This is a genomic window from Microlunatus soli (assembly GCF_900105385.1).
Classification (GTDB): domain Bacteria; phylum Actinomycetota; class Actinomycetes; order Propionibacteriales; family Propionibacteriaceae; genus Microlunatus; species Microlunatus soli.
This window is the reverse complement of the sequence record NZ_LT629772.1, coordinates 3036082-3093752: the sequence shown is the minus strand read 5'-3', so window position 1 is coordinate 3093752 and position 57671 is coordinate 3036082. Positions and strand designations below refer to the sequence as shown.

Sequence of the window (57671 nt, the reverse complement as noted above, 5' to 3'; positions counted from 1 at the left end):
CGGGGGATCAGCAGTGATCGGAAGCAGTACAGCACAGATCATTACAACGATGGAAGGGCCGGCGTCGTGCTGCCCGATCGACCCCGGGCCGGATCGCCGGCCTACGGTTCTGGTCGAACCAGCAGACAGATCGATCGCTGTTGTGGTTCGCTGTCTGTCATGCCGCGCCTCTCCCGCGCCGTACTGGCTGGTGCCTTCGCGACCATGATCATCATCGCGACGGTGCCCGGTCCAACGGCGTCCGCCGAACCGCCCACCTGCTCGCCCTCCCCCTCGACTTCGCCCTCCCGCTCGACGTCGCCATCGTCCTCTCCCTCGACACCGTCGCCGTCGGCTCCTGACACGCCGACGCCGTCGCCCGAGTCGACGGACAACGCCGGGTCGACGGACAACGCCGGGCCAGCGGAGACTTCGGCGTCACCGACCGGATCGCCGTCATCGACGCACTGCCCGGACGGAGGCGGTGCCGGGCAGGACAAGAAGACGCCGTCACCGGAGTCGTCGGCGACGACCGAGGGGACGACGAAGGGGATGCATCGGCCGCACCGTCGGCCGATGATCATCAAGCCGGCGCCGAAACGTCGCCGACCGCCAGCGAGAAGTCGGCGTCTCCGTCCGCGGAATCGGCAACCCCCACAGCACAATCGGACACCAGCCCGTCGGCGTCGGAGTCACCGGCCGCCGAACCGGCGGTCACCCTGAAGGTGGCGCCGAAGGGATCACCGGTCGCCGGCCGCTACCTCGAGAACACCGGCTCGATCGCGTTCAGCGGCACCGCAACCTCCGACGACGAAGATCAAAAGGTGGAGATCTGGTCGGCCGGGGCGTCCGAGGACTGGGAGAAGTTGATCAGCACCACCGCCGACGACTCCGGCGACTGGGGCACCAGCAAGGAGACCGGAGCCGAGGGACGACGCCAGTTCGCCGCCACCCTGGGCGGCAGTCCGGACGCCGCGGACACCGTCCGCAGCGAGGTCGTCACGATCACCGTCACCGAACCCACCATCACGATGAACAAGCCGCCGTCGGCGATCGACTCGCTGACCACCCCCAAGATCACCGGCAGCGTGTCGCCGGCCCGCGCCGGGGTGCTGGTCCACTTCCAGGTCAAGTCCGGCGAGGCGTACCACGACAAGGCCACCCAGAAGACCGACAGCCGCGGACGCTTCTCCTTCACCTTCAGCACCGGCAAGGGCGAACTGCGCAGCTACTGGGTACGCGCCCGGCACTGGAACGGCAGCTCGGACAGCTGGGTGACCAGCGCGTCGGCACCGATCCGCCGCGGTCGGGTGCTGAACGCGACGATCGAACAGACGACTTCCGGAATGGTCGCCAAGACCTATCGGGCCGGCTGCCCGGTCGGCCCGTCGAAGCTGCGGACGGTACGGATGAACTATCAGGGCTTCGACGGCAAGATGCATCGCGGCGTGTTGATCGTCCGGGCCGGCATGGAACACAAGGTGACGCGCTCCTTCGGCGCCAACCTCGGCAAGCCGATCCGTCGGATGGACAACCCCGGCTTGTGGGGCGGCAACGACCCGAAGCAGATGGAGGCCGACAACACCTCCGCCTTCAACTGCCGCAAGGTGACCGGCAACCCGTACGCGCAGTCCCCGCACAGCTACGGCATCGCGATCGACGTGAACACCCGGGAGAACCCGTATCGGGACGTGAACGGGAAGTGGTGGCCGGAGAGCGGTAAGTCCTACATCAAGCGCACCCCCTGGCGGGAAGGCATGCTGACCAAGAGCAGCGTGCTGACCAAGCAACTGCGGTCCCGCGGCTACTTCTGGGGCGGGCTGTGGTATCCGGGTCGGGACTACCAGCACTTCGAGAACAACAATTGAGGTCCGTCCGCGTGCCTCGTTCGGCTCCCCGACAACAGCGTTCCGCTCCCCCGGGACAACACCGACAGCAGCGCGGTCACCGTCAGCTCGATCGGCGACCGACGCGACTGGCGGTGCTGTCCGCGCTCGCCGTCGGCGGGATGCTGCTGACCGGCTGCCAGGACACCCCGCAGCCCTCCCCCAGCAACCGACCGCCTGCCTCGGCATCGGCGACCGGCGGCCCGTCGACCTCGGCCACGTCGTCGGCCGGCGGCGGCAGTGCCAAGCCGACTCAGTCGGCAAGTCCGTCTCGCCGGGCGAGTCCGGGGTCGACAGTCGCACCGGAACCGACCACGTCCAACACGCTGCCGGCACCGCCGGAACCCACCGCCCCGGCGCCGAAGTCGGCCGGACCGTTGACCAAGAAGGACCTGCCGCGGCCGGCGGGCTGGCAGCCGGTCGCCCGTCCCGGTGGTGCCGAGGAGGGTTACCGCGGCAACGGCACCTGGGTGCAGGGCCGCGATCCGCGGTACGCCGCGCAGGACACCATCACGATCGGTTGCGCACCGGTGACCCGGGACGACTATCCGGATCCGATCTCGGCACTGCAGGCCACCTACGGCAAGAAGGGGGCGACCAGTACGCCGGGCATCGGACTGGCGATGCAGTTCGGCAGCACTGCCGACGCCAAGGCCTACTACGGCCGCTACCTGGACCAGGTCCGGGCCTGTGACAAACCGGACGGCCCGATGCTGGCGACGGTGATCGACTCCGACCTCGGCCTGATCGACCAACGCCGCTACGCCGACGGCACCGAATGGACCGAGATGGCCGGTCAACGCGGCAAGCGGGTCACCCTGGTGATCCTGACCGACCCCGGCCACACGATCGACAGATCCGCGGCTGAGTCCGTACTCCGCCAACTCAAGGGCTGAGCCGGAGTTCCCGCGCTGTTTCCGGGTTGCCGCGCGCGGTACAGGGCGTGCGGCAACCCGCAAAGTTCGCGGGAAGCTGGGTCAGTCGTGGGGCTGGGCGGCCCACCAGGTGCGGAGTTCGGCCTCGGCGCGTTCGTGGCCCAACGGACCGTTGTCGATCCGCAGTTCGAGCAGGTGTTTGTAGGCTTCGCCGACCTGGCGGCCGGGCTGGATGCCGAGGATCTGCATGATCTGGTTGCCGTCCAGGTCCGGGCGCATCGCGTCCAGCTCCTCCTGCTTGGCCAGTTCGTCGATCCGCCATTCCAGCTCGTCGTAGGCGCGGCGCAGCCGGGTCGCCTTGGCCTGGTTGCGGGTGGTGCAGTCGGCCCGGGTCAACATGTGCAGACGTTCCAGCTGATCGCCGGCGTCGCGGACGTAGCGGCGGACCGCTGAATCGGTCCAGCCGCCCTCACCGTCGCCGGCGGTGTCGGAATAGCCGTGGAACCGCAGGTGCAGCTCGATCAGCTGCGCGACCGCGTCGATCTGCTCGCTGCTGAACCGCAACGCCTTCAGCCGCTTCCTGGCCATCTTCGCGCCGACCACGTCGTGGTGGTGGAAGGTCACCTTGCCGCCGGCCTCGAACTTGCGGGTCCGTGGCTTGCCGATGTCGTGCAGCAGGGCGGCCAGCCGATTGACCAGATCGGGCTGGTGCCCCCGGATCCGTTCCAGATCGATCGCCTGCTCCAGCACGATCAGGCTGTGCACGTAGACGTCCTTGTGCCGATGATGCTCGTCGCGTTCCAGCCGGAGCGCCGGCAGCTCGGGCAGGAACTGGTCGGCCAACCCGGTGCGGACCAGCAGGTCCAGACCGATCCGCGGATGGTCGGTGAGCAACAGCTTGGCGAACTCGTCGCTGATCCGCTCGGCGGAGACGATGCTCAGCCGATCGGCCAGCTCGGTCATCGCGGCGACCAGCTCCGGGGTCGGCACCAGCCCGAGCCGGGCGGCGAACCGGGCCGCCCGCAACATCCGCAACGGGTCGTCGGTGAAGGAGACCTCCGGTGCCGTCGGGGTGCGCAGCCGCTGCTCGATCAGATCGTCGACGCCGCCGTACGGGTCGACGAACGCGTGGTCCGGCAGGCTGAGGGCCATCGCGTTGACGGTGAAATCGCGCCGGATCAGGTCGCCGCTGAGGTTGTCCCCGAATTCGACCGCCGGCTTGCGGCTGTCGGCGGCGTAGGCGTCGGCGCGGAACGTGGTGATCTCGATCTGCCAGTCACCGATCCTGCCGCCGATGGTGCCGAACTCCCGTCCGACGGTCCAGATGGTCGACGTCCTCGTCCGCAGCAGTCGCTCGATCTCGTCCGGCCGCGCCGAGGTGGTGAAGTCCAGGTCGTGTCCGAGCTCGCCGAGCAGGGCGTCCCGGACGCTGCCGCCGACCAGATAGAGACTGTGCCCGGCGTCGGTGAACAGCGTCCCGAGTTCGTCGACCACCGGAGCGGTACCGAACAGCTGCTGCACCGACCGCTGCTGCGCGTCGGTGAGCCGGCTGGACGAGGAGGGGCGATCAGGCACAACGCGTGAGTTTATCGGTCGAGCTCGGCATCGGCCCAAGCCGCCGTCGTCCGGTGTACCTCGCCCCGGAGTTCGTCGCAGGGGCGTTGCGGCGTACGGGCCGGTCAGGGTGATCGCGGCAGATACGATGGCGCAGTGCGAGATGGGCGCTGGGCAGGGTCCGGGCGTGTGATCGCCCGGCGGACCTCCGCGACCCCTGCGACGGTGCCGGCACCGAGTCGGCTCCGGGCCTGCTGTCTGCTGCTGGCCCTGCTGCTCGGTTGCCTGTTCGCCGGACCGCTGACCGGACCGGCGACGGCTCGGGCCGAGACCGGATCCCAGGTCAGCATCGAACTGACTGCCCTGACTCCGGCGATCTCCGACCCTAACGCGACCATCACGTTCGAGGGCAAGGTCACCAACACCTCGGACCGGCCGTTGGACCGTCTGCAGGCGATGATCTGGCGGAACATGACGCCGTACACGACGCAGGACGAACTGAGCCAGGCCGGCGCATCGCAGCCGACCGACCCGGTCGGCGCCCGGATGTACAGCCCGGGAACGCCGACGGCGTATCAGAATCTCTACACCGAGGACGCACCGCAGTTGGATCCCGGCGCTTCCAAGACCTTCCGGGTGAGGGCCAAGGCGAGCGACTTCTTCGAGACGACGACCCCGCAGCCCGGCGTCTACCTGGCCGGCATCCAGGTCCGGGAGAACGCCAGCACCACCGTCGGCCGGGCCCGCAGCTACGTGGTGGCGACCGCCGGCGACGGACTGCAACCCGGGCAGCAGGCGATCGGGACGTCCACCATCGTGGAGCTCGCCGCGACGCCGTCGATGAGCCGGTCCGGAATCTTCACCGACGACGGCCTGGCCGACCAGATCGGCCCGGGCGGCCGGCTGGACACGCTGTTGCGCGCCGCCGAACGTCCCGGCGCCAGTTTCGCCGTCGATCCGAATCTGCTGCTCGAACTGAAGTCGATGAAGAACGGCTACTCGGTGATCGACGCCGACGGTGCCAAGACCGCCGGGACCGGGAAGGACGCTGCCGCGGACTGGCTGACCCGGTTCACAGCGCTGCGCCAGGCCCACGACGGATTCCAACTGCTCTACGCCCGGCCCGACCTCACCTCGTTGGTGCATGCCGACCGCCTGGGCATCGTCCGGGACGGTCAACGCGAAGCCGCCAAGATCGCCGAGGTCAAGGGGCTGCCGCTGCTGATCGCACCGGCCGACGGCGCCGCCGATCGGGCCACCCTGCAGGCTGCGAAACAGCTCGGCGCGGCGGCCGTCCTGCTGGATCAGGCCGACCTCGGCGACCTCGGGCCGGTGATCAGCGCCGACGACAGCCCGACGATCCTGGGCTACGACTCCGGCGCCGCAGCCGGACCGGGCCCGGATCCCCGCGACACCGAGGTCCAACAGCGGCAGACCTCATTGGCCGACAGCTACGTCGACTCCGTCAGCGGTGAACCGGCGTCCTCGCTCGGCCGGCTCCGGCTGGTGTCCGATGCCGACCAGGCGGTCAGCGCCAACGCGACGCTGCAGGCACCCTGGCTCAAACCGCGGTCGGTCAAGGATCTGCTGACCGACCGGGCGACTCCGCTGGGCAACAACCTGCACTACCCCGACACCGTCCGGGCCGAGGAGTTCAACCCCCGCCAGCTGCGTCGGCTGGACCGGCTGCAGCAGAATCTGCAGACCTACAGCGACCTGCTCGGGCAATCCTCCGCCGACACATTGATCGGTCAGTCGTTGCCGCGGGCGGCCAGCCTGAGCTGGCGTCGGCACCGGTCGGAGCAGAGTCAGTTCGTGCGGGCCCAGCAGCAACTGCTGACCGCCGGCGAGCGCGCCGATCCGATCTCGCTGGACGATCTGGAGAGCACCGACGCGATCCGGGTGGAGAGCAATCCGCAGGTCACGCTGACCGGTTCGGGTGCCCGGGTGCCGGTGACGGTGGTCAACGAGCTGAACAGTCCGATCAAGGTCCAGCTGCGGGCCAACTCCTCCAACCAGTCCCGGTTGCGGCTGCAGGACGTCCCGGCACGGGAGGTCGGCGACGGCACCGTCGACGCCGGCGCGAAGGTACCGGTGCAGATCCCGGCCCAGGCCAACGCCAACGGCGACATGCAGGTCACCCTGCAACTCGCCACCACCGAGGGGCAGAACGTCGGCGAACCACTGACCATCCGGGTGAACGCCACCCGCGCCGGGCTGGTCGGCTGGATCATCGCGATCGCCGCCGGCATCGTGCTGCTCGGCACCGTCGTGCTGCGGATCCGGCAGGTCGCCCGGGAACGGGCCGCCGAGGAACCCGAGCCGGCCGAAGATCCCGGCAGCACTGCGCAGCACGGACCGGCCGGCCACGCCGATCCTGCGCAGGCATCGACGGACCGCGACGAAGCGACCGAGGACACCGTCATCCGACCGCGACGCGGCTCGCCGGACCCGTCCCCGGATGCGGCCGACGAGCACCCCGAACCGCTGAGTACGGACGGTGTACCGCGTGGCTGAACCGATGACACGATCGACCGACGCGACCGAGGCCGGGCCCGAGAAATCCGGTGCCTCCCGGTTGATCTCGGCGACCGCGATCATGGCCGCCGGGACGGCGGCGTCTCGGGTGCTCGGCTTCGCCAAGGCGGCGCTGCTGGTGGTTGCGCTGGGTTCCGGCACCCGGCAGGCCGACATGTTCGGGTTGGCCAACGTGGTGCCGCAGGCGATCTATCTGTTGCTGGCCGGTGGTGTGTTGAACACCGTCTTCGTGCCGCAGATCGTCCGGGCAATGAAGGAGGACGACGACGGCGGCGAGGCGTTCACCAACCGGCTGATCACCTTGGGGATGGCTGCGATCGGCGTGATCGCCGTCGGCGCCACCCTGCTGGCGCCGTTGATCATGAGGATCTATCTGGACGGCGAGTGGCTGGCGCCGAAGCTGGCCGGCCAGTTCCAGTCGATCATCATGCTGGCCTATCTCTGTCTGCCGCAGATCTTCTTCTACGGCCTGACCGTGATGCTCGGCCAGGTGCTGAACGCACGCGGCAAGTTCGGCCCGATGATGTGGGCGCCGGTGCTGAACAACGTGGTCGGCATCGCTTCGATCGGCGTGTTCCTGGTGCTCTGGCCGAGCAGCGATCGCGATCTGGGAGCACCGTTCACCCTGCAGCAGGAACTCCTCCTCGGGCTCGGCGCAACGATCGGGATCCTCGCCCAGGCACTGGTCCTGATCCCCTACTTGCGGGCCATCGGATTCCGCTATCGACCACGATTCGACTTCCGGCACAGCGGACTCGGTCGGGCCGGCAAGGTGGCCAAGTGGACGGTCGGCTACATGATCGTCACCCAACTGGCGCTGGTCGTGGTCAGCCGGCTGGCCAGCGGTGCCGTACCGAAGGGTGGTGTCGGCGCCGGCTGGGTCGTCTACCAGAACGCCAACCTGATCTTCATGCTGCCGCACTCGCTGATCACCGTCTCGTTGGTGACGGCGATGCTGCCGTCCACCTCCCGGCTGGTGCTGGCCGGTCGGTTGGGCGACGCCCGCGACGAGGTGGTCCGGACGATGCGGCTGGCGGTCACCACCCTGCTGCCCGCGTCGGTCGCGTTCCTGGCGCTCGGGTTCCCGATCGCCCAACTGCTGTTCGGACACGGCGCCGGGTCCAAGCACTGGGACTTCATCGGCTGGACGCTGGTCGCGTTCGCGATCGGGCTGGTGCCGTTCACCCTGCAGTACATCTGTCTGCGCGCGTTCTACGCCCTGGAGGACACCCGGACCACCTTCTTCGTGCAGATCCTGATCGCCGGGGTGAACATCGGTGCCGCGCTGCTGCTGGTGCTGCCGATCGGCAAGCCGGCCTGGGTCGCGCCCGGGCTGGCCCTGGCGTACTCGCTGGCCTACATCGTCGGGCTCGGTGTCTCCTTCCATCAACTCGGCAAGCGTCTGCCCGGGCTGCGCGGCGGGGAGATCGCCCGGCACTGCGTACGGGTCTTCCTGGCCGTGTTGCCGGCCGGCGTCGCGGCGTACGCGATCACTTGGGGTTTTGCGCAGTGGTCGACCGGCTTCGGCGCCCGGGTCCTGGCGCTGGCGATCGCCGGACTGGTCGCGCTCGGCCTGTATTTCGGGCTGGCCCGGGTGCTGCACATCACCGAGATCAACCAGATCGTGGCCACCGTGCTGCGCCGTGGCGGCCGCGGTTCGGGGTCCTCAGCAATCTCTTCGGAGCCGGACGGCGGTTCTGGGCCCCAGGGGTTTGCCTCATCTGGCACCATCGGGGACGGGGCGGATGCGGCCGCGACCCTCGGCAGCACCGATAATGCCAACGACGACGATGGTCACCACGATGATGCCGATTCCGACCAGGCCGACGAGGCATCGATCATCACCCAGATTCGTCGGCGCAGCGATCACCCAGCGGGGCAACAGATGACGGGCGGACAGTCGGACCAGCCGCACCTGGCAGAGGCCGGTGCGGCGGTTACGCCACCCCCCGTCACCGGTCCGACCGACGATCTGGACGCACCCGACACCGAGCAGACCGCGTCGTTCACCCTGGACGAACTCGAATCCGGTGCGCCGGCCGACCCACCCGGCGAGCAGACCGAACCGGTCCCGGACCATCTGCCGGCCGGCACCGTGCTCGCCGACCGGTATCGGCTGGAGGAGCTGCTCGCCTGGACCGGGGCCTCGATCACCTGGCGGGCCTTCGACCAGGTGCTGAGTCGGTCGGTGGTGATCCATCTACTGCCGGTCGGCGACGACCGCAGCGACGAACTGCTGGCCGCCGGACGGCATGCCTCCGGTGCGACCGACTCCCGCTTCCTGCGGGTGCTGGACGCGGTCGGTGAAGGTGCCGTCACCGCCGACGGACAGGCCGTCGGCAGCTACATCGTCAGCGAGTACGCCGAGGGGCAGTCCCTGCAGTCGGTGCTGACCGCCGCACCGCTGACCGGGCTGGAGTCGGCCTGGGTGGTCCGCGAAGTGGCCGACGCACTGTCCGGTGCGCACGCCCGCGGCCTGCATCACCGGCGACTCAATCCGGAGACGGTGATCATCACCCCGGCCGGCAACATCAAGATCGTCGGACTGCTGATCGAGGCCGCGCTGCGGCCGGAGGAGTACGCCGACGCCCCGAGCAGCGACGACGCCCTGACCGACGCCGACGTCACCGACCTCGGCCGGCTGCTCTATGCCTGCCTGGTGGCGCGCTGGCCCGGCGAGGCGGCGTTCGGACTGCCGGCCGCACCCTCGGCACCGGGCGGCGCGCAGGAAAGCGGGCATCCGTGGCTGACCCCACGGCAGGTCCGGCACGGCGTCTCCCCCACCCTGGACCGGATCTGCGACCAGTTGCTCAGCCCGATCCCGCGGCAGCGGGCGCCGCGGATCGTCACCGCCGCCGAACTGGTCGGCGAATTGGATCGGGTGCTCGGCTCGGCCGATGCCACCGGCGACCTGGAACGCCGGCTGCGGCATCCGCAGCCGCGGATCCTCGGCGAGGATCCCGACACCGGCCGGATCCCGGTCGGCGTGGTCGCCGAACCGTACGCCCTGGTCGAACGCAACGGCAGCATCGCCGCCGGCACCAACTCCGCCAGCAGCCCGGCGGCCGGCACCCCGGCGAGCCCCGATCAGCCCACCACGACGATCGCCGCCGCCGAACCGGACGAGCCCCGCCCGGGCCCCCGGCGCTGGATCTGGCTGGTGGTCATCGCGGCACTGATCGCCGCGGTGGTGATCACCGTGATCACCGCCCAGGGCCTCGGCCCGGCGGCCAATCTGCATCCGAACGATCCGAAGACCTCGGCCGCGCCGCCGGCCGACCGGCCGATCAAGATCGTCGACGGCAAGGACTTCGATCCCCCGCCGGGCAACGGCGAGGAGCATCCGGGCGAGGTGAAGAACGCCTACGACGGTGACCCGAAGACCCGCTGGACGACGATGTCGTACTTCGGCAGCCCGGACCTGGGCAACCTCAAGCCCGGCGTCGGGATCGTGCTCGATCTCGGCTCGGTGCAGCAGGTCGGTTCGGTCAAACTGCAGCTGTACGGCAACGGCACCGATGTCCAGATCCGGGTTCCGAAGGGCGAGGCCGGCGCGGAACCTGATATGAACTCCCTGAAGAGTTGGCGCACGGTCGCACGGCAGAAGGACATCGGCGAATCCGGCACGTGCACCCTGGACGAAAAGGTCAAGGCCCGCTACGTACTTGTCTTCCTGACCTCCCTGCCGGAGGAGGGAGACAACTACCGCGGCGGCATCAACGAGGTCGAGGTGGTGTCGTGACACCGTACCCATCGCCGGGCGGCGGCGGACGGAGTACCGGTTCGCCGATGCGTCCGGCCCGGCCCCGAGCCGCCGAGCCGGCCGACGCCGGTTCGGCTGCGGCGATGCCGCGAACCCCGGGCCAGCTGGACGCGGCCGCCGGACCGCTGACCGAGCTGGCCGACACCGAGCTGCTGGCAGCACACGTGAACGGCAACCCGCTGGCGTTCTCGGTGCTGGTCACCCGGCATCGGGACCGGATGTGGGCCGTCGCGTTGCGGACGATGCGCAATCCCGAGGAAGCGGCCGACGCGCTGCAGGAGGCCTACATCTCCGCCTTCCGCCGGGCCGCCAGCTTCCGTGGCGATGCGCAGGTCACCACCTGGCTGCATCGGGTGGTGGTGAACTCCTGCCTGGACCGGATCCGGCGGAACAAGGTGCGGGCCGCCGAGCCGCTGCCCGAGGACCCCGACCGGGCCGAGGAGTTGGCCACGACCGTCGACACCACCGATCAGGTGTTGGAGGGCGAACAGCGGGCCGACATCGTGACGGCGCTCGGCACCCTGAACGCCGACCAGCGGGCGGCGCTGGTGTTGGTGGACATGGAGGGCTACTCGGTCGAGGAGGCCGCCGGGATGCTCGGCTGCGCGACCGGCACGGTGAAGAGCCGGTGTGCGCGGGGCCGGGCAAAACTCGTCCCGTTGTTGCGCCATCTGCGGGAACCGGACGCTCCCGTCGTACGTCCCAATCGTGATGCTCGGACCGCAGCTGGCCGCCGAACCGGCACGTCACGTCCGACCCGCCAGGGGAGAGAGTCCCGATGACGGGCCGGGCATTGGAGCTGTCCTACAACTGGCGGACTCCGGTCACGATCGCGAGCATCGGACTGGTGTTGTGTGTGCTGCTGTTGTTCCGGACCCGGGCAGCGGGGTGGCTGGGTGTCGCGGCGGCGTTGATCGTGTTGTGGGCGGTGTTCCTCGGTGTCGTCTGGGCCCGGACCAGGGCACGGATCGAGGTCGACGGTGCCCGACTCACGGTGCGCAAGATCCGTCGGACCTACGTCCTGGACGGCCGGCAGGTCGTCGCGGTCAAGGAATACCTGACCAACAGCGGACCTTCGTACAAGGTGCGGTTGAGCGGCGACGACCGGACCTACTACGTCCCGACCGCGCTGCTGCGGCAGGGTCATTCGACGTTCTTCGACTGGCTGCTCAGCTATGCACCGGCGGCCGAGCTGGACAAGCGTTCCCGTCGCACCATCGACCAACTACGAACCCGAGGTTTGATCCAATGAGGATCGCTCGCCGACACCGGACCGGAGTGGAAGGAGGTCCGCGATGACAACAGCCCCGACGACCGGCGGACCGACCGGTCCCGCGGCCGGACACATCGACATCGAGGAGCTCTCCGACGCCGCCGAAGGACTGGTCGCGCCGGAGCGCCGCATCGACATCGACGCCCACCTGGCCTGGTGTGTCGACTGCCGGGAAACCGCGACCGCGCTGACCGAGGTCCGCGATCTGCTGGCCGCGGAGCCTGCGGTGCCGATGCCGGACGCGGTCTACTCCCGTCTGCAGGCCGGACTGGAGGCCGAGCAACGCAGCCGGGACAGCGAACGGTCCGGACCCCGTACATTGTCCGGGCCGGGCGCCCCGTCGACACCGGACCCGTACGGCAGCGGGCCGTCGTATCAGGACGGCAAGTTCCGGCCGGGGAAGTATCGCGCCCACCATCCCGGCGCCGAACCGCAGGAACTCGGAGCCGACGATCAGGAGGGTGAACGAACCAGCGGCCATGCCACTCCGGCCGTCGGACCTGTGCAGCGTCCGGCCAAGCCGCGGCTTGCCGACCGCTTCAACCAGACCCTCACGCCGCGGTCCGGGCTGCGGGCCAAGCTGGCCGGCGGTGCCGCGGGTGCGGCGTTGTTGGCCACCGCCGTCGGGTTCGGCGGCTACCTGACGAGTTCGTCGATCGGTGCTGCTGAGCCGTCGACGGATCGACCGATCATGGTCGCGGAGGGTTCGTTGCATGCCTCCGCCGCTGCCGCCGAGGAACAGGGTGATCTTGACCCGCACCGGTTCACCCGCGCCTGGAACTGCGCCCGCGACGTGACCGACGGCCGGATCACCGGAATCACGTCGATGGTGCTGGACCAACGATCGGGCTATCTGGTGATCCTCCGCGACCGGGGTGAGACCCGTGCGGTCTTCGTGTCCGGCTGCGACACCGACAGCCCGTCGGCCGGGCCGCACGTCGACCTCGGCCGCGGCTGACCTCACCGAACCGGCCCGGTGATCGACCGCCGGACGGAATACCTCTCCCCTGCCGTGGGTTGGCCCGGACAGGGGAAACCTGCTGTCCTGGCGACGACGCCGAACGGGCCTGATGCCGCCGGACGCCGCGCTGTTGGCGCTCGGCGACGGCGGCTCGATGGGGCGTTGCCACAGCGACGTACCGCTGGACCAGGTGGTCGGCTCGGTCTCACGGCCCGACGACTTCGACGCCGACTTCAGACCGCGACACCGGCATCTGGCCGACCGGCTGGACCGGGTCCGATCCGCCCTGGCCGGCGGTGAGTTGCTGCCGCCGGTGGAACTGATCCGGCTCGGTGACCTGTACTTCGTCGCCGACGGACACCATCGGGTCGCGGCGGCACGGGAGGCGGGCCGGTTGCTGATCGACGCCCGGGTGTTGACGATCTGCACGGTCGCGTACGGGATGGCCTGTCTGCGACTGGCCCATTTGCGGAGCAAGGCCGCCGAACGCGAGTTCCTGCTCCGGGTCCCGTTGCCCGATCCGGTTCGTCGTGACCTGTGGCTGGATCGCCCGGCGGACTGGCTGCGGCTGGCCGACGCCGCCGAAGCGTGGGGATATCGGCATGCGCTGGAATGCGGTCGGCCGATGGACCGGGCCACGCTGGCGATGACCTGGTGGAACGACGAGGTCGTCCCCGAGCTGGATCGGCTGCGGTCGGACGGGATCGGCGTCGATCTGCGCGACGTCGAGCTCTATTCGACGGCGCTGAACCGCCTGGAACGGGTGGGCGTCGGGTCCTGACCGGCGAGTCGGCTGCCCCGCCCCTCGTCAGGAACCCGCCTGGTCGGGATCGCGCCTGGTCAGGAACGCGTGGTGGCGATGTGCTCGATCAACGCCGTCGTCGAGATCGACGGCGTCCGCGGCAGGTAGACGACCTTGGCCAGGTCGGAGCAGAAGTCGAACTTGCCGGCCCAGTCGTCGCCCATCACCAGCACGTCGGCCTGGTGGTCGGTGATGTACTGCCGTTTGAGGTCGAGGCTCTCTTCGACGAACACCTCGTCGACCGACTTGAGGTTGGAGACCAGTTCCAGCCGCTCGTCCTGGCTGAAGACCGGATTGCGGCCCTTCTTGGAGAAGTTCAGGGCATCGGAGGAGACGCCGACGACCAGTCGGTCGCCCAACTCGGCAGCCCGATTCAGGACCCGGACGTGACCGACATGCAGTACGTCGAAGGTCCCGAACGTGATCACAGTGGTGTCTGCCACGGTTACCTCTCCCCAACACGTCAGATGGTTAACGCTCGGCCAACCCTACGATTGTCACCGACAAGCGACCAATTCATCATCATTTCGTCGCCGTCGGTTCAACGTCGTCGTCCGGCGGGCCGATCCGGCTGGCACCGGCCTGCGTCGGCTGGCCGCGCTGCAGTGGAGTTGACCCGCGGTCCGGCCCACCCTTGCCCGACCGTGCCCGGAGGAAGTGGGGTTCGTCGGTGCTGCGGCCGCGGTCGGAATATCCGTCCGGAGGAGTCGGTTAGAACCCAGTGCACGGTGCCGGACGCGCACCGGTTTTCGGCTCGGGTCCGGGTAGGGTGACCTGCGAACCGCGGCCCGGGATGCGGCAGCCGACACCTTGTCGGAACGGCACCGGAGCACGGCGCAGCAGCACCCGCGGAGGCCAGCGGGCAGGGAGAAGGAGATCGATGGGCAGCGAGATTCGCGACGTCATCATCGTCGGCAGCGGACCGGCTGGTTACACGGCGGCGGTGTATGCCGCACGGGCGGAGCTGAAACCGCTGGTGTTCGAAGGATCGATCACCGCCGGTGGAGCGCTGATCAACACCACCGAGGTCGAGAACTTCCCCGGTTTCCCCGACGGTGTGATGGGTCCGCAGCTGATGAGTCAGATGCGTGACCAGGCCGAGAAGTTCGGTGCCGAGCTGATTCCCGACGACATCGTCGCGATGGATCTGACCGGCGAGATCAAGACCGTCACCGACACCGAAGGCACCGAGCACCGGGCCAAGACGGTGATCCTGGCGATGGGTTCGGCCTACCGCAAGCTGGGTCTGCCCGACGAGGATCGGCTGAGCGGACACGGCGTCTCCTGGTGTGCCACCTGTGACGGATTCTTCTTCCGGGACAAGGACATCGCCGTTGTCGGCGGTGGCGACTCCGCGATGGAGGAAGCCACCTTCCTGACCCGGTTCGGCCGCTCGGTGACGATCGTGCACCGACGCGACGAGCTCCGGGCCAGCAAGATCATGGCCGACCGCGCGTTGGCAGATCCCAAGATCAACTTCGCCTGGAATTCCGAGGTCGCCGCGGTCAACGGCGGCGATGCCGTGCAGTCGATCACGCTGCGCGACACCCAGACCGGTGCCGAGCGGGAGCTGGACATCTCCGGCCTGTTCATCGCCGTCGGCCACGACCCGCGGTCCGAACTGGTGGTCGGTCAGATCGACCTGGACGACGAGGGATACGTCCTGACCGACGGCAAGAGCACCCGGACCAACATTCCGGGGGTGTTCGCCTGCGGTGACCTGGTCGACCACACCTACCGGCAGGCCATCACCGCGGCCGGCAGCGGATGTGCGGCCTCGCTGGACGCCGAGCACTACCTGGCCGATCTCGCCGACGCCGGCACGGTGGCCGAGCCTGCCGTGGTCGGTTGAGCCCGGCAGGAACTACCGAACTTCGCAGCAACAACAAGCCTGACCGAACAGCTAGGAGCAACAGATGGGTGCAGTCAGCGACGTCACCGACGCCGACTTCGAGAACACGGTGCTCAAGTCCGACAAACCCGTGATGGTGGACTACTGGGCAGACTGGTGCGGGCCGTGCAAGCAGGTCAGCCCGATCATCGAGGAACTCGCCGACAGCTACGGCGACAAGGTGACCTTCGTCAAGATGGACACCAACACCAATCCGGTGACCCCGGCCAACAATCACGTCCTCGGGTTGCCCACCATCCAGGTCTACGTCGGCGGCGAGCTGGTCAAGGCGTTCAAGGGCGCCAAGTCCAAGTCGGTGCTGAAGGGCGCGATCGAGGAATACCTCTGATCCCTGCGTTCGGCAGATCGTGAAGACCCCGGAGCTTCGGTTCCGGGGTCTTCTGCTGTCCGGGGAGTCATGGACCCTTCGTCACCGGACGACGCCGTGTCACCAATCGTGAACGGTGCCGTCTGCCAGCCGGTTGTAGGGCAGGTAGGCGGTTTGGTACGGATACTTCCCGGCCTCGTCGACGTCGAGCTCGACACCCAATCCCGGGTTGTCCCCCGGATGCAGGTAGCCGTCGGTGAAGGTCATCGACTGCCGGAAGGTGGCGTTGGTCTTCGCCCCGTGCGGCATGTATTCCTGGATGCCGAAGTTGTGGATCGCCATCCCCAGATGCAGTCCGGCGGCGAAGCCCACCGGTGAGATGTCGGTCGGGCCGTGGATGCCGGATCGGATCTGATACTGGCCGGCGTACTCCAGGATCTTCTTCAGTTGGGTGACACCGCCGGTGTGGGTGATCGCGCTCCGCACGTAGTCGATCAACTGTTCTTTGATCAACAACTGGTAGTCCCAGACCGTGTTGAAGATCTCCCCGATCGCCAACGGCGTGGTGGTGTGCTGCCGGACCAGCCGGAGCGCCTCCTGATTCTCCGCCGGTGTGCAGTCCTCGAGCCAGAACAGGTCGTAGGGCTCCAACGCCTTGCCCAGCTTGGCCGCCTGGATCGGTGTCATCCGGTGGTGGCCGTCATGCAGCAACGGGACCTCCGGACCGAACTCGTTGCGTACGGCTTCGAAGACGGTCGGCAGATGCCGCAGGTAGGACCGGGTGTCCCAGTCCTCCTCCGGCGGTCGAAGCGCCCGCTGCGCCGGCTCGTAGTGATGTTCCCGGCCGTCACCGGCATCGGTCGTCGGCTTGGCCGGCACGCCGTAGATCGACCGCAGCCCGGGCACTCCGGACTGCACCCGGATCGCCCGGAAACCGTCGGCCTGATGCTCGCGGATGCTGTCGAAGAGTTCCTCGTTGTCCTTACCGCTGGCGTGCCCGTAGGCCAGCAGCCCGGTCCGGCTGGCGCCGCCCAGCAACTGGTACAGCGGCAGCCCCGCCTGCTTGGCCTTGATGTCCCACAGCGCGACGTCCACCGCGGCGATCGCGGCCATCGTCACCGGACCGCGCCGCCAGTAGGCGCTGCGGTACAGGAACTGCCAGGTGTCCTCGATGTTCTGCGGATCCCGGTCGATCAGCAACGGCACGATGTGCTCGTTGAGGTAGGCGACGACGGCCAGTTCGCGGCCGTTCAGGGTGCCGTCACCGAGCCCGGTGATGCCGGAATCGGTGGTCAGCTTCAGGGTGACGAAGTTGCGATCCGGGCTGGTGGTGATCACCTCGGCCTTCTTGATCAACATCGCTGTCCCTTCCTGTGCTCGGCGTGCGCGGGTCGTCGTCCGGTCGGGTCCCATCGAGTGGGCCGTTTCGGTGGTCTCAGGTCAGGGCGTGAAGTTGATCATCGATCGCCTTGGCGAGCTCATGATCATCAACAAGGTCCTGGCCGAAGAAGTCCAGCATGACAGGGATCCTGGACCGAGCCGTATCGGCCCCGGCCGCGGCGAACCGGCTGATCAGCTCCGCGACACCTTGATCGTTGACCCGGTCGGTGCCGAGATGGATCAGCCAGCCGGCCAGCGTCGCCGGGGTGCCGGGGTCCAACGGCTTGCCGGCCGCGCGGCGGGCCCGGTAGATGCCCAGGGTCCGATTCGGCAGTTTCTGCGATCCGTCGCCGGCGATCTGGATCAGGTTGTGCCGGATCCGCGGGTTGCGGAATCGGATCCGCAACGCCTCGCAGGCAGCGCCGATCTCGGCGTCGTCGAACGGCAACACCTCACCGGCGGCCGACCACAGCGCCTCCAGCAGGTCGGTGCAGCGCGGATCGGCCATCGCCTGATCGATCGTCTCGTGGCCCAACGCCAGCCCGTAATAGGCAAGCATCGAGTGCCCGGCGTTGAGCAGCCACAGCTTGCGCTGCTCGTACGGTGCGACATCGTCGACGATCGTCACCCCGACCTGCTCCCAGGCCGGCCGCCCGGCCGGGAAGTCGCCGGCGATCACCCATTCGGTGAACGGCTCGCAGACCACCGGCATGTTGTCCACGGTCTGGGCCGACCCCTGCTCACGCAGCCAGCGGGTGGCGAGTTCACGGTCCTGATCGGTGGTGGCCGGCGTGATCCGATCGACCATCGTGCTCGGGAAGCTGACCGAGGATTCGATCCAGGAGGCCAGCGTCGGGTCCCACTGCTCCGCCAGACCGCGGACCCGGCCGGCCAACACTTCACCGTTGCCGGCCAGGTTGTCGCAGCTGATGACGGCGACCGGGCCGAGGCCGGCCCGCGAACGGGTCTGCAGTCCGTACAGCAGCCGGGACATCGCCGAGCCGGGCTGTTCGGCCCGGAGCGCGGGCAGATCGGCATCGGTGATCCGATAGCCCGCTTCGGTGATCGTCAGCGTGACGAACTGCAGGTCCGGCACCAGCCAGGCGCCGGCCCACGCGTCGAGGTCGGAGCCTGCCGACGCGGCCCGGATGGTGTCGATCAGCTCCAGCTGGTCACCGTCGGCGCCGCGCTCGATCAGCGTGTAGCCGTAGCCCTGGGCCGCCAGGGTGTCGGCGGCGTCCGGCTTGCGGCCGGTGAAGGCGTGGATGCCGGTCTGCTCGCCGGTCGCCTGCTCGGCACGGTAGGTGTAGAAGGCCTGATGGGCACGATGGAAGGCGCCGAGCCCCATGTGGATGGAGCGGGGCCGGTTCTGCTCACTCATCGGGTCAGCCGGCGTTGACGGTGACGGTCAGGTCGTCGTACTTGCCGTTCAACACGTCGTCGAACGCGACCGGCTGGCCGAGGGTCGCCGAGACGTACAGCGAACGGACCAGCGCCAGCGACAGCAGCGCCTCCTCGACGGTGACCAGCGGCTGACTGCCGTTCTGCAGCGCGGCCGCGATGTCGTCGTACTGCCGGGAGTGACCGGCGACGAAGCCGTCCGGCTTGTTCCGGCTGCCGGTGAACTCGTCGCCACCGGAGGCCTTCTCCCCGAGCATCTCTTCGGCCTGATTGCCGGTCCGCTTCGCCTCGCGCAGGTTGTCCGACACCGCACCGTCACCGGCGTGGAAGTAGCGCAGCTCGTCGTTGTCCAGAATGGCCGAGCCGAGCGATCCGTGCACCTGCACCCGGGCGGTCAGCCCCGGGTAGGCGGCGGTGGTCATGTGGATGGCGGCCAGTGCGCCGGACTCGAAGCGGACGGTCGCGGTAGCGGTGTCCTCGATCTCGATCCGTTCGTGGGCCAGCTGAGCGGTGTGCGCGACCACCTCGACCGGTCGGCCGAGGAACCAACGCAGCAGGTCGACGGTGTGCACGCCCTGGTTCATCACCGCACCACCGCCGTCCAGCGCCCAGGTGCCGCGCCAGTCGCCGGAGTCGTAGTACTGCTGGCTGCGATACCAGGCCATCGTCGCCAGCCCCGAGGTGACCCGACCGAAACGATCCTCCTGGACGGCCTTGCGGACTATCGCCGCACCGGTGTCGAACCGGTGCTGACTGATCACCGAGACCAGCTGCCCGTTCGCAGCGGCCTTGGCGGCGACGTCGGCGAACTCCCGGCCGCGAGCGACCGAGACGTCCAGCGGCTTCTCCAGCACGACGTGTTTGCCGGCCTCGATCACCTCCGTCGCGTTGTCGATGTGGTAGCCGCTCGGGGTGCAGACCACGGCCAGGTCGACGGTGTCGGACTCCAACGCTGCCGCGATCGAGTCGTAGATCACCGGTTCCTCGGCGCCCAACTCGACCACCTTCTTGGCGACCGCTTCGGTTGCCTCCGGCTTCGGATCGACCAGGGCGGTCACCACAAAATCGGGATGCTTGGTGAGCACGATCCCGTGATGGATACCGATCACGCCACAACCGATGATCAGAGCCCGGGTGGGTGTCGAGGTCGATGGATCTGTGGTCACGAGTGCTGCGCTCCCGCCGTCGTTGCCGTCTGTCTGGTTCTCCACCGCAGAACGCTAGGCAGGCCAGGAACGGTTTGGCAAGCGTTTGCCACGAGTTTCCAGCGGTCCAGGGTTCGGCCGTGGGGTCGGCGATCAGGCTCCGGTGACGGGCTCGCCGCGCAGGCTGTCGGCGATCGGCGTACCGACCTCGACGGTACGGCCGACCGTGCAGAGCCGATCATGGGACTGCTTGATCGAACGCCGCAACACCTCTTCGGCCTTCCGGCCGCCCTCGTCGTCGGGGAAGCTGACGTCGAAGTCCAGCAACAGATCGGTCAGCCGATTGCCCTGCTCGTCGGCAATCTTGTTTCCCGACGCCGTGGCGCTGAAGGTCGTCGGTTCGGACCGCTTGCCGGTGATGAAGTCCACATCGATCGCGCTGCAGGCGGCGATCGCGGCCAACAGCAACTCGACCGGAGTGAACTCCTCGCCGCCGCTGCCGACCGAGATCGTGCCACCGCGCTCGTTGATTGCGGTGTAGCTGCCCTTGCTGGTCCGTTCGATCGTCACGCTGCGCAGGTTGCTCGACTGCCCGGCCGTGTTCCGGTCCTGATCTGAGCCGCCGGTCGGTGCGGGTGCGGGATTGGTCATGCTCCGAGCTTGCCACGGCCCGTTCCTCGGCGGCCGTCGGCGCCCGTTCGATCTCAGTCGGGCGATCTCATGCGGGCGATCTCAGGCGGGCGATCTCAGGCGGGCGATCTCAGGCGGCGGGGGTCAGGCGACGGGTATCGGGCGAATTCGTCGTACGGCGTTGGAAGCCGGCGGGCTGCGCCGGGCCGGGTTGTTTGACCAGATGGGTCAGTCGCGACCAGGCAGCGGCCAGGTCCGGCCGCCAGCGGACGGTACCGGCGATGTCCAGCCGCAAGGTCGGCGTGATCGGATGCGGGCGGACGATCCGGAAGCCGACCGCCTGCCAGAAGCGCACCGGCAGCAGCGTCATCGCGGCGTCACGGCCGTCGGCATGCGGTAGCGCCGGCGTGCCGAAGGTGCCGATCACCTCGACCAGGCCGACCTGCCTGCGGTGCAACTGCGCGATCGCCGTACGGACCAGTTCCTTGCCGATCCCGCGGCCGCGGTAGGCCCGGCAGACCGAAACGTTGACCAGCACCGCTGCGTCCTCGCTGAAGGCGTCAGCCGAACTGCCCCCCAACGCCGGCAACGCCACCTCGGCGACCAGTTCGGCCGGCGCATAGGTCAGATAGCCGGTGATCTCGCCGCCGAGCTGGGCGGAGACACCACAACTGCCCCACAGGTCGGTGACCTCGGTCAGCCACTGCGGCATCCGCTCGTCAGCCCGTCCGAAGTGATCGGTGCGCGCGCGCCGGGTGAACCCGAAACCGCAGTGCTCGCAGGGGTCGGCGATCTGGCTGAGGGTGCTCGGCGTCAGCGGGCGGTACCGTGGCGCGCTCATCGGCGGGGGTCCTTCGCACGATCATCTCGTCGCCCGGCATCGCCGAACCCGCCGACTCCGGGTTCTCGGCGGGGCTGGGAGAGTCCGGCCGCGAACCCGGCCAGGATCCCGAAGGTGATTCCGGCGGCCAGCCAGAGCGTCCAGCGCACTGCCCGCCGAGCCGGCGGATTCCACACCCGTGCCTGACTCATGCTGCCCATCGTAGTGAGGTGCTGACAGTTCTCGCGCTGTCCGGGTGTGATCAGTTTCAGCCTGAATCCACCGATCTGCGGCGTAGCGAGCGGCAGCAGACGGGTGCATCGATCGGGGGCGCGCAGTAGCGGCAGATCGGTGGATTCAGGTTCAGCCAAGACCCCGGGCGACAGGGTCGTGTCCGGGACCGTCAGGCCCGTCGTGTTCCCGGTTGTGTCACCGGTCGCGCCACCGGTCGTTTCACTGGTCGTTTCATTGGTCGGGGCGCCGCCGCCGAGATCACTGTCCGGCACTTATCGTGGTGGAGTGACCACGCGGCCCCTCCCCGATCGATCCGGTGTCCCGGCGCCACGAGACACCCGACTCGATCCGTACGTCGGCAGCTATGCCGAGCGCACCCACCAGATGTCCGCATCGGCGGTCCGGGCGCTGTTCGCCGTCGCCAATCGGCCGGAGGTCGTCTCACTCGCCGGTGGGATGCCCAACCTCGCCGATCTGCCGTTGGACGCGATCGGCGACACCGTCGGTCGACTGATCGTCGAGCAGGGCCAGCGGGCGATGCAGTACGGCTCCGGCCAGGGCGAGCCATTGCTCCGCGAGCAGATCTGCGAGGTGATGGCGGTCGAGGGTATCGCCGCCAGCCCCGACGACGTGCTCGTCTCGGTCGGCTCACAGCAAGGGCTGACGCTGCTCACCCAGATCTTCTGCGATCCCGGCGACGTAGTGCTCTGCGAGGCGCCGAGCTATGTCGGCGCGCTCGGAGTCTTCCGGACCTACCAGACCGAGGTCAGCCACGTCGCGATGGATGATCATGGTCTCGACCCGGTCGCGCTGCAGGAAGCGATCACCGCCGGCAGAGCGGCCGGCCGGCGGATCAAGTTCCTCTACACGATCCCGAACTTCCACAACCCGGCCGGCATCAGCCAGACGATGCAGCGCCGCCAGCAGATCCAGCAGATCTGTGCCGAGGCAGGGATCCTGATCGTGGAGGACAACCCGTACGGCCTGCTCGGCTTCGACCGCGATCCGGTGCCGGCGATCCGCTCGTTGGACTCCGACGGTGTGGTCTACCTGGGCACCTTCTCCAAGACCTTCGCCCCCGGCTTCAGGATCGGCTGGGTGTTGGCGCCGCACGCGATCAAGGAGAAGCTGGTGCTGGCCCAGGAATCGGCGACCCTGTGTCCGCCGATCTTCTCCCAGTACACCGTCTCGGCCTACCTGCAGGACTACGACTGGCGCGGGCAGATCAAGAAGTTCAACGCCCTCTACCGGGAACGCCGCGACGCGATGCTCGCCGGACTCGAGGCACACCTCCCGGCGAGCACCTCCTGGACCCGTCCGGAGGGCGGATTCTTTGTCTGGTTGACGATTCCACCGGAGCTGGACGCCGAGGCGATGCTTCCTCGTGCCGTCTCCGCACGGGTCGCCTACGTCCCGGGGAATGCGTTCTACGCCGACGGTCTCGGCACCCGGCACATCCGGCTGTCCTACTGTTTGCCGACACCGGAGGCGATCATCGAGGGAACCCGGCGACTCGGTGAAGTGATGAACCACGAGCTCTCGATCAACGAGGTCTTCGCCAATCCTCGCAGTCAGCACTCCGTGCAGCCCTACGAGGCGCCCGGTCCCGATCAGAAATGATCATGGTTCTCGGAACCGCCGGCCGATGATCGACTCGTGGATCCGGCTGCCGTCCGATATTGATCATGGTCCGAGCGATCAGCCGTTGTTGATCTTGGAATGAGGTACTGATGAACGGTCCGTCCAGCGTCGTCGTGCTGGCCGGTGGGCTGTCCCACGAACGGGAGGTCTCGCTCCGCTCCGGACGTCGGGTGGCCCAGGCGTTGCGCGGCCAGGGTCTGGACGTTATCGAGACCGACGCGGACTCCACCCTGGTCGATCAGCTGGAGCGGGCCGGCGAGGTGGTCGTGTTCCCGTTGCTGCACGGCGAGGCCGGTGAGGACGGCTCACTGCGCGAGGTGTTGTCGCTGCTCGACGTGCCCTTCGTCGGCGCCGTTGCGTCGGCGTCCCGGATGACGTTCGACAAGTCGATCGCGACCCGGGTGATCGCCGACGCCGGCGTGCCGACACCGGCACAGATCGCGTTGCCGCACGAGACGTTCCGCGAGCTCGGTGCCGCCAGCCTGGTCCGTGCGCTGGGTGATCAACTGGGCTTCCCGATGATGGTCAAGCCGGCCAAGGGCGGCTCGGCCCTGGGCTGTACGAAGGTGACGTCGGCCGAACAGCTGCCGGCGGCGATGGTTGCCGCCTATGCCTACGGTCAGGTCGCGGTGGTGGAGAGCTTCGTGGACGGCACCGAGATCACCGTCGCCGTGATCGACCGCGGATCCGGACCTGAGGCGCTGCCCGCTGTGCAGATCCAGCCGGAGTCCGGGATCTACGACTACGCCGCCCGCTACACCGCGGGTCGGACCCGCTTCATCTGCCCGGCCCAGCTGCCCGACGAGGTCGCCGACCGTGCCGCCGACACGGCGCTGACGGTCCACCGGCTGCTCGGGCTCGCCGACCTGTCCCGTACCGACCTGATCGTCGCTGCCGACGGCCGCCCGTACTTTCTGGAGGCCAATGTCGCTCCCGGGATGACCGAGACCTCGGCCCTCCCGCTGGCCGTCGAGGCGGCCGGATGGGACCTGGGAACGATCAGCGCCGACCTGGTCCGCAACGCCTGGGAACGCGGCGTGCGGACCTCCGTCGGGTCTCGCCCCGGGAGCGCGTCCGGTGCTTCGGTCGGGAACCGTCACGACCGCTGAGCCGGCCCTGCCTGCCGGCCGCGGGTCGGGGGCCTTGAGGTGCCTGGTTTGATGGGTGCGTCATGACCGTGCTGAAGCAGATCGCCGTGGTGTTGCTCGGCCTCGTGTTGGCCGGGGTGATGGTGAGCCTCGGCGTCTGGCAGCTCAGTGTCTACAACGCCCAGGGCCGGGAAGAAGCACAACGCCGGGCGGCCGAGCCCGCGGTCACGCTGGAAGACGTAGCCCGGCCCGGCCAGGAGGTCGGCGACGCCTACGGGCGCACGGTCCGCTTCACCGGCCACTACGACACCGACTTCCAAACCTTCATCGCGATCCCCGATCGACCCGGTTACTATCGGGTGCTGACCGCCTTTCGGCTGACCCAGGGCGGGGCGGTCCCGGTTGTCCGCGGGATCGTGTCCGGCAAGACGGCGCCGCCCCCACCGTCGAAGCGCCTGACTCAGACCGGAGTACTACTGCCACCCGAGGGCACCGATCGAGCGGCCGCGCCGAGCGCCGAGCCGAGCACGGTGGCACTGGCCGCGCTCGCCCAGCAATGGGAGCTGCAACTGGTCAACGGCTACGCGACCTTGGACGCCGGTGAGGCTCGCGCCCAATCGTTGGAGCCGGCCGCCGCCGCGTTGCCGACCTCGCACGGTCGGCTGCGGAACGGCTTCTATGCGCTGCAATGGTGGGTGTTCGCCGCGTTCGCCGTGGTGATGGCCGTCCGCATGGCACGTGATCTCGGCCGCAACGTCACCGACGACCACCTCACCGATGACCGCTCCGCCGGTGACGACGACGAGGTCCGCGACGACGACGGCGACCGGACCGACGGCGAGTCCGAGTCGGCGTCCGAGACCGCCGGCCGTACGGCCGGGGGCAATCCCGATGCTGGCGCGATGCCGTCTCCGACATAGAGTAGTAGTCATGCGTGGTGCGCTGGTCCGGTATCGGGTGATGGCCTACATCGTCGGGGTCCTGCTGATCATCCTGATGTGTATCGGGGTGCCGCTGGATCGCTTCGCCCATGACGACCGTCTGGTCAGTGTCGCCGGCGTGGCCCACGGCTGGCTCTACATGATCCTGATCATCACCGCAGTCGACCTGGGCCGCCGGGTGCGCTGGCCGTGGTGGCGGATCATCGTGATCGCCCTGGCCGGCACGGTCCCGTTCGTCACGTTCGTCGCCGAGCACTTCGCCACCAAGGACGCCCGGCTTCGGATCGCCGACTTCGAGAATGAGGCCGGGGACGACCTTCCGGCGGGCCAACCGGAATCCTGAGCTCAGCCGTTCCACGTGGAACGGTGCCGTCCGGTGGGACGCGTCCGGTTCTGCAGGGGCCGATCTGCTCGGGCCGGCGAAACGCGGGAGTCCCAGAGCCTCCCCTGCACCGAACGTCAGGATGTCCGGATCGCTGATCCGCGCATTGCGGCCGCCAGATCATCCCCGGGTCGGACCGAGCCGTCCACCCGCTTCGAACCCGGCCCGATCGCCATCTTTGCGGCGCTGTCGGCCACGGGCACGCACGCTCCGCCGGCTGACCGAGAGAGTTGCGGCGAACCACCCGGTTGGCATCAACCGTCTCGGTCAAGTCCCGCGGCCGGCACAGCGGGCTTGCCCGCAACACCTGCCCGAATCCCCGTCGCTCGACACGGATCGGGTTCACCGCTGTCCCGCCGATGATGATCACGCCCGGTGGTCGTCGACCGACTTTTCAGCATCAGCGAGGTGACTGACACCGGCCGTGGTCGGTCGTGATTGGTCAATCGGGCCCGGCCGGCGAGACGTCAATCCTCGGCCAAGCACAACGACACGACCTGCGCCTGCTGCCGGCCGGCACGCGGCGCACATGCCACTGAAGGCAACCTGATGGATGCACGGCCCGGCCGAGCGTCGACCTGCCTACGGGTGTTCGCTCCAGCCGGTCGCCCGGAGGGTGGTGCTTCTCGGACCCAGCGAACGGCGTCCAGGTGCGTGCTGTGGCGCATCGGAGGAGGCGCTTGCCGGGCCACGTGATCCGAGGCCGATGCGGCGCACGGTGTGCCGGGGCCTCGCGCAGTAGCCCCTGCAACACCACGCTGCGGGCCAACTCGCCCGCGTCGACTCGCTCACCAACCACCGAGGAATCGCCCCTGGATCGCGTCGGATGGTGAGATCCGACCCGGCCGACCTACACCTATCCCCTCGCAAATAAGCCTTTAAAACAACGAATCAGTTTGTCGACAAATGGCTTAACTGGTTCATAGCTTGATCACCTTGGACGGATCAGATCGACGATCCGCTCCATGTCCTCTTCGGTCGCGAAATCGATGGTGATCTTGCCGCGAGATCGACCGAGGTCGACCCGGACCCGGGTCTCCAGCTGATCGGACAGCTGATCAGCGATCTCCGTGGCTCGTGGCGACGGTGTCCGTCGGGCCTTCGCTCGCCGGCCCTGCTGGTCGTCGGCACTGCCCTCGCCCAGCGTCACCAGCTCCTCGACCGCCCGCACTGACAGCCCCTCGGCGACAACCCGTTGCGCGAGTCGCTCCTGGCCGGCCTGGTCCTCGACCATCAGCAAAGCGCGGGCGTGCCCTGCACTCAGGACACCGGCAGCAACCCGGCGCTGAACGGTCGGCGGTAGCCGGAGCAACCGGATGGTGTTCGAGATCTGCGGCCGGGAACGCTTGATACGCTGCGCCAACTCCTCTTGCGAGCAACCGAAGTCCTCCAGCATCTGCTGGTACGCAGCTGCTTCCTCCAACGGATTCAGCTGGCTGCGGTGCAGATTCTCGAGCAGCGCGTCGCGCAACAGGTCGGCTTCTTCGGTCCGCCGCACGATGGCGGGGATGGTGTCCAGCTTCGCTGCTTGCGAGGCCCGCCACCGCCGCTCGCCCATGACCAGCTCGTAGCCGGCCGCGGCGTCGTCCTCGGGGCCGTCGACGGGGCGTACGACGATCGGCTGCAGCAGCCCGACCTCGGTGATCGAGTCGACCAGCTCGTTCAGCTCGTCCTCGTCGAAGACGGTCCTCGGTTGCCGCGGATTGGGCCGGATACTCGCGATCGGCAACTCCGCGAAGTACGCCCCCTCCGGCACCTGATACTCCGTAGTGACACTCGACGGCTCGGCGGCCGGCGAGCGCCCGTCCTGCGACGGGCCGGCGTCGGGCGAACCTCCGGCGGGTGCTCCGCTACCCGTGGTCGTCTCGGCATCGGACGGATCGTCGGGCCGTGGTTCGGAGCGCTGGATGAGTTGACTCAACCCGCGGCCGAGGCCTCGAGGTGCGGTGTTGCTCATGAGCTCTCCTTCACGCCGCGGCGGGCGATCTCGTGGGCGGCTTCGAGATAGGACACGGCGCCGGCCGATTCGGGATGGTAAGTGAGGACGGTCTGCCCGTAACTGGGCGCCTCAGAGATGCGGACCGAGCGGGGGATCACCGTCGGCAGCGTCTGCTCGGAGAAGTATGCCCGGACCTCGTCCGCGACCTGGGCCGCCAGCCGGGTGCGGGCGTCGTACATGGTCAGCAGAACGGTGCTGAGCACCAACTCGTCGTTGAGTTCGGCCATCACGAGATCGACCGTGTTCATCAGTTGGGAGACGCCCTCGAGCGCGTAGTACTCACACTGGATCGGGATCAGCACCTCGCGCGCGGCGACCAGCGCGTTCAGGGTGAGCAGCCCGAGGGACGGCGGGCAGTCGATCAGCACGTAGTCCACGGGATTCTCATCCACGTACTTCTTCAGAGCGCGCTTGAGCCGATTCTCTCGGGCGACGACGGAGACGAGTTCGATCTCGGCGCCGGCGAGGTCGACGGTTGCGGGTAACACGTGCAGGTTCGGCGCCTCCGGCGAGTCGACCACGTAGTCGGAAATCGGGTCGCCATCGATCAGGACCTCGTAGGTCCCCTTGGTGCCGGAGGCGTGGTCGACACCGAGAGCTGTCGAAGCATTTCCCTGCGGGTCGAGATCGACGACCAGGACAGACAGTCCACCCAGGGCCAGGGCAGCTGCGAGGTTGACCGAGGTCGTCGTCTTGCCGACGCCGCCCTTCTGATTGGCGATCACCAAGGTCCGGGTGGACGTCGGCGCCGGCATCTTCGGCACCGTCGGCGTTTCACGTGAAACCGAATCCTCCGGCCCGGCGTCGAGGTCCCGGTCTGCATTCTCGCCCTCGGCAACGTCGGTCCGAACCTCCGTGGTCGTGCCGGCTGTCACGGCTGCGGACTCGACGACTCCAGGCGTATCGCCATCTCCCGCACGTGATGACTCGGGATTGCCGGGTACCCGTTCCGTGGCCGGGGCGTCAGCAACGGAATCGTCCGTTGTCTCCGCCCGCACATCGGCAGCTGCGGTGGCGGTGACCGACGCCTGGGTCGCATCAATGTCGTCGGAAGCGGAGCGCGGCTCCTCCGAGCCTCCGGCCGATGGCATCGTCTCGCCGTCCGCCAACCTGCCGTCCTCGGCCCCGTCCTGGTCGTTGTCGACGTCGTTGTCGCCGGGAGCGGTGGTGGGCGACGTCGAGGCGTCGGAGTCAGCGGCGGATCCGCGCGGAGAGTCCTCTCCATCCTGATAGGTCCGTCCCCCTGCGGCTTGCCCTGCCTCGGCGCCATCGGGATCTATGCGGGTTGTTCCGGCGCGCCCTGCAGCGTCCTCCTCAGGGTTCGCGACTGAAACCGCCCCGGCATCCGATGAATCCACCGATCCGATCGCCGTAACCGCACGGTCGGCCTTTGTATCCACGTCGTCGAGATTCGGTGCCACGTCGGCAGGGGGAGCTACCTCGTCAGGACTCTCTGGTGCCGCGGCCCGATCCGTTGCCGCCTCGGAAGGCGTTGCCGAGTCGGACGCAGCTGTCGCGCCCACGGGCGCCGTCGCCCCGCCGGTCGGAGTCGTTGACGGACCGCCCGCAGCGGTTGCGTCGTCGGCCGAAGTCGTGAGCGCCTCATCGGGTCCATCCACCGCCTGGCCCGGTTCCGACGGAGTGCCGTCGGTGTTCGCTCCCGCTGCCGCGGGAGCCGTTGCTGCGCCGTCGGATTCTGGCTGCGGCGGTTCTGCGATATCGGAACTCGGGGGTTCCTCGAGAGCAGCGCGACGCGGGGCGATCGGCAGGTCGTCGCTGGGCTTGTCTGCCTGATCATCCGGATCTGCGGAACTGATGACCTCCGAGGAGTTCCCGTCGGCTGGGTCTGCAAAATGCCGAGGTCGCGGGGGCGCGATCGGTTCGCCCGCGCTGCTCGCCACATCCTTGGCACCGCCGCCGTCGACGCCCTCCTGTGCGGCCGTCACCGTCCGGACTTCCTCATCGGGCGCCCGTTCGACCGGTGTCGGTGGAGTCGAGGCCGACGGCTTGGATGCGGCAGTCGGACTGCCAGCGCCCGGCACGGCCCCCTGCTGAGCCGGCGGTGCCGATTCGACCTTCGACTCGTTGTTCGGTCCGCCCTGATCGCGCCGCGGCTCGGCGGGTGTCGAATCAGCCTTGGCAGTCTGCAGCGAGGGACCTTCCGCCACGGACGAGCGCGCCGTCGACGGATCCGGTGCCTCATCGGCTGTCGCGGATGCGGTGCCGGCCGACGCTCCAGATACCGGTCGCCCGGGCATAGGCAATCCGGCCGGCGACCCCTGCTTTGCTGCTTCGCCTGAGGGTTCCGGATTCAGCGTCGAAGCATCGGTTGGATCGCCGTCGCCGGGCATGTCAGCTGCGCCATCGGACTGATGACCGCCGTCCGACTCCCCGTTCGTATCCGGATCGGTGGATCCGGCGTCCCGGTCACTGTCAGAGCCGGCCGGTTCCGTTGAACTCTCGGTGCGTGTTGCCGGGCCGGCGGCCGCAGGCTTCGCCGGTGGCTCGGACCGCTGCTCAGCAGCGGAATCGGCCGCCGACGGGCCGGCACTTTCGGTTGCCGTTTCACGTGGAACATCGTCGCTCGGCGACTCGGACGACCCTTGCGTTTCACGTGAAACACGGGGCCATCCGAGTAGCCTGCCGATCCGTGGCAGCTTCGGCCATCCCAAGCCTGTCCCCTTTGAAGAAGGAGATCCCGGAGAACTCGTCGCCATCAATCCTCGCTCGTCAGCCGCCCGACCGGCGGGTACGAGGTAACGCTACAAGACACCACTGACGACCCGGCGGGGGCGCTCCCAAGCACCCCGACATCTCCATCAGGGCAGGTACCTCAGGCCCCCAACCAAGCCTTCTCCTTGTCGGAGTCGGACCGCAACCACGGTGAGATCGTCCGTACCGGTCGTACTCCGCCCGCCTCGGCGACCGCCCCCGCTCTCCTTCTCCGAGTCACGAGTTCGTTGCGCAAGCCACCGAGAATCTGAGGTTCAATGCGGGGGAACCATCAAGGCCGCCACCGCTCGGACGATCATGTCGCGCTGCCGTTTCGCGCTCCGCGTCTCGTGCGCCGTCGGATCGTCGGCCGGCGGAGCCGTCGACCACAGCGTCGATAGGTGGACGACCAGCGCCGACAGTTCTTCCGCACTGAATCGTCCGGAAGTCAGACCGCCGTCCTGCGCACGAGCGATGCTGCCCGCCATCCCAGCGTGGGCTGTGATGATTGCGCCGAGCAGGCCACAGTCATCGGGCCCACGCTCGAGCCGCTGCCACATCGCCAGGCGCTGGACCCAGGGCCTCTCCCGGTACCAATCGTGCAATCGGCCCGCGTACTGGGGGAGATCCTCGGGTTCGGTCGGCAGATCGTCGACGCCCTCAGCGATCACCGTCGCGATCACGGCATCGAAGAGCGCCTTCTTGCTGCCGAAGTAGTGGTAGATCTGAGCCTTGCTCGCGCGCGCTGCCGCGGCAATGCGATCCACCCGGGCGCCTGCGACGCCGTAGTGCGAGAACTCATCCCGTGCGGCCAGCAGCAGCCGGCGCCGCGTGGCTTCGGCATCGCGCTCCATCGAAGCAAGGTATCAACCAACCAGTTAGTCCGTCAGATCGGGTCGACCGCCGGACGGCGAAGCAGAGGTCGGGTCGGCGAGGGCGCGATGGCGAGGGCGCGATCTCGGGCGATCCCCGAGAGGCGACTGCCATGGCGCACCCGCGGTCCAGCAGAGCATGCGCCCTCGGATCTGGCCGCCCACCGGCCCGGACACGACGGCGCTCGGTCGCCCGTGATGCGCGGTGATCCGTCGGCCTCGGCCGAGCACACCGCCCGGCCGAACTGGTCGTCGATGGTCACCGGCAGCGCTCCGGGCTCGGCCGTGCCGGACTGGGTCGGGGCGTCGACGGCGGGTGCCGTGAGTCATCGACACGCTCCCGAAGCGATGCGCGAGAGGATCTCAGCCCACCGGAGATCAACCGGACGAGTACCAACCCGGCTGAGGCCGCCCGCACTTGATGATCATGAAAATCCCGCTCGTCACAGGATCATGATCAACTATGACGATTCCCTTACTGGCAAGGGATTCTGAGTGATTTCATGATCATCATCAGCGTGCAACCATGACGGGCCCTTGCCGCCTGGGTCCTGTACATCGTGGCCGGCTGCGGCGATCGACGAGCGGGTCGGGGTCGCCGGCGAACGCCGGCCGATCGCAGACGGTTCAGTGTTTGCCGCGGACGCGGACGACCTGGGTCGGTTCGGCCTCCGGGTGGGCGCGGACCACGACCACCTCGGCAGTCCGGCGGCTCTTGGCCAACACGGTCGCCGACTGGTCGATCTCGCTCTCGGCGGTGCTGCCCTTCAGGGCCAGCAACTCGCCGTCCGGTCGCAACAGCGGCAGACACCAGGTCAGCAGCCGGGGGAGTGGGGCGACCGCGCGGGCGGTGACGACGTCGTACCGTCCGTCGTGGTCCTCGGCCCGAGCCCGGGTGACAGTGACCCGATCGCCGAGCCCGAGTTCGTCGACCGCACCGACCAAGAAGTTGTAGCGCCGCAGCAGCGGCTCCAGCAGGGTCACCTGCAGGTCCGGGCGCCGGATCGCCAACGGGATCCCCGGCAGACCGGCACCACTACCGACGTCGATCACGGTGCTGCCGGCGGCGATCAGGTCGGTCATCGCCACCGAGTTGAGAACGTGGCGGTCCCAGAGTCGATCGGCCTCCCGCGGACCGATCAGGCCCCACGCGATACCTCGATCTCTCAATATGTCGACATATTGAGAGATCGCCTCAAAGTCATCGAAGACCTTGCGTCCGATCGCCTCGCTCATCCCACCCGACCTCGTGGCTGGCTTCGGTTCAGCGGGCCGGCAGGATGACGACCCGGCGCTGGGGTTCTTCACCTTCGGATTCGCTGGTCAGGCCGGCACCGGCCACGACATCGTGCACGATCTTCCGCTCGAACGGGTTCATCGGCTTCAACCGCACCGACTCGCCACTGGACTTGACCTCCTCGACAGCGTCGCCGGCCAGTTCCGTCAGTGCCTTGCGGCGCCGTTCACGGAAGCCGCCGACGTCCAGCATCAGCCGGCTCCGGGTGCCCGTCTCGGTGATCACGGCGAGCCGGGACAGTTCCTGCAGCGCCTCCAGGACCTCACCGTCGGCACCCACCAACACGTCGGATTCGGTGATCACCGACACGTGGGCACGGCCGTTCTCGACATAGGTGTCGATGTCGCCGTCCAGGTCGGCGATGTCCAGCAACTCCTCCAGGTAGTCCGCTGCCACCTCGCCCTCGACCTCGAGCGGGTTGTCCGACTCCTCGTCATCGGAATCGTCATCGTCGTCGGACTCCTCGTCATCGGAATCCTCGTCCCGCTCCGAGTCCGACTCCGCAGCGTCGTCGTCGGCGCTGTCGGCCACGGTCGCAGTGTCGGCTGCGGTCTCGTCGGACTCGGTGGCCTGATCCACCTCGGCCGGTACGGTCGGCTCCTCGTTCGGGGTGTCGATCACGGTGGTGTCGTCTGTGCCGTCGACCACGGCTTCCTCCTGTCATGGGGTACCGGTGAGAACCGGTGACCTGTGTGCTCTGCCGTTCACGACCGGCGGTCGTGAACGGCGGGTTCATGGGGTTGATGCCTCGGCGTGAGCCGTTCCGGCTCCGCACACCGAGGGTGATCAGCTCTTCCGTTGGGATCTGGTCTGCCGCTTCGGCTGCTGACGTTGCGGCCGAGCCGGTTGACCGCCCGGGGTGCTGCCGTTGCCGGACGCACCGTCCGCGGAGCTGCCGTTGGTCGTGCTCTGCGCACCGGCGGCCGAGGGGGCGGGCCGGCGGCTGTTCGGCACGGTCAACGGGTCGGCGGGGTCATGGCCCTTCGCCTTCTGCTTGGCCTCCCAGATCTCGTAGGCCTCAGTCCCCGGCGCGGGGTTGCGCTTGATCACGTAGTACTGCTGACCCATCGTCCACAGCTGCGAGGTGAGCCAGTAGAACAGCACGCCGATCGGGATGTTCACACCCATCACCACGAAGATCAGCGGGAACAGGTACAGCATCGTCTTCTGCTGCTGTGCCATCGGCCCTTCGAGGGCGTCCTTCGGCATGTTCTTCCGGGTCAGCTGGAGCTGGGTGTAGAACATGGTCGCGGTCATCAGGATGATCATCACCGCGGCGACGACCTGCACGCTGCTGAAGTCGTTGATCGGCCAGAACTTCTCGGCCAGGCGGGCGGCGAAGACCGTCGACTGATTCAGCGAGTCCAGCAGTTGCGGCGACTTCTCCAGCCAGTAACCGTGTGCGGTCGGTCGGCCGGTCTCGGGATTGATCCGGGACGCACCGTCCAGCACCCGATAGAGCGCGATGAAGACGGGGGACTGCAGCAGCAGCGGCAGACAGGACGCCATCGGGTTGGCGTTCTCCTCCCGATACAGCTTCATCGTCTCCTGGCCCAGACGCTGCTGGTCGTGGCCGTACTTCTTCCGCAGCGCCTGGATCTTGGGCTGCAGCAGTTGCATCTTGCGGGAGGAGTGGATCTGCCGAACGAACAGCGGGATCAGGATGATCCGGATGACGATGGTCAGGCAGATGATGGACAGTGCCCAGGTCCAGCCGGAGTCGGCGCCGAGCACCGGTGCCCACAGCGTGTGGAACAGCACCAACAGGCCCGAGACCGCCCAGTAGAGCGGGGTCATGATGGTGTTGAAGAAGTCACCCAGGGCCGACCAGACGCTCAGCGGGGCCAGCAGCGGGACAAGGGTCTCGATCAATTCACTGTCTCCTTGTGCGCCCGGTGGGCGACATCCAGCTTGTCGTCGTGGTGGTGATGGTGGTCCGGCCGGCTGACGCGCTGCGCGCGTTCGCGGTCATGTTCGGGATCGGTGCCGGGGACCGGGTCGTACCCCCCGCGCGCCCAAGGGTGGCAGCTCAGCAGCCGCTTGGTCGCCAACCAGCTGCCGCGCGCGGCGCCATGGGTCTGTACCGCCTGCAGGGCGTAGGCAGAGCAGCTCGGGTAGTAGCGGCAGACGTTGCCGTACAGCGGGCTGATCACCACCCGGTACGCCTTCAGCAGCGCGATCAGTACGTGTTTCATGACCTGGTCCGTCCGTGGGACCGGGCCGCCGCGGCCCGGTTGTCGTATCCAGGCTGCCACTGCCGCACCAATTTGGCCCAGGCGAAGTCCAGGTCGGACGGTACCCGGGCGGGTCGTGCGGCCGCGGGCGGCAACGCGCGGACCACCAACCGGGCGCCCGAAGGAGCCGACTCCAGGCGGTCGCGGACCAGATGACGCAGCCGCCGTTTGACCCTGTTCCGGGTCACTGCCGAGCCGACCGATTTGGCCACCACGAACCCGACGAGCGGGCCGTCCGAGGCCTCCTCGTCGCGCCATCCGTGCACGACGACGGTCGCGGTGCCGACTCGGGCACCGCGTCGTACGGTGTGAGTGAAGTCGTCGCCGGAGCGCATCCTCACCGATCTCGGTAACACCGCAGCTCACCGCCCGGCCGTGTCACGGTGCCACGTCAGTCTCGGCAGAAGGGGACGATCACGGTGATCGGGGGTCGGTCCGCAGGCAATCAGGCCGACAGGCGCGCGCGGCCCTTGCGGCGGCGGGCGGTCAGCACGGCGCGACCCGCACGGGTCCGCATCCGGTGACGGAAACCATGGGTACGGCTGCGACGCCGGTTGCTCGGCTGGAAAGTGCGCTTGCTCACGGGTGTACTCCGACAGTTGTTCGGGTGGATCTGGACTGACGCCCGACAAGACAGGCGCGACACGTCTGCATCACTGCCGGTCCCGGACCGGCCGATCGACCGTCCGAAAGCATCCAGCAGTGACCGGTCTACGGTACGCAGTGCCGGGGCCCTGGTCAAACCGGCTCCGGCGTCCCGACCTCCTCCCCTCAACGTGCCCGATTCAACATAGACACCTCGATGTCCAGGCGACACGCCGATTGACCCAGCAGATTCTCGGCGTTTGCTTGCCAGGTCGATCCCCTGGTTGCTAGGTTCACGCAACGCCGGTTGTCCGAAACGATCTCCCTCGGTCGGGCCGGTTCCCTGAAAACTCAGCCGATTCCGTCAGGTCTCGGCAGGCTGCCGTCTGCTCGTACACAGACTGTGGATATCGGTGTGGAATAACTAGAGTGTGCGCGTGCCCGACGATCGGCGGGCGCACCGTCCGGCCTCGAGCCAGCGCGGGAACAACGTCGCTTCCGTCGTCGCGAGGCACCATCAACAACTGGGAAGCTGTAGGCCAGATCGAGTGACCGAGGAGTCCCCACACCAGCCCGGTGCCGACAACCTTGCCGAACAGGTGACGTTGGCCTGGAACCGCGTCCGGACCGAATTGACTCCAGAACAACGGATCTGGCTCAACGACAGCAAGCCGCTGACCCTGCACGAGAACACCCTGATGGTGGCCGTGCCCAGCGAGTTCACCCGGCAACGCCTGGAGACCCGCTACCGGGACTCCATCGAAGCCGCTCTCGGGAGCCACTTCCAGCGACCGACGAAAGTCGCCGTGATCGTGGACAAGTCGCTGGTGCCCGACGATGCCGACGGTGCACCGGACCGGTCGCTGCCGGCGGCCGGCGACACCGTGCAGCGCGCCGGCCAGAACGGCGACCTGCGGTCCCATGACGGTCGGGATCCAGGCTACGACGAACCGACCTTCACCCAACGAGACTTCCAGGGCGGCGAGTACGGCCCGTCGACCGACGGCTCCGAGAACGGTATCCGGGACGGCAGTTACGCCACCGCGGAGTATTCGCCGTCCGGGTATCGCGAGCCACGCGGCTACGGTGCATCGGACCAGTTGCACGGACGCGCGGACTATCCCCCCGAGGGCCCGCTCAGCCCAACCCCGCTCAGTCCCACCCCACGGCCCGACACCGACGGCGCCGACCGGTCCCGTCGTGAGGACTCACGGCTGAATCCGAAGTATTCCTTCGAGACCTTCGTGATCGGCGGCTCCAACCGCTTCGCCCACGCCGCGGCCGTCGCGGTCGCCGAGTCGCCGGGCAAGGCGTACAACCCGCTGATGATCTACGGCGATTCGGGGCTGGGGAAGACCCACCTGCTGCACGCGCTCGGGCACTACGTCCGCAACTACTTCAGCCGGGCCCGGGTCCGGTACGTGTCCACCGAAGAGCTCACCAACGACTTCATCAGCGCGATCACCGACAACAAGACCCACCAGTTCCGCCGCAAGTATCGCGACGTCGAGGTGCTGCTTGTCGACGACATCCAGTTCCTGGAGGGCAAGGAACAGACCCAGGAAGAGTTCTTCCACACCTTCAACACGCTGCACAACGCGCAGAAGCAGATCGTGATGACCTCGGACCGGCCGCCCAAGCTGCTGGACTCCTTGGAGGCCCGACTACGCAGCCGCTTCGAGTGGGGTCTGATCACCGACATCCAGCCGCCCGACCTGGAGACCAGGATCGCGATCCTGCGCAAGAAGGCGGCCCAGGAACGACTGACCGCCGGACCGGACGTGCTGGAGTTCATCGCCTCCAAGATCCAGACCAACATCCGAGAGCTCGAAGGAGCCCTGATCCGGGTCACGGCCTTCGCCAGCCTGAACCGCCAACCGGTCGACATGTCGCTGGCCGAGGTCGTCCTGAAGGACCTGATCCCGGAGGGCGGCGAGGCACAGATCACCTCCGGCACGATCATGGGCCAGGTGTCGTCCTACTTCGGATTGACCATCGACGATCTGTGCGGCCAGAGCCGGACCCACGTGCTGGTCACCGCGAGACAGATCGCCATGTATCTGTGCCGGGAGTTGACCGACCTGTCGCTGCCCAAGATCGGTCAGCAGTTCGGCGGCCGCGACCACACCACCGTGATGCACGCCGAACGCAAGATCAGGACCCTGATGGCCGAACGGCGCAGCGTGTTCAACCAGGTCACCGAGTTGACCAACCGGATCAAGCAACAGTCCGCACGAGGCTGACCCCGGAATCGGTCGAGCCGGATTCGGTCGAGCCGGAATCGGTCGAGCCGGAATCGGTCGAGCCGGAATCAGTCGAGCCGGGGAATCGATCAGGCCGGGATCGATCACGGCCAGGTGGTGGCCAACCGGTCGAAGTCCTCGGCGGCGCTGTGTTGGGGGATCACACACAGCAGCTGACCGCCGGGCGCCCGCATCGTGTGGCAGCCCTGCCAGACGGCGATCTCGACCGCACCGAGTCCGGTCAGCCGCGCGACCTCGGCCGCGACGTCGTCGGTCTCGATGTCCAGGTGATAGCGCGGCTCGTCCTGCACCGACTGGATCGCGACGACCATCCCCGGAATGGCGCCCAGCAAACCGGTGAACTGTGGCTCTCCCGGCACCGGATGAGCGGCCACGCCGACGGCCGAGGACCAGAACGCCGCAGCGGGCTCGGCGTCCTCGGGGGCAACGTCGATGAGCAGCGTGGACAGCCGACTTCGGTGCATTCCGCCGAAGGTAGCAGCAGCCCGACCTTCTGTCCGCAGATTCGAGCGGTCCGCAGATTCGAGCCCGTACGCAGGATTCGAGCCCGTACGCAGGTACCAGCCGGTACGCAGCTTCCGGTCCGCAGCACCGTGCCTCTGGGGCCGAATATTCGGTGGCCGGCAGCGGCCGGCAGCGATTACCGTCGCCGCCATGGTCACGTACATGATCCAGGTGCGTCGTGCCCGGGGCACGACGTCGGCGATCGACAACGGTCGCCGACCACACCAGATCACGCCGGACCCGGTCGGCCGCGCCGCACACCGTAGGACCGGAGCGGTACTGGGGATGGCACCGGCTGCGGGCTGACTGGGCTGCCCGGCTGGTGACCGATGCCGGCTACGGACCGGACGATCTCGTCCTCGATCTGGGTGCTGGTGACGGCGCGTTGACAGCACCGTTGGCGGCCACCGGAGCTCGGGTGCTCGCCGTCGAGTTGCATCCGGAGCGGGTCCGTCGACTCCGTCGGCGGTTCGCCGAGCAGCCCCGGGTGACAGTGCTCGAACTCGACCTGCTCGATCTCCGGCTCCCGTCCCGGCCGTTCTCCGTCCTGGCCAACCCACCGTGGTCTCTGGCCAAGCCACTCATCGCCGCCCTCACCGCGCCCGGCACCCGGCTCGGTCGGGCCGATCTGGTCCTGCAACGGGGCCTGGTCGGCGACCTCGGGCGGAAGGGCACCGCGGGTACCGGAAGCCGGCGACGCTACCGGGCCGAATACCTGACATCGGTGCCGCGATGGGCCTTCAGTCCCGCGCCACCCGCGCCGGCGGCTGTGCTCCGGCTGCACCGCTGAGCGTGTCCCCGAACGTGCTGGACCGACGTCGATGGCCGACACGCCGGTCGGATCAGCAACCGACGTCGGAGGCTCGGCGTGTCCGGATCGGGACGCGGCCACGGTTTCCAGTTTCGGACGTGTTCGGGGACTTGCCAGATCACCCGAACAGCGCTACGCACAGCTGGGGAGAACGTTGTGGATAACTGTGGACGATCCGGCGCCGGGTTGTTGACGCCATCGGGACGAACGATCCGCACCGACCTGCGCGTCCCGAAATCCTCCCCGTGTAGTTCGACATCGTCCACAACGTCAACCGCATCGCCGATCCGGGTCTGACCTGGGGATATGCACGTTATCCCCAGCTTCCACAGAAGTTATGACTACTACGGATCTGCTAACAACTCCAAGAGCTTCGAAGTCTGGCGAAGCGCTCGATGTGGATAGTCACCGGCCGCCAACAGAACGGTCACGGTCTGGTAACGCCGAATAGGAATCCGCGGCGGACTGTGCTTCTGTAACAGGCACACAGCGCGTCGTCCTCGATACGCCGGCGACTCGCCGGGCCCCTCGACGTCGGTGCTCCGGAGATCGGGTTCTGCGGTGCATTCGGACGATCCGTGACAACAATCGTGAGGAGCCCGAACAGGCCGGCCGAACCGTCGACGAGCAGCACCAGCACGCACCCCAATGACATCCAGCGGCCGCACGGCCGACGACGAGCCAGGAAGGGCCGGGACCAAGCGCTATGTGGGAGTTCATCAAGAAGCAGCCCGAGCAGCTGCTGTACAACTCCTACCAACACGCGAGTCTGGTGATCCAGGCGGTGATCATCGCCACCGTGATCGCGCTGGTGTTGGCGATCGTCGTCCTGCGGGTGCCGCGCCTGGCCGGGGTTGCCAATGCCGTCAGTGCGATCGGCCTGACCATCCCGTCGTTCGCCCTACTGGGTCTGTTGATCCCGGCGATCGGCATCGGCTGGCAGCCGGCATTGATCGCCGTGGTCTTCTACGCCGTGCTGCCGATCCTGCGGAACGCCATCGTCGGACTGCGCGGCGTCGAACCCGCGCTGGTCGAATCGGCTCGCGGCATGGGCATGGGACCCGGACTGGTGCTGCTCCGGGTCGAACTGCCCTTGGCCTGGCCGGTGATCCTGGCCGGCATCCGGATCTCGATGCAGATGTCGTTCGGCATCGCCGCCATCGCGGCCTACGTGCTGGGTCCCGGACTCGGCACCTACATCTTCGGCGGGCTCAGCAACAACGGCGGTGCCGGCGCCACCGAATCAGCGCTGACCGGGACGATCGGTGTCGTGATCATGGCCCTGATCGTCGACGGCCTACTCGTCCTGCTAGCCCGTGCGACCACCTCCAGGGGGATCCGTGTCTGAGACCGTTGCCGAACGTCAGCAGTCGACCGGCGAGGTCGACAATCCAATCACCGGGATCGACATCGATCTGGTCGGTGTCACCAAGCGCTACCCGGGACAGAAGCGGGCCGCGGTCGAACCGATCGATCTGCACATCCCTGCCGGAGAGATCGCGATCTTCATCGGCCCGTCCGGCTGCGGCAAGACCACGTCGTTGAAGATGATCAACCGGCTGATCGAGCCCAGCGGCGGCAAGATCCTGCTCGGCGGCGAAGACTCCACCACGGTCAACGAGAACGAGCTGCGCCGCAAGATCGGCTACGTCATCCAGGGCGGCAGCCTGTTCCCGCACCTGACCGTGGCCGACAACATCGGGCTGGTCCCCGGGTTGCTGAAGTGGGACAAGAAGCGGATCTCCGACCGGGTCGACGAACTGCTGGAACTGGTCAGCCTCGACCCGAAGCGCTACCGCAATCGCTACCCCCGCGAGCTGTCCGGCGGGCAGCAGCAGCGGGTCGGTGTCGCACGTGGTCTGGCGGCCGACCCGCCGGTGATCTTGATGGACGAACCGTTCGGAGCCGTCGACCCGATCACCCGGCAGCGGTTGCAGGACGAGCTGATGAGCATCCAGGAGGAACTGCGCAAGACCATCGTCTGCGTCACCCACGACATCGACGAGGCGATCAAGCTCGGCGACCGGATCCTCATCCTGGCCGAGGGCGCACAGATCCAGCAGTACGACACCCCGGAGGCGATCCTGGCCGCGCCGGCCAACGATTTCGTCGCCGATTTCGTCGGCGCCGGTTCCTCGCTGAAGCAGCTCAGTCTCAGCCGGGTCAGTGACATCGAGCTGAGCCAGCCGACCACCGCGACGATCGGTGAGTCGGCGGCCGACGCGCTGTCCAGGGCGCAGACGAATCGGGACAAGGCGGTGATCGTGCTGGACAGCCGCCGTCGGCCGCGGGACTGGGTCTGGCTGCGGGAGCTGAAGAGCCAGGACCGGATCACCGATCCGGGGGACGACGAGATCAACACCGTCGACCGTCGGGCCACCCTGAACGATGCGTTGGACACGATGCTCGCCGACAGCCATGCCGGCGCGATCGTCACCGGCCGGCGGGACGAATACCTGGGTGTGATCAACTTCGAGAAGGTCACCGAGCACATGGTTGCGACCACCGCCCAGGTCCAGGCCGAGCAGGAGGAGTCCGGTCCGGACCAGCCGAACGGCACGCAACCAGGTCAAGATCAACCAGATCAAGATCAAACCGGGCAGGACCAACAAGGAGAACCGCAGGGGGCGGGAGCCTGATGGCTGTCGTCACCGAGACCGAGTCGAACGGACCGGCACCGACAGCCGCCGGACCGGGCGGCGCGGTGAGCACCCGGCCCAAGCGGGAACGTCCGCCGATCGGCCTGTTCGGGATCCCCATCTTCGTCGCGATCGTGATGGTCGGCTGGTTGATCTGGCGACTCAACGCCGACCTGGACAGCGTCGTGATGCGCACCATGAACTGGTCCTCGATGGGTGCCTTCCTCTGGCAGCACATCAAGCTGACCGTGGTCGGCACGGTGTTGGTGATGATCGTTGCGATCCCGCTCGGTGTCGCACTCACCCGCCCCGCCTTGCGGAAGTTCTCCGGCCCGGTCGTCGCCTTCGCCAACGGCGGCCAGGCTGCGCCGTCGATCGGCCTGCTGGTGCTGCTGGCGATGTGGCTGGGCTTCGGCTTCTGGACCGCGATCCTGGCCCTCGGGATCTACGCGATCCTGCCGGTACTGCAGAACACCATCACCGGACTGAACGGTGTCGACCGGAACCTGACCGAGGCCGGCCGTGGCATGGGGATGTCGGCGGCTGCCGTCCTGCTGCGGATCGAGATCCCGTTGGCGATCCCGGTGATCATGTCCGGTGTCCGGACCGCGCTGGTGCTGATGGTCGGCACCGCCAGTCTGGCGACCTTCATCAATGCCGGCGGACTCGGCATCTACATCACCACTGGTGTGAACCTGTTCCGCAATGAGTTGTTGATCACCGGCGCGATCCTGATCGCCGCGCTGGCGTTGATGATCGACTGGGTCGGCCGGGTGCTCGAATACGTCGTGCGGCCGAAGGGGATGCGCTGATCATGATCCTCGACAAACTGCGAACCAAGATCAACAAGACCGGGCTGACCAAGACCAAGATCAACAAGAACGGGTCGGACTCGGCGGTGCCGACCAAGGTGATCGCGGGTGGTCTCGCCGGTGTGCTGCTGGCCGGCCTCAGTGCGTGCGGCCTCGGTACCGCGAGCGGCATCGTCCCGTCCGGCGAACTGGCCGGCCCACTGCAGGGCAAGTCCCTGAAGGGCGCGACGCTGAATGTCGGCTCCAAGAACTTCACCGAGCAGCTGATCCTGGGCAAGATGACCGGCATCCTGATGAAGTCCGCCGGCGCGACCGTCAACGACTTCACCAACATTCCCGGCAGCGCCAGTGCCCGGCAGGCCGAGTTGGCCGGCAACGTCGACGTGATGTGGGAATACACCGGCACCGCTTGGGCGTCCTACTTCCAGGAGGACAAGCCGGTCCGTGACCCGCACAAGCAGTACGTCGTGGTGCGGGACCGAGATCTGAAGCAGAACAAGCTGGTCTGGCTGCCGCCGTCGCCGATGAACAACACCTATGGCTTCGCCGCGCCGAAGGCCAAGGCCGAGAAGCTCGGCGTCACCAGCTTGTCGGATCTGAAGAAGATTCCGGTCAAGGAACGGACCTTCTGCATCGAGAGCGAGTTCGCCAGCCGCAACGACGGATTCCAGCCGATGCTGAAGGCGTACGGGCTGAAGTACGGCTCCGACGTGCCGAAGAGCAACGTCAAGACCTTCGACACCGGCGCGATCTACTCCGCGACCGCGCAGGGTGAATGCAACTTCGGGGAGGTGTTCACCACCGACGGCCGGATCAAGGCACTGAACCTGAAGGTGATGACCGACGACAAACGGTTCTTCCCCAATTACAACGTCTGCTCGGTGTGGCGGCAGGAGATCCTGCAGAAGTACCCGCAGATCAAGGACATCATCGAGCCGGTGGCCGCCAAGCTCGACGACGAGACGTTGACCGACCTGAACGGCAAGGTCGACGTCGAGGGGCAGACGCCGGCAACCGTGGCCGAGGACTGGTTGCGGAAGGAAGGATTCATCCGCTGAGCCGGGCTCGGCTCCGGTGCGGCCTCGGCGACCCCTTCCTCTGATGTGCTGGCCCCTGATGTGCGGGGATCTGAAGTGCTGGGATCCGGTGCGCCGGAACAGATTTGCTTGACCCCTGGTAGGCGGCACCCGTAGGTTGCCTCGCCCGGGGATGTTTCGGGCAACAGTGACGGGAACGGCTGTCGGCGGTCGTCGGTATGATCGAGCGAGCCCGGCAGCGGACCTCTGGGCGCAGTGTGGGCAAAGGAGACAGAGTGAAGATCCGACTCGAGCGGGACGTGCTGGCCGAAGCAGTGCAGTGGGCGGCGCGCAGCCTGCCGACGCGGCCCAGCGTGCCGATCCTGGCCGGCCTGTTGGTCACCGCGACCGAGTCCGGTGTCACGCTGTCCAGCTTCGACTACGAGACGTCGGCCCAGATCAACGTCGCCGCCCAGGTCAGCGACGAGGGCCAGGCCCTGGTGTCCGGCCGGCTGCTGGCCGAGATCGCCCGGTCGCTGCCCAACAAGCCGGTCGATCTGGTGTCGGACGACTCGCGGATGGAGATCACCTGCGGCAGCGCGCGGTTCACCCTGCAGGCCTTGCCGGTAGCCGACTACCCGAGCCTGCCCGAGATGCCGGAGTCCACCGGCACCGTGGCCAGCGACGCCTTCGCCCAGGCCGTCAGCCAGGTGGTGGTCGCCGCCGGCCGGGACGAACTGCTCCCGGTCTTCACCGGCGTCCGGGTCGAGATCGAGGGCGACACCCTGTCCCTGCTGGCCACCGACCGGTATCGGATGGCGCTCAAGGAACTCAACTGGAATCCCGGATCGCCGCAGCTCTCGACCGCCGCGCTGGTGCCGGCCCGAGTGCTTGCCGACACCGCCCGCTCGATGTCGGCGGGGGAGGAGATCACCCTCAGTCTGTCCGCCGGTGCCGCCGGCGACGGCATCATCGGCTTCGAGGGCACCGGGCCCGGTGGCAAGCGGCAGACCACGACCCGACTGCTGGACGGCGAGTTCCCCAAGGTCCGGCACATCATGAACACCCAGTCCGCGCTCAATGTCGCGGTCAACACCGCCGAGCTGATCTCGGCGGCCAAGCGCGTCGCGCTGGTCGCCGAACGCAACACCTCGGTGCGGATGCTGATCGGCGACGGCTCGATCACCCTGGAGGCCGCGACCGGTGACCAGGCCCAGGCCTCCGAGGCCATCGAGGCGACCGTGGAGTCGGTCGGCGGCGGCGATCCGGCACTGGACGCGGCCGGCTTCAACCCAACCTACCTGCAGGACGCGCTCGGCGTCTTCGATACGCCGTACGTCAACTTCGCCTTCACCGCACCCGGCAAGCCGTGTCTGCTGACCGGGCTGGCCGAAATCGACGGTGAACCGGTCGGCGACTACCGGCACGTCATCATGCTGATGCGCCTTCCCTCCTGACGCCAGAATCCCTGAGCCTGTCGAAGGGCACTCCGGTTGTTACTGCGTGAGTTGGGTTTGAGGGTTGCGTTCGTCGTTCGTCGTTCGCCGGTGGGCGACGGTTCTCGCCCTCGCCCTCTTCCTGCGCCTGACGGGTAGCTGATCCGGGGGCTGACGGGTGATCGGCATCGGCTTCGCGCAGGAAGAGGGCAAACGCCCGACCCACCGCGAACCGTCGCCCACCGGCGAACGACTCGTGCACCGGTTGAGGAAATCGCCGGTCACCTTTGCGGCCTCGGTCCCTGAGCTTGTCCAAGGGCACGATTGCGGCTTCGGTCCCTGAGGCTGTCGTCGGACCGCGTCTGCTGTCGACACGGCGGGTTTGTAATGTGTCAGCAGGACCGCGCCAGATAGGGGAACGACAGATGCAGCTCGGCATGATCGGTTTGGGACGGATGGGCGCCAACATCGTCCGTCGACTGATGCGCGACGGCCACGAGTGTGTGGTGTTCGACTCCAACACCGAGGCGGTGGACGGGCTGGCCAAGGAGGGCGCGACCGGAGCCACCTCGCTGGAGGACTTCGTCGGCAAACTCACCGGACCCAAGGTCGTCTGGGTGATGATCCCGGCGTCGATCACCGGCAAGGTCGTTGACGAGGTCGCCGCCCTGCTGGGCAAGGACGACATCATCATCGACGGCGGCAACTCCAACTACCACGACGACGTCCGGCGCGCGAAAGCGCTCACCGAACGCGGCATCCACTACGTCGACGTCGGCACCAGCGGCGGCGTGTTCGGTCTGGAACGCGGCTACTGCCTGATGGTCGGCGGCACCGACTATGCCTTCGACACCATCGAGCCGCTGCTGAAGACGATCGCACCCGGACCCGGTGAGATCGACCGCACCCCGGGCCGCAGCGGCGAGCTGGCACCCGAGGAGCAGGGCTACCTGCATTGCGGCCCGTCCGGCGCCGGACACTTCGTCAAGATGGTCCACAACGGTATCGAGTACGGCATCATGGCCGCCTTTGCCGAAGGCCTGAACATCCTGGACAACGCCGACGCCGGCCTGCAGGAGACCGAGCACTCCGCCGAGATCGCTCCGCTGGAAGAACCGGAGTACTACCAATTCACCATCGACACCCCGAAGGTCGCCGAGCTGTGGCGCCGGGGTTCGGTGATCTCCTCCTGGCTGCTGGACCTGTCCGCGGCCGCGCTGCAGGAAAATCCTGAGCTCTCCGGACTCGCCGGTCGGGTCTCGGACTCCGGTGAGGGCCGGTGGACGGTCAAGGCCGCGGTCGACGTCGGCGTCCCCGCGCCGGTGCTCTCGGCCGCGCTCTTCGAACGGTTCGCCTCGCGCGACAACGACCGTTTCGCCAACCAGGTGCTGTCGGCGATGCGTCAGCAGTTCGGCGGTCACCGCGAGCTGCCCGCCGGCGACTCCCTGGAAGCCGGCGGGGCGAAGCGCGACAACGCCGAATAGATGGCTGGCGAGTTTGGGTTCCTCGACAGGGTCGGGACCCAAGATCCCTGAGCCTGTCGAAGGGCCGTCAGTTGCCTGGCGCTACCGTTCCCTCGGACGAGGGGTCGATCATGAGAAGACTCAGAACATCGGCTGCTGCCGCGCTGGTCGGGGCACTTGTGGTTACGGCCGGAATTGCTGCACCGGCACAAGCCGAGGTTGTCACCGAGAAGATCACCTGGGGGCAGCGAGGCGATGTGCCGGTAGCTGCCGACTACACCGGTGACGGAGTCACCGACCTCGCGGTCTATCGGCGATCGACCGATCAGTGGTATATCCGAGGGGTCGAAGGATCGACGCACTTGGGCATCTTGCGCGACGACAATCCCGTTCCGGCCGATTACGACGGCGACGGCAAGGCCGACGTCGCCATCGCCCGCGAGGCCGACGGCAAGCTGCAGTGGTACATCATCTACAGCAGCACCGGACGCAAGGTACGGATCGACTACGGACTTTCACACTGGGAGAAGGAAGACAGCGACGGGCAGACCGAATTCCGACGATGGACGCGGGACGACGTTCCGGTTCCTGGTGATTACAACGGTGACGGGCGAGACGAACCAGCCTTCGTGCGGATACGCGCCGAACATGCCTCCCTCGACATCTACAGCGCCACCGACGAACACCTGACCTGGTTCAGCAGCAGCACGGACGGCCACACTGCCTGGGGAGTCAGCTACCAACGCACCCAGCCGGAGAGCGGCAGGAGTTGGGTCGACACCCCAGCGCCCGCGGACTACAACGGCGACGGCAAGACCGACATCGCGATCTGGCGGGACTGCTCGATGGATGGAAAGGTCGACAGCTCGCCGAGGTGCAGCAACGACAAGTGGCTCTGGAAGATCAAGGACCAGCCGGGCATCGTCTTCGCCGGCGGTGATCAATTGGTCCCCGCCGACTACGCAGGTGTTCGGAAGGACGTGCCGGCCGCCTTCCGGCAGTGGGCACGCCAATGGCTTGTGCTGGATCGGGATCCAGTGACGATCGGCGCCGACGGCTATCTCGCACAGCCCGGCAACTACCGTGGCGACGACCGCATCGACATGGCGGTCTTCCGAAAGGCCACGGCTGAATGGACGCTCCGCTGGGAGGAGTGAACCGGCCGCCCGGCGCGGGGTCAGGCGTACGGAGCGCGGGCGGCGATCACCGCTGCGTAGATGTCGGGATCGAGGGCGGCCCCCTCGCGACGGACGTCGGCACTGCGCAGCGTGACCAGACGATTCAGCCGGACCTCACTGGGGCGATGGTCGGCGTCCCAGTCGCCGGTGCCGATGTCCATCCAGAAGCGCCCTGCCTCGGCTTTCTGGGCGGCGTCGCGATCATGGTCCTTGCTGGTCAGCACCAGACAGTCGACCACCGGCGTACCGTCCTCGGCCCGAACGGCGATCACCAAAACCGGCCGGTCCTTGCCCTGGGACGGATCCTCCTGGTACGGGACCCACGCCCAGCACACCTCGCCAGGATCGGGCCGATCGTTCTCCTCAGGTCGATACTCAGCCACCGCCTCGCACCCCACCCCTCAGTCGTTTCCGCGCGGTTTCGTGGTTCCAGCGCAGGATAGAGCCTGCGCGAGAACGGCGAACCTGCGCGGGAAGGGATCGGGCCGACGCGGTTAGGGTGGTCAGGTGTACGTCGATCATCTGCAGCTGACCGATTTTCGGTCCTACGCCGGAATCGACGTCCCGCTCGGCCCCGGCGTGACGACCTTCGTCGGCGCCAACGGCCAGGGCAAGACCAATCTCGTCGAAGGTGTCGAATACCTGTCCTCGATGTCGTCGCACCGGGTCGCCTCGGAGACGCCGTTGGTCCGGGCCGGTGCCGAGCTGGCGCTGCTGAAGGCCCGGGTGCAGGCCGGCCTGGACGACAACCGCAGTCTGCAGCTGGAGATCGCGATCACCCCCGGCAAGGCCAACAAGGCCAAGCTGAACCGGTCGCCGCTGCCGCGGGCCCGCGAGCTGATCGGACTGCTCCGGACGGTGGTCTTCTCACCCGAGGACTTGGCCGTGGTCAAGGGCGACCCGAGCGAACGGCGCCGCTTCATCGACACCCTGGTGATCTCCCGTTGGCCGCGGCTGGCCGGCGTCAAGGCCGACTACGACCGGGTGTTGAAGCAACGCAACACGCTGCTCAAGTCGCTCAGCGGCCGATCGTACGGTGGTCGTCGCGGCGACGTGCTGGCCGAGGCCGGATCGACCCTGGACGTCTGGGACTCCCATCTCGCCCAGGCGGGCGGCGCCCTGCTGCGGGCCCGACTGCGGACGCTGGCCGAGCTGGAACCCCTTGTCAGCAAGGCCTATGCCGAGATCGCGCCGACCAACAACGTGGTTGCCGCGGAGTACAAGACCTCGACCGTCATCCCGACGGTCGACGACCCGGCCGCCTCCGAGGACGCCGTCACGACCGAGGACTCGACCCCGTCGACCGAGCAACTGGCCGGCGCCCTGACCGAACGGATGGCCGAGCGTCGCCCCGACGAGATCCAACGCGGGATCAGCCTGGTCGGCCCGCATCGTGACGACATCGTGCTGTCCATCGGTGAGCTGCCGGCGCGCGGCTACGCCAGCCACGGCGAGTCCTGGTCGCTGGCGCTGGCGCTGCGGCTGGGCAGCTTCGCGCTGTTGCGGGCCGACGGCGTCGAGCCGGTCCTGGTGCTGGACGACGTGTTCGCCGAACTGGACGCCACCCGACGGGACCGGCTGGCCGGCCAGATCCTGGACGCCGAACAGGTCCTGATCACCGCAGCCGTCGCCGACGACGTCCCCGCCCAACTCGCCGGCCGCCGCTACCGGGTCGCCGACGGCACTGTCACCCCCGATGAAGCAGAGTCGGGCGAAGTGGAGCTGGGCGAAGCAGAGTCGGGCGAAGCGGAGTCGGGGAAGGATTCGCCGTGAGCGGGGTCGAGGAATCCGACCGACCGCAGCCCGACGGAGCGCCCGTCGATCCGGACCAGCAGGAGCAGCACGATCCGACCGGTCTCGGGCTCGCCCGGGCGATCGCCGGTTCGGTGGCGGGCAGCAAGTATCGCCGTCGCCGGGCCCGCAAGCAGCGACCGTTCGACCCGCAGTCGGCTGGTGCGCATCCGGATGATCGTGACCCGCAGTTACTCGGCGCCGCGATGGATCGGCTGGTCGAGTCGCAGGGTTGGTCGAAGGAGATCAGTGTCCGGCTGTTGCTCGGCAGATGGCCGGCCCTGGTCGGTCCGGTCAACGCCGCGCACAGCACGCCGGTCGGTTACCAGGACACCATCCTGACGGTCCGGACGGACTCGACCGCCTGGGCCACCTCGCTGCGGACGATGGCGCCGCAACTGGTCGCCAAACTCAACGAAGCCCTCGGTGACGGCACCGTCACCCGGGTGGAGATCCGCGGCCCGGAGGCCCCGTCCTGGAAGAAGGGCCGCCGATCCGTACGGGATGGCCGCGGCCCCCGCGACACCTACGGCTGAAGCACCCTCGGGGTTTGCTTCGGGTCAGCGGAGGGATTTGCGGTCGCGGCGGGCCAGCAGACGCAGCTGCAGCATCCGGGCGACGCCGAGCACGATCACCAGCAGCGCGCCGCCGGCCGCGGCGAACAGCAACAGCACGCCCAGCGGCATCGTCCCGCGGGCACCGAAGTAGGTGACGGTGACCGGGTCCAGGTTCTGCAGGATGAAGATCAACAACAGCACCAGGACCACCACGCCGACCGCGACGGCCGCCCAGGCCGCTCCGATCCGGGTCTGCCGATTGGCCGCGGCTGTTGTGCCACCGCCCTTCCGGCCGGTGGGCGTCCGGCCGCGTTCGGTCGGGTCGACAACGTCACCGGTCTGATCCCGCGGAACCAGATCGGTCGAGGATTCGGAGTCCTCGGCGTCCCGGGTGTTGGACTTCCGCAGCCGGCCGCCGGTCTCTGAACCGGGTTCGCGGGTGGGATCGCTGCTGGTCATGATCCTCCGATCAGAGTGCTGAGCCGGCGTCCTTCGCCGCTCGGAACGCTACCGGTTCAGGACCCCGATGATCGTGTACGGCACGTACGGCGAGGTCGGTCCGGCCGCGGCCGCCGCCCAGACATGGCCGAGCGGCTGCCGGATCCGAGACCGTCGGTCCTCGCCGCGGCGGGCAGCCGTTACGGACTGGTTGCGGGGCCGGCGTCGCCGTGGTCGCCGAGTTCCATCGTGTCGTAGGTCGGCGCCTCCGGTCGCGCGGCAGTCGGCCGATCGAGGTAGAACAGCGCAGTCGAGGCGATGTCGTCGGTGAGCGGCAGGTAGCGGCCGCCGCCGTGCCAGCCGAGGGCTTGGATCTCGACGTCGATCCCGGTCCGGAAGTGGATCGGGTCGGCGATGTGCCAGCGGTACATCCCGAACCGCTGCTGGGAGTCGTACAGTCCATCCGGCCGGATCACCTGCGGCATCCCCAGATACGGGGTGGAGAATTCGGTGTAGCCCTGTCCGGGGACGTCGAAGTTCCAGGCGCCACCGAAGTAGTCCTCGGTGCCGGTGCCGCAGATCGTCGGGTAGTCGTCATCGTCGTCGAGGTAGAACTTGATCTCGCCCTCGCCCCACCAGCCGGTGCTGTTCACACCCCAGGCCAGGTAGCTGCCGACATAGTGTCCGGCCCCTTCGACACCGACCAGGATCGGGTGATTCTCCTTGGCAGGAAGGGGATTGCTGCGCCGCCACTGGGCGTGCAGATAGCCCAGGCCGGAGTAGTCGCCGCCGGTCTCGTAGGTGATCTGGTAGTAGACGATCGCCTCGGCCGCCGAGGTGTTCTCGATCGTCCAGCGCGCCCCGGAGGCGAACGGCATCGGCCAGTAGGAGTTGAAGCCGCCGTTCGGATTGGCCGCGATCGGCTGGCTGTTGACCTGCGCGAAACGACCCCAGCCGGAAGCGAAGAAGTCGCCGTACGGGACCTCGATCGCGGGCTCGTCGCTGCCGTCCCAGTAGGCCCGCAGCACCAGCGTGCGCCAGTTGTTCTTGTGGGTGGTGATCCAGAAATGGGTGATCTTGCCGGGCCCGTCGATCGCGGCCAGTTCGAAGGTCTCACCGGCCGGCACCGCGACACTCGGCGACACCTTCCAACCCTGACCCAGGTCGCGGGCCGCGCGGGCGCCGGTCCCCTCGGTCGCGCGACCACCGCCGCCGGCCGAGCCATCGAAATTCTCCGGGCTGATCGAACGGGTCTGCACGCCGCTCAGCGTCGCCAGCTGGGCCAGACCGGGATGAAGATTGATATCGGACACGGAGAACGCACACCTCGGGCTAGTCGTCGGAACGGTCGGTTCGGATGCGGCCCGCTCCCGCCGCGATCGATTCCCCGACGCGACCACGAGCCGACGGCACAGAATCTACCGGTCCCGCGCCGTCAGGAGCCACCGCCGCTCCGCATCGTGATATCGATTTCAGGCACTCCGGACCCCCACTTGTCACGAGGTCGCCGTGCTTCGACCGAACGACGCTCTGACAACTTCGGGAGATGCCCGGTCGGGCCGTTATGATCGCCCGCGATGACCCCGCTGGCGATGGTGTGGACCGACATCCGGATCCTGGTGCTGGACACCACACGGATCTGGTGGCGAATGCTGCCCAAGATCGTGGCGATCTTCCTGTTCGGCTGGCTCGGCTACCAGCTCGCGTTGAAGCTCGCGATCCCGGCCGGACACATCAATCCCTGGTTGGGATTGTTGATCTTCGCCTTCTCGTTCGTCAGCAAGCTGGCCGCGGTGGTGCTGATCCTGCGACTGGTCGGCAACGCGCTCGGGGTCCGCCGACTGATCCCACGGCAGGAGCTCGAGGAGGACGACCGGGACACCAGCGTCACCGGCCTGCTGGCGATGACCCTGCTGCCGTTCCTCGGCATCTACACCGCCTACGGGTTGGTCACCAAGGCCAGTGACCAGATGATCATCGAGGACTGGTTCCGGTCCGGTGGCGCGTTCGCCGAGGACACCATCATCGGGGGACTGCGCCTCAATGGTGACGACGTGCCGGTCAGCCGCTACATCGTCGTGCTGTCGATCATCGTCGGCGCCTACCTCGTACGGCGTCTCGTCGACGCACTCCAGGAACGCACCGGCTGGCGACCGTTGGGCATCGTCGGCACCTTCATCGAGTCGTTCTTCGTGTTGGTCACCATCACCGCCGGCGTCGACATCATGTCCCAGATCAAGTTCTGGGTCGCCGATCGGGCGATCTTCGGATGGTTGGAGACCTTCAAGAACGTCGTCGCCGACGCGGTCGCCGCACTGGGCATCAACCTGCCCGCGGTGCTGTCGGCGGTCTGGTCGTTCATCACCGAGCACGCCTGGCCGGTGATCACCTCGGGGCTGGCCGAACCGATCTTCTGGCTGGCCATCGCGGCCCTGATCTACGGATCCAGTGTGATCTCGATCGGCGAGCTGTGGCGAGCCGGCAAGCCGCTCGCCTCCCGGGTCCGGGTTGCTCGACGGGTCCTCGAACGTGCCGCCAGACAGACCGAGGAGGACCGCGCGGCGCGGGCCGGTAAGGCAGTGATGTCGCAGGTCAAGGAAGCCTTCCTCGGCGACATCGACGACAAGTACCTGCCGACCCTGCACTCGTTGCGGCTGATCCTGCGGGCCGGCTTCAGCTTCCTGGGCGCCTACGTCGTGGTGTACGGCGCGCAGAAGATCGCCACCTCGGCGTTCGACTGGTTGTTGGCCAACACCATCGGCGGACATCAGTTCACCTTCTGGCTGGTCTGGCTGCCGAGCTACAACCTGGTGATCGATCTGATCTTCGAACCGTGGCGGCTCTGCCTGCTCGCCGCCGCGCTGCGTCGCTGCTTGATCATCTTCCGGACCCGCGCCGAGGTCCGCGGCACGCTCGACGCCGATCAGCACAACTCTGCTGAGCAGGTCGCCGCCGAGGAACTGATCGAACCAGCCTCCGGCCGGCAAGCCGTGGGAGCGGTCGGATGAGCGGGCAGCAGGCTGGGCAGCCGCAGCCGGCATCCCATGCCCGTCGTGATCGGGTGATCGCGATCCTGCTGGCGGTGGTCTGCATCGTTGTCACCGGGATCGCGGTGGAGCTCAGCGACACCCTCGGCGACCTCAAGGCACGGCGTACGGTCCGGGTGGGTGAGTCGGCATCGTTGAACGGCGGCACCGTCACGGTCACCAAGGTCGAGGCCGGCACCGAGCTCAGCGACGGTGGCACGTACGAAGAGAAGATCATCAAGACACCGGGCATGTTCCTGGCGATCACGATCAGCTATCGGGTGCCGGGTGAGGAGGCCACCGTCGGCGGCCTCGGCGGCCTCGCGCTGGAGGCGTCCGGGCTGACCTACAAGCCGTTCGGTAACTCGATCCTGAAGGTGCGGGCCGGCTACGAAGGCACCGGGACACTGCTGTACCAGGTTGATCCGAAGCAGCTGGACGACGCCGTTCTGACCCTTGATCACGACGAGATGTTCTACGTCACCCCGCAGCAGGTCCGGGTCGATCTGGGCATCGATGACAGCAATGCGGCGCAGTGGTACCGCTCGGCCAAGGGTCGCGTGCTGAGGCCGGATGATCAGAGCGAAAGACCGATCCGATGAACGACGCGACGCAACCCCGCGAGCGCTCCTTCCGGGAGGGCTCCCTGTCCGAACGTTCCCGTTCCTGGGTGGTGGCCGGGATGGCGTTCTGCCTGGTGATCATCTTCCTCGCGGTCTGGGTCACCTATGCCGGTGCGCACACCTACGAGCGCTTCGAACAGCTCCCGCCCGGAGCGTCGTCGACCATCGACGACACCACCTACCGGGTGGTCGCACTGCGACAGACCGAGACCGTGACCGATGGGGAGGAGACGCATCCGGCGGCGGCCGGAGCGATCTGGGTGGTCGCGGAGGTGGAGGTCACGATCCCGCGCAAGATGGAGACCGTGCCGTGCTCGCTCCTGCTGGTGTCGGACGACCGCCGCGCCTGGGAGCCGCAGACCTCCTTCTACAACCGGAAGTTGCCGCAGTACTGCGGCGACTACGACCACCCGATCACTCCGAAGAAGCCGTGGCGGCTGGAGCAGGTGTTCGAGGTCCCGGCCCGGTTCAAGGACAGGATCTACGGCCTGGCCACTCCCGATCCGGCCTCGTCGGCACCGACCAAGGTGCTGCGGCCGGCCTGATCCTCGGCTCGCGCACGGTGTCGGCGCCGCCAACGGTCGATCAGTAGTCGTCGTCGGCCGGAAGGACGGTGACCGGCAGCCGGACGCGGAAGCTGCCGTTGTTGCTCGGTCCCCAGGTCTTCTCATCACTGGTGGTCGTGACGGAGTGGTTGCTGTAATCGATTCCGCGCATCGCGACGATGATCGACTTGTGTTCGGGCCGGAACGTGTCGGCGAACTCGAAGTCGACGGTGATCGGCATCGCCGGCAGCCCCGGTGTCAGGTCGTCGGGGGTGTCGGACGGGGCGTCGTCGCCGTAATCGATCGAGACCAGTTCGCCTTCCTTGATGGAGCTCTGGTGATCGTTGGTGGCCAGGAACCATCGGCCGTCGGGCCGCGCCGTCTCGGTCCAGATGTTCTTGGCCGTGCCGTGCACGACGAGCTCCTGGATGTACGGGTCGTCGCCGTAGCCCTTCTTGCGTTGGACGGTCGCCCGATCAAGGGTCAGGACGTAGGCGCCATTGGTGAAATGCTGACCCGGCTGCAGCACCGTGGCGCGATCCTGCCGGGTCCTGAATCCGCCGAGCGCCCAGATCGCCACCAGCACCAGAACGATCACCAAGATCGGGATCCCGCGGGTCATCCATTTCGAATGCCGCGGACCCGGATCGGCCGGGAAGTCGTGCACCAGCTGCGGGGCCGCCCAGTCCTGCGGCGGGGTCTCGTCGATCCACACCCGCCCGCGTTCGGTCCCATCCACGGCACGCAGTCTAGAGGTCGAGCGGGGCGAACCATCGATCCGCTGCAGGCCGGACGGGGCCCAGTCGGAGCCGGGCGGGCGCGGCCGGAGAAGGCGCACGAACTCGAGATCGAGCCGGTCGCGATCTGAGGGTGCGTTCCGGCCGGGTCGACCTCTTCGTCCAGGGGTGACCCGTCAATTCCTCCGCGACACACCGCGAAACTGCGGGAGAAACTGACGGGTCGGCGGGTTGGGGCGGACGCGGTGTCAGCCGTAGTGATCAGCTGGTTGACAGCGTCGTGGGCCTCCCATAGTGTTCCGACGAAGCCGATGACAACGTTGACATTGTGTCTCCCACGCCGACTCGTGAGCGCCATCGGGCGCCGGTCAGATCGATGGTGAGCGCCAGAGGGGAAACCACCTGACATGAGAATCCGACCTCGACCCGCGCTCGGCGCGGCCCTGCTGGCCGGCGTCGCCACCGTCGCGCTGGTCGGCCTGCCGGCCCGAGCAGACACCTCGAACCCAGCCGACGCCCCAACGGCCGTCGGTGACCTGGGATCGTGCGCCACCGGTGACACCGGCGCGGTGCTGAAGCCCACCGCGACCGCCAACACCGAGCTGACCCAGGCCTTCCGCGCCTTCGGCAACAGCGGCGGCGGCTGGGCGAACAAGGGCGGCTGGGCCGCCTCCGACGGCGTCTATTCCGCCGAACTGCCCGGCCACAAGGTCGCCTGGCTGATGAACGACACCTTCCTCGGACCGGTCAACGCCGACGAGAGCATGACCGAGCCGGGCTTCATCCACGGATCGATCCTGCCGGCGGGCCGGGACGGATTGCCCGACACCACGATCACCGGCGGCACCCAGGCCGCGCCGGAATCGATCGCCTCACCACCCGACGGCGTCGACGGCGATCCCTGGTACTGGAACGCCGACGGCATCGTCGACGGCGGCAAGCTCCGCGTCTTCCAGGGCCGGATCGGCAAGACCGACGGCGATCCGCCGTGGAACTTCGGCTGGCTGGGCAGCGACATCGTCACCTACAGCAAGGACTTCACCGTCGAGTCGATCGTCCGGACCTACGGTGAGCCCGGCACGGTCAACTGGGGTAACGAACTCGTTCGCTGTGCTGGCTACACCTACATCTACGGCGAGAAGGACAGCACGATGTACGTCGCCCGGGCCCGGGTCGGGCATCTGGTTGACAAGGACTGGGACTTCTGGACCGGCAGTTCCTGGTCTGCCGACCCGGCTGCGGCCGGCCCCCTGGTCCCGGACCTCGGAGCGTCGTACAGCGTGACTCCGGTGGACGGCCGGTTCGTCCTGACCACCACCTCGGCGTCGATCTTCACCGATCACAAGATCTACGTCGCGAGCGCACCCACCCCGGTCGGACCCTTCACCGAGCGGACCGCTGTCTACACCGCACCCGAGGGTGGTGTCGGCAACATCTATGCGCCGTACAACGTTGCCGCGCATCCGGCGATCAGCAAGCCCGGCGAGTTGATCATCTGCTACAACGTGAACAGCGGCAACGGTGACGACCTGTTGGCCGACGCCAACAACAACCGTCCGCGATTCGTCACGATCAAGCTCGCCAAGGAATAGCGCCCGCAGGACCCCCAAACCCGGCCGACCCGTCAGTTCCTCCCCGACACGCCCGGCGTGTCGGGGAGGAACTGACGGGTCGGCGGTTGGGGGTGGCTCGATCAGACGGGAAGGTAGGGCTCGTCCTGGTAGTGCTGCTGCAGCCTGGCCAGTTCGGTTTCCAACTCGGCACGGATCCCTGCGTAGCTTGGATCATCGGCGACGTTGTTCAGTTCCTGCGGATCGGCGACCAGGTCGTAGAGCTCCCACTCCGGCGGGTAGATCTTGTCCGATGCGCCGGTGGTGCCCAGTCCGGCGGCGTAGAAGTAGACCAACTTGTGGGTGGCGGTGCGGACGCCGTAGTGCGACCAGGCGTGGTGGTTCGGATCGTCGTGTTCCCAGTAGCGGTAGTACATCGACGTCGGCCAATCGTCCGGAGTATCGCCGAGCAACACCGGTAGCGCACTGCGTCCCTGGGAGGTCGGCAACACCTCGGCGGGGTCCAGCCCGCAGGCCTGCAGGAAGGTTGCGGCGAAGTCGGCGTTGGTGATGATCTCGTCGATCCGGCTACCGGCCACGATCCGCTCCGGCCACTTGATCAAGAACGGCATCTGTAGCGACTCGTCGTAGATGAAGCGTTTGTCGTACCAGCCGTGATCACCGAGGAAGAAGCCCTGGTCGGAGGTGTAGACCACGATCGTGTTCCGGCCCAGATCATGATCATTGAGGTAGTCCAGCACCCGCCCGACGTTGTCGTCCACCGACTGCACGGTCTGCAGATAGTCCCGCATGTAACGCTGATAGAACCAGCGGGTCCGCTCGGTCCGATGTTCCTCGCCGATCAATTCGGCCGGGATCTGCTGCTCCTTGATGTCGCTCGGTGGCAGGTGATCGGCGATCCGCATCGTCGCTTCGTGCGCTGCGCGGCCGCGGGTCGCGTAGTCGTCGAACAGGGTGTCCGGTTCGGGGATCGAACCGACCGGATACAGGTCGGCGTGCTTGGGGTCGGGCACCCAGGGACGGTGCGGCGCCTTGTGATGCACCATCAG

Annotated in this window: 53 protein-coding genes (1 of these 53 running past the window's edge); 29 read left to right on the top strand and 24 right to left on the bottom strand. The window is 67.7% G+C overall.

The genetic code is table 11. The annotated features are described in order from the left end of the window. Positions 1-101 precede the first annotated feature (101 nt). Entirely contained in the window at positions 102-563 is a 462-nt protein-coding gene (locus BLU38_RS14200) for a hypothetical protein (RefSeq protein ID WP_091525778.1), read from the bottom strand. Between the two features lie 141 nt (positions 564-704). Between BLU38_RS14200 and BLU38_RS14195 the strand changes: the two genes are divergently transcribed. After that, positions 705-1847, top strand: a complete 1143-nt coding sequence (locus BLU38_RS14195; protein ID WP_091525776.1) for a M15 family metallopeptidase — start codon at positions 705-707, stop codon at positions 1845-1847. A gap of 113 nt (positions 1848-1960) precedes the next feature. Continuing rightward, positions 1961-2761, top strand: a complete 801-nt coding sequence (locus BLU38_RS31220; RefSeq protein WP_172836143.1) for a hypothetical protein — start codon at positions 1961-1963, stop codon at positions 2759-2761. Positions 2762-2842: 81 nt separating this feature from the next. Here BLU38_RS31220 and BLU38_RS31730 read toward each other — a convergent pair whose 3' ends face one another. Further along, positions 2843-4315, bottom strand: a complete 1473-nt coding sequence (locus BLU38_RS31730) for a CCA tRNA nucleotidyltransferase (protein ID WP_407939686.1) — start codon at positions 4313-4315, stop codon at positions 2843-2845. A gap of 135 nt (positions 4316-4450) precedes the next feature. Here BLU38_RS31730 and BLU38_RS31725 point away from each other — a divergent pair, with 135 nt between their 5' ends. From BLU38_RS31725 to BLU38_RS14150, 6 genes are all read left to right on the top strand, one after another. After that, positions 4451-6811 (top strand): DUF6049 family protein, encoded by a 2361-nt coding sequence (locus tag BLU38_RS31725; RefSeq protein WP_157683457.1) that lies wholly within the window; start codon positions 4451-4453, stop codon positions 6809-6811. 4 nt (positions 6812-6815) lie between these two features. Continuing rightward, a complete protein-coding gene (gene murJ / locus BLU38_RS14170; RefSeq protein WP_157683456.1) occupies positions 6816-10574 on the top strand; it encodes a murein biosynthesis integral membrane protein MurJ in 3759 nt (1252 codons plus the stop codon). Next, positions 10571-11377 (top strand): RNA polymerase sigma factor SigM, encoded by an 807-nt coding sequence (gene sigM / locus BLU38_RS14165; RefSeq protein WP_231920342.1) that lies wholly within the window; start codon positions 10571-10573, stop codon positions 11375-11377. The genes murJ and sigM overlap by 4 nt, the downstream gene beginning before the upstream one ends. Then, complete coding sequence (locus tag BLU38_RS14160) at positions 11374-11847, top strand: hypothetical protein (protein ID WP_091525765.1); 474 nt, start codon at positions 11374-11376, stop codon at positions 11845-11847. Before sigM ends, BLU38_RS14160 begins: the two co-directional genes overlap by 4 nt. A 43-nt stretch (positions 11848-11890) precedes the next feature. Beyond that, the gene (locus tag BLU38_RS14155; RefSeq protein ID WP_091525763.1) at positions 11891-12826 is read left to right on the top strand and encodes an anti-sigma factor family protein; all 936 of its coding nucleotides are present in this window, start codon (positions 11891-11893) and stop codon (positions 12824-12826) included. Between the two features lie 112 nt (positions 12827-12938). After that, positions 12939-13610 (top strand): ParB/RepB/Spo0J family partition protein, encoded by a 672-nt coding sequence (locus BLU38_RS14150; protein ID WP_091525761.1) that lies wholly within the window; start codon positions 12939-12941, stop codon positions 13608-13610. 59 nt (positions 13611-13669) lie between these two features. On the opposite strand, the gene BLU38_RS14145 is transcribed toward BLU38_RS14150, so the two are convergent. Beyond that, complete coding sequence (locus tag BLU38_RS14145; RefSeq protein WP_091525759.1) at positions 13670-14074, bottom strand: adenylyltransferase/cytidyltransferase family protein; 405 nt, start codon at positions 14072-14074, stop codon at positions 13670-13672. A gap of 437 nt (positions 14075-14511) precedes the next feature. Here BLU38_RS14145 and trxB point away from each other — a divergent pair, with 437 nt between their 5' ends. Both trxB and trxA read left to right on the top strand, forming a co-directional pair. Next, entirely contained in the window at positions 14512-15483 is a 972-nt protein-coding gene (gene trxB, locus BLU38_RS14140) for a thioredoxin-disulfide reductase (RefSeq protein ID WP_091525757.1), read from the top strand. 64 nt (positions 15484-15547) lie between these two features. After that, on the top strand, positions 15548-15871 hold the full coding sequence (gene trxA / locus BLU38_RS14135) for a thioredoxin (RefSeq protein ID WP_091525755.1): 324 nt from the start codon (positions 15548-15550) through the stop codon (positions 15869-15871). A gap of 99 nt (positions 15872-15970) precedes the next feature. Here trxA and manD read toward each other — a convergent pair whose 3' ends face one another. The 6 genes from manD to BLU38_RS30910 form a co-directional block, all read right to left on the bottom strand. Continuing rightward, on the bottom strand, positions 15971-17209 hold the full coding sequence (gene manD, locus BLU38_RS14130; protein ID WP_091525753.1) for a D-mannonate dehydratase ManD: 1239 nt from the start codon (positions 17207-17209) through the stop codon (positions 15971-15973). Between the two features lie 76 nt (positions 17210-17285). Further along, a complete protein-coding gene (locus BLU38_RS14125; protein WP_091525751.1) occupies positions 17286-18611 on the bottom strand; it encodes a mannitol dehydrogenase family protein in 1326 nt (441 codons plus the stop codon). 4 nt (positions 18612-18615) lie between these two features. After that, complete coding sequence (locus BLU38_RS14120; protein ID WP_231920341.1) at positions 18616-19842, bottom strand: Gfo/Idh/MocA family protein; 1227 nt, start codon at positions 19840-19842, stop codon at positions 18616-18618. An 87-nt stretch (positions 19843-19929) separates the two neighbouring features. After that, positions 19930-20427 (bottom strand): OsmC family protein, encoded by a 498-nt coding sequence (locus BLU38_RS14115; RefSeq protein WP_091525749.1) that lies wholly within the window; start codon positions 20425-20427, stop codon positions 19930-19932. Between the two features lie 109 nt (positions 20428-20536). Then, positions 20537-21247, bottom strand: coding sequence for a GNAT family N-acetyltransferase (locus BLU38_RS14110; RefSeq protein ID WP_091525747.1), 711 nt, complete (start codon positions 21245-21247; stop codon positions 20537-20539). Further along, positions 21244-21438, bottom strand: a complete 195-nt coding sequence (locus BLU38_RS30910; RefSeq protein WP_157683455.1) for a hypothetical protein — start codon at positions 21436-21438, stop codon at positions 21244-21246. The genes BLU38_RS14110 and BLU38_RS30910 overlap by 4 nt, the downstream gene beginning before the upstream one ends. Positions 21439-21745: 307 nt before the next feature. Here BLU38_RS30910 and BLU38_RS14100 point away from each other — a divergent pair, with 307 nt between their 5' ends. The 4 genes from BLU38_RS14100 to BLU38_RS14085 all read left to right on the top strand — a co-directional run bounded on the left by BLU38_RS14100 (position 21746) and on the right by BLU38_RS14085 (position 25473). Beyond that, positions 21746-23080: an aminotransferase-like domain-containing protein gene (locus tag BLU38_RS14100; RefSeq protein WP_231920340.1), complete on the top strand. Its 1335-nt coding sequence runs from the start codon at positions 21746-21748 to the stop codon at positions 23078-23080. 110 nt (positions 23081-23190) lie between these two features. Next, a complete protein-coding gene (locus BLU38_RS14095; protein ID WP_091525744.1) occupies positions 23191-24210 on the top strand; it encodes a D-alanine--D-alanine ligase family protein in 1020 nt (339 codons plus the stop codon). 62 nt (positions 24211-24272) lie between these two features. Next, complete coding sequence (locus tag BLU38_RS14090; protein ID WP_091525742.1) at positions 24273-25109, top strand: SURF1 family protein; 837 nt, start codon at positions 24273-24275, stop codon at positions 25107-25109. A 10-nt stretch (positions 25110-25119) separates the two neighbouring features. Next, a complete protein-coding gene (locus BLU38_RS14085) occupies positions 25120-25473 on the top strand; it encodes a DUF3817 domain-containing protein (RefSeq protein ID WP_091525740.1) in 354 nt (117 codons plus the stop codon). A 970-nt stretch (positions 25474-26443) separates the two neighbouring features. On the opposite strand, the gene BLU38_RS14080 is transcribed toward BLU38_RS14085, so the two are convergent. The 9 genes from BLU38_RS14080 to rpmH form a co-directional block, all read right to left on the bottom strand. Next, a complete protein-coding gene (locus tag BLU38_RS14080; protein ID WP_091525738.1) occupies positions 26444-27469 on the bottom strand; it encodes a ParB/RepB/Spo0J family partition protein in 1026 nt (341 codons plus the stop codon). Next, on the bottom strand, positions 27466-28266 hold the full coding sequence (locus BLU38_RS14075) for a ParA family protein (RefSeq protein WP_157683454.1): 801 nt from the start codon (positions 28264-28266) through the stop codon (positions 27466-27468). The genes BLU38_RS14080 and BLU38_RS14075 overlap by 4 nt, the downstream gene beginning before the upstream one ends. A 2232-nt stretch (positions 28267-30498) precedes the next feature. After that, a complete protein-coding gene (locus BLU38_RS14070) occupies positions 30499-31077 on the bottom strand; it encodes a TetR family transcriptional regulator (RefSeq protein ID WP_091525737.1) in 579 nt (192 codons plus the stop codon). 645 nt (positions 31078-31722) lie between these two features. Beyond that, positions 31723-32331 (bottom strand): 16S rRNA (guanine(527)-N(7))-methyltransferase RsmG, encoded by a 609-nt coding sequence (rsmG, locus tag BLU38_RS14065; protein ID WP_091525735.1) that lies wholly within the window; start codon positions 32329-32331, stop codon positions 31723-31725. A gap of 28 nt (positions 32332-32359) precedes the next feature. Beyond that, positions 32360-32971, bottom strand: coding sequence for a Jag family protein (locus BLU38_RS14060; RefSeq protein ID WP_172836295.1), 612 nt, complete (start codon positions 32969-32971; stop codon positions 32360-32362). 207 nt (positions 32972-33178) lie between these two features. After that, on the bottom strand, positions 33179-34264 hold the full coding sequence (gene yidC / locus BLU38_RS14055; RefSeq protein WP_231920339.1) for a membrane protein insertase YidC: 1086 nt from the start codon (positions 34262-34264) through the stop codon (positions 33179-33181). Then, positions 34261-34587, bottom strand: a complete 327-nt coding sequence (gene yidD / locus BLU38_RS14050; RefSeq protein WP_091525733.1) for a membrane protein insertion efficiency factor YidD — start codon at positions 34585-34587, stop codon at positions 34261-34263. Before yidD ends, yidC begins: the two co-directional genes overlap by 4 nt. After that, entirely contained in the window at positions 34584-34967 is a 384-nt protein-coding gene (gene rnpA / locus BLU38_RS14045; protein WP_269458179.1) for a ribonuclease P protein component, read from the bottom strand. Before rnpA ends, yidD begins: the two co-directional genes overlap by 4 nt. A gap of 104 nt (positions 34968-35071) precedes the next feature. Further along, on the bottom strand, positions 35072-35209 hold the full coding sequence (rpmH, locus tag BLU38_RS14040; protein WP_091525729.1) for a 50S ribosomal protein L34: 138 nt from the start codon (positions 35207-35209) through the stop codon (positions 35072-35074). Positions 35210-35642: 433 nt separating this feature from the next. On the opposite strand from rpmH, the gene dnaA reads away from it, so the two are divergent. Next, entirely contained in the window at positions 35643-37454 is a 1812-nt protein-coding gene (gene dnaA / locus BLU38_RS14035) for a chromosomal replication initiator protein DnaA (RefSeq protein WP_331715078.1), read from the top strand. 104 nt (positions 37455-37558) lie between these two features. On the opposite strand, the gene BLU38_RS14030 is transcribed toward dnaA, so the two are convergent. Next, on the bottom strand, positions 37559-37939 hold the full coding sequence (locus BLU38_RS14030) for a VOC family protein (RefSeq protein ID WP_091525727.1): 381 nt from the start codon (positions 37937-37939) through the stop codon (positions 37559-37561). A gap of 335 nt (positions 37940-38274) precedes the next feature. Between BLU38_RS14030 and BLU38_RS14025 the strand changes: the two genes are divergently transcribed. The 8 genes from BLU38_RS14025 to BLU38_RS13990 all read left to right on the top strand — a co-directional run bounded on the left by BLU38_RS14025 (position 38275) and on the right by BLU38_RS13990 (position 47313). Next, positions 38275-38769 carry an rRNA adenine N-6-methyltransferase family protein gene (locus BLU38_RS14025; protein WP_407939704.1) on the top strand — a complete coding sequence of 165 codons (495 nt, stop codon included), beginning with the start codon at positions 38275-38277 and terminating at the stop codon, positions 38767-38769. Positions 38770-39496: 727 nt separating this feature from the next. Continuing rightward, positions 39497-40138 carry an ABC transporter permease gene (locus BLU38_RS14020; RefSeq protein WP_091525723.1) on the top strand — a complete coding sequence of 214 codons (642 nt, stop codon included), beginning with the start codon at positions 39497-39499 and terminating at the stop codon, positions 40136-40138. Then, positions 40131-41429, top strand: a complete 1299-nt coding sequence (locus BLU38_RS14015) for an ABC transporter ATP-binding protein (protein WP_091525720.1) — start codon at positions 40131-40133, stop codon at positions 41427-41429. Before BLU38_RS14020 ends, BLU38_RS14015 begins: the two co-directional genes overlap by 8 nt. Then, the gene (locus BLU38_RS14010; protein ID WP_091525718.1) at positions 41429-42241 is read left to right on the top strand and encodes an ABC transporter permease; all 813 of its coding nucleotides are present in this window, start codon (positions 41429-41431) and stop codon (positions 42239-42241) included. The genes BLU38_RS14015 and BLU38_RS14010 overlap by 1 nt, the downstream gene beginning before the upstream one ends. 2 nt (positions 42242-42243) lie before the next feature. After that, positions 42244-43299 carry a glycine betaine ABC transporter substrate-binding protein gene (locus tag BLU38_RS14005; protein ID WP_091525716.1) on the top strand — a complete coding sequence of 352 codons (1056 nt, stop codon included), beginning with the start codon at positions 42244-42246 and terminating at the stop codon, positions 43297-43299. 254 nt (positions 43300-43553) lie between these two features. Continuing rightward, positions 43554-44714 (top strand): DNA polymerase III subunit beta, encoded by a 1161-nt coding sequence (gene dnaN, locus BLU38_RS14000; RefSeq protein WP_091532434.1) that lies wholly within the window; start codon positions 43554-43556, stop codon positions 44712-44714. A 404-nt stretch (positions 44715-45118) separates the two neighbouring features. Beyond that, positions 45119-46177, top strand: a complete 1059-nt coding sequence (gene gnd, locus BLU38_RS13995) for a phosphogluconate dehydrogenase (NAD(+)-dependent, decarboxylating) (protein WP_091525714.1) — start codon at positions 45119-45121, stop codon at positions 46175-46177. A gap of 110 nt (positions 46178-46287) precedes the next feature. Continuing rightward, complete coding sequence (locus BLU38_RS13990; protein ID WP_157683452.1) at positions 46288-47313, top strand: FG-GAP repeat domain-containing protein; 1026 nt, start codon at positions 46288-46290, stop codon at positions 47311-47313. A 20-nt stretch (positions 47314-47333) separates the two neighbouring features. Here the strand turns inward: BLU38_RS13990 and BLU38_RS13985 are convergent, their stop codons facing one another. Beyond that, the gene (locus tag BLU38_RS13985) at positions 47334-47717 is read right to left on the bottom strand and encodes a type II toxin-antitoxin system PemK/MazF family toxin (RefSeq protein ID WP_231920338.1); all 384 of its coding nucleotides are present in this window, start codon (positions 47715-47717) and stop codon (positions 47334-47336) included. A 124-nt stretch (positions 47718-47841) separates the two neighbouring features. On the opposite strand from BLU38_RS13985, the gene recF reads away from it, so the two are divergent. Beyond that, positions 47842-49107, top strand: coding sequence for a DNA replication/repair protein RecF (recF, locus tag BLU38_RS13980; protein ID WP_091525709.1), 1266 nt, complete (start codon positions 47842-47844; stop codon positions 49105-49107). Then, positions 49104-49661: a DUF721 domain-containing protein gene (locus tag BLU38_RS13975; RefSeq protein ID WP_091525707.1), complete on the top strand. Its 558-nt coding sequence runs from the start codon at positions 49104-49106 to the stop codon at positions 49659-49661. Before recF ends, BLU38_RS13975 begins: the two co-directional genes overlap by 4 nt. A 24-nt stretch (positions 49662-49685) precedes the next feature. Here the strand turns inward: BLU38_RS13975 and BLU38_RS13970 are convergent, their stop codons facing one another. Both BLU38_RS13970 and BLU38_RS13965 read right to left on the bottom strand, forming a co-directional pair. Continuing rightward, the gene (locus tag BLU38_RS13970) at positions 49686-50141 is read right to left on the bottom strand and encodes a LapA family protein (protein WP_091525705.1); all 456 of its coding nucleotides are present in this window, start codon (positions 50139-50141) and stop codon (positions 49686-49688) included. A 179-nt stretch (positions 50142-50320) separates the two neighbouring features. Continuing rightward, positions 50321-51433 carry a glycoside hydrolase family 172 protein gene (locus tag BLU38_RS13965; RefSeq protein WP_231920337.1) on the bottom strand — a complete coding sequence of 371 codons (1113 nt, stop codon included), beginning with the start codon at positions 51431-51433 and terminating at the stop codon, positions 50321-50323. A gap of 264 nt (positions 51434-51697) precedes the next feature. Here BLU38_RS13965 and BLU38_RS13960 point away from each other — a divergent pair, with 264 nt between their 5' ends. The 3 genes from BLU38_RS13960 to BLU38_RS13950 are packed head-to-tail and all read left to right on the top strand — an operon-like array spanning position 51698 to position 54314. Further along, positions 51698-53128, top strand: a complete 1431-nt coding sequence (locus BLU38_RS13960; protein ID WP_091525704.1) for a hypothetical protein — start codon at positions 51698-51700, stop codon at positions 53126-53128. Next, a complete protein-coding gene (locus BLU38_RS13955; RefSeq protein WP_091525702.1) occupies positions 53125-53748 on the top strand; it encodes a hypothetical protein in 624 nt (207 codons plus the stop codon). The genes BLU38_RS13960 and BLU38_RS13955 overlap by 4 nt, the downstream gene beginning before the upstream one ends. Next, positions 53745-54314 (top strand): hypothetical protein, encoded by a 570-nt coding sequence (locus BLU38_RS13950; RefSeq protein ID WP_091525700.1) that lies wholly within the window; start codon positions 53745-53747, stop codon positions 54312-54314. Before BLU38_RS13955 ends, BLU38_RS13950 begins: the two co-directional genes overlap by 4 nt. A gap of 40 nt (positions 54315-54354) precedes the next feature. On the opposite strand, the gene BLU38_RS13945 is transcribed toward BLU38_RS13950, so the two are convergent. After that, a complete protein-coding gene (locus tag BLU38_RS13945) occupies positions 54355-55053 on the bottom strand; it encodes a hypothetical protein (RefSeq protein WP_091525698.1) in 699 nt (232 codons plus the stop codon). Between the two features lie 405 nt (positions 55054-55458). Between BLU38_RS13945 and BLU38_RS13940 the strand changes: the two genes are divergently transcribed. Next, positions 55459-56643, top strand: a complete 1185-nt coding sequence (locus BLU38_RS13940) for a hypothetical protein (RefSeq protein ID WP_091525696.1) — start codon at positions 55459-55461, stop codon at positions 56641-56643. A 101-nt stretch (positions 56644-56744) separates the two neighbouring features. On the opposite strand, the gene BLU38_RS13935 is transcribed toward BLU38_RS13940, so the two are convergent. Further along, a protein-coding gene (locus BLU38_RS13935; RefSeq protein WP_157683451.1) for a sulfatase family protein crosses the window boundary here: on the bottom strand, positions 56745-57671 show its 3' portion. 513 nt of this gene lie beyond the right edge of the window; only the last 927 of its 1440 coding nucleotides appear in the window; the start codon falls outside the window, past its right edge; its stop codon occupies positions 56745-56747.

What these genes read in the sequence shown, in the direction of transcription:
- BLU38_RS14200 (WP_091525778.1), bottom strand. Translation starts at nt 563, where the DNA reads ATGATCATCGGCCGACGGTGCGGCCGATGCATCCCCTTCGTCGTCCCC.
- murJ (WP_157683456.1), top strand. Translation starts at nt 6,816, where the DNA reads ATGACACGATCGACCGACGCGACCGAGGCCGGGCCCGAGAAATCCGGT.
- BLU38_RS14160 (WP_091525765.1), top strand. Translation starts at nt 11,374, where the DNA reads ATGACGGGCCGGGCATTGGAGCTGTCCTACAACTGGCGGACTCCGGTC.
- BLU38_RS14155 (WP_091525763.1), top strand. Translation starts at nt 11,891, where the DNA reads ATGACAACAGCCCCGACGACCGGCGGACCGACCGGTCCCGCGGCCGGA.
- BLU38_RS14150 (WP_091525761.1), top strand. Translation starts at nt 12,939, where the DNA reads ATGCCGCCGGACGCCGCGCTGTTGGCGCTCGGCGACGGCGGCTCGATG.
- trxB (WP_091525757.1), top strand. Translation starts at nt 14,512, where the DNA reads ATGGGCAGCGAGATTCGCGACGTCATCATCGTCGGCAGCGGACCGGCT.
- trxA (WP_091525755.1), top strand. Translation starts at nt 15,548, where the DNA reads ATGGGTGCAGTCAGCGACGTCACCGACGCCGACTTCGAGAACACGGTG.
- manD (WP_091525753.1), bottom strand. Translation starts at nt 17,209, where the DNA reads ATGTTGATCAAGAAGGCCGAGGTGATCACCACCAGCCCGGATCGCAAC.
- BLU38_RS14125 (WP_091525751.1), bottom strand. Translation starts at nt 18,611, where the DNA reads ATGAGTGAGCAGAACCGGCCCCGCTCCATCCACATGGGGCTCGGCGCC.
- BLU38_RS14115 (WP_091525749.1), bottom strand. Translation starts at nt 20,427, where the DNA reads ATGACCAATCCCGCACCCGCACCGACCGGCGGCTCAGATCAGGACCGG.
- BLU38_RS14110 (WP_091525747.1), bottom strand. Translation starts at nt 21,247, where the DNA reads ATGAGCGCGCCACGGTACCGCCCGCTGACGCCGAGCACCCTCAGCCAG.
- BLU38_RS30910 (WP_157683455.1), bottom strand. Translation starts at nt 21,438, where the DNA reads ATGAGTCAGGCACGGGTGTGGAATCCGCCGGCTCGGCGGGCAGTGCGC.
- BLU38_RS14095 (WP_091525744.1), top strand. Translation starts at nt 23,191, where the DNA reads ATGAACGGTCCGTCCAGCGTCGTCGTGCTGGCCGGTGGGCTGTCCCAC.
- BLU38_RS14090 (WP_091525742.1), top strand. Translation starts at nt 24,273, where the DNA reads ATGACCGTGCTGAAGCAGATCGCCGTGGTGTTGCTCGGCCTCGTGTTG.
- BLU38_RS14085 (WP_091525740.1), top strand. Translation starts at nt 25,120, where the DNA reads ATGCGTGGTGCGCTGGTCCGGTATCGGGTGATGGCCTACATCGTCGGG.
- BLU38_RS14080 (WP_091525738.1), bottom strand. Translation starts at nt 27,469, where the DNA reads ATGAGCAACACCGCACCTCGAGGCCTCGGCCGCGGGTTGAGTCAACTC.
- BLU38_RS14075 (WP_157683454.1), bottom strand. Translation starts at nt 28,266, where the DNA reads ATGCCGGCGCCGACGTCCACCCGGACCTTGGTGATCGCCAATCAGAAG.
- BLU38_RS14070 (WP_091525737.1), bottom strand. Translation starts at nt 31,077, where the DNA reads ATGGAGCGCGATGCCGAAGCCACGCGGCGCCGGCTGCTGCTGGCCGCA.
- rsmG (WP_091525735.1), bottom strand. Translation starts at nt 32,331, where the DNA reads ATGAGCGAGGCGATCGGACGCAAGGTCTTCGATGACTTTGAGGCGATC.
- yidD (WP_091525733.1), bottom strand. Translation starts at nt 34,587, where the DNA reads ATGAAACACGTACTGATCGCGCTGCTGAAGGCGTACCGGGTGGTGATC.
- BLU38_RS14030 (WP_091525727.1), bottom strand. Translation starts at nt 37,939, where the DNA reads ATGCACCGAAGTCGGCTGTCCACGCTGCTCATCGACGTTGCCCCCGAG.
- BLU38_RS14020 (WP_091525723.1), top strand. Translation starts at nt 39,497, where the DNA reads ATGTGGGAGTTCATCAAGAAGCAGCCCGAGCAGCTGCTGTACAACTCC.
- BLU38_RS14010 (WP_091525718.1), top strand. Translation starts at nt 41,429, where the DNA reads ATGGCTGTCGTCACCGAGACCGAGTCGAACGGACCGGCACCGACAGCC.
- BLU38_RS14005 (WP_091525716.1), top strand. Translation starts at nt 42,244, where the DNA reads ATGATCCTCGACAAACTGCGAACCAAGATCAACAAGACCGGGCTGACC.
- gnd (WP_091525714.1), top strand. Translation starts at nt 45,119, where the DNA reads ATGCAGCTCGGCATGATCGGTTTGGGACGGATGGGCGCCAACATCGTC.
- BLU38_RS13990 (WP_157683452.1), top strand. Translation starts at nt 46,288, where the DNA reads ATGAGAAGACTCAGAACATCGGCTGCTGCCGCGCTGGTCGGGGCACTT.
- BLU38_RS13970 (WP_091525705.1), bottom strand. Translation starts at nt 50,141, where the DNA reads ATGACCAGCAGCGATCCCACCCGCGAACCCGGTTCAGAGACCGGCGGC.
- BLU38_RS13960 (WP_091525704.1), top strand. Translation starts at nt 51,698, where the DNA reads ATGACCCCGCTGGCGATGGTGTGGACCGACATCCGGATCCTGGTGCTG.
- BLU38_RS13955 (WP_091525702.1), top strand. Translation starts at nt 53,125, where the DNA reads ATGAGCGGGCAGCAGGCTGGGCAGCCGCAGCCGGCATCCCATGCCCGT.
- BLU38_RS13950 (WP_091525700.1), top strand. Translation starts at nt 53,745, where the DNA reads ATGAACGACGCGACGCAACCCCGCGAGCGCTCCTTCCGGGAGGGCTCC.
- BLU38_RS13940 (WP_091525696.1), top strand. Translation starts at nt 55,459, where the DNA reads ATGAGAATCCGACCTCGACCCGCGCTCGGCGCGGCCCTGCTGGCCGGC.